The following is a 57671-nucleotide window of genomic DNA, read 5'->3' as shown; positions in this document are numbered from 1 at the left end:
TGTCGCCAACCACTGCTGACGAAATCTGGAACCAGTGTGGCGATTTGCTGGCGCAGGATAACTTCTCTGCACGCGGCATCATGAAGCAGATGAACGTGAAGATGGTCGGCACCACTGACGATCCGATTGATTCTCTTGAACACCACGCGATCGTCGCGAAAGACACCTCTTTCGATATCAAAGTGCTGCCGAGCTGGCGCCCGGATAAAGCCTTCAATATTGAGCAGGCGACGTTCAGCGACTACATGGCGAAACTGGCCGAAGTGTCTGATACCGATATCCGTCGCTTCACCGATCTGCAATCCGCGCTGACCAAACGTCTGGACCACTTTGCCGCCCACGGCTGTAAAGTCTCTGACCACGCGCTGGACGTGGTGCTGTTTGCTGAATCAAACGAAGCAGAACTGGATAGCATCCTGGCACGCCGTCTGTCCGGTGAAAGCCTAAGCGAACACGAAGTGGCGCAGTTTAAAACTGCGGTGCTGGTCTTCCTGGGCGCAGAATACGCGCGTCGCGGCTGGGTTCAGCAGTATCACATCGGTGCGCTGCGCAACAATAACCAGCGTCAGTTCAAACTGCTGGGCGCAGACGTTGGCTTTGACTCCATCAACGATCGCCCGCTGGCAGAAGAGCTGTCAAAACTCCTGAGCAAACAGAACGAACAAAATCTGCTGCCAAAAACCATCCTGTACTGTCTGAACCCGCGCGACAACGAAGTGCTGGGCACCATGATCGGCAACTTCCAGGGCGAAGGCATGCCAGGCAAGATGCAGTTCGGTTCCGGCTGGTGGTTCAACGATCAGAAAGACGGCATGGAACGTCAGATGACGCAGCTGGCGCAGTTAGGTCTGTTGAGCCGCTTCGTCGGCATGCTGACCGACAGCCGCAGCTTCTTGTCCTATACCCGCCATGAATATTTCCGCCGCATTCTGTGCCAGATGATTGGTCGCTGGGTGGCTGCAGGTGAAGCGCCCGCTGACATTCAACTGCTGGGTGAAATGGTGAAAAACATCTGCTTTAACAATGCGCGCGACTACTTCGCCATTGAACTGAACTAAGGCCGTTTGAGGTTGATATGCAATACATCAAGATCCATTCGCTGGATAACGTTGGCGTAGCACTGGCAGATTTGGCCGAAGGGACGGAAGTCACTTTCGACACGCTTTCGGTCACGTTACGCCAGGCCATTGGGCGTGGACACAAATTTGCCCTGATCCCCATTGCTAAAGGGGAAAACGTGGTGAAATACGGTTTGCCCATCGGCCATGCGCTGGCGGACATTGCGCCGGGTGAATACATTCACTCTCACAATACCCGCACCAATCTCAGCGATCTGGACGAGTACAGCTATCAACCTGATTTTCAGGCCGAAGTTGGGCAGGCGGCAGATCGCGACGTTGAGATCTATCGCCGCGCCAGCGGGGAAGTGGGGATCCGCAATGAGCTGTGGATCCTGCCTACCGTCGGCTGTGTGAACGGGATCGCGCGTCAGATCCAGACGCGTTTTCTGAAAGAAACCCACGACGCCGAAGGCACCGACGGGGTATTCCTGTTTAGCCACACTTATGGCTGCTCACAGCTCGGTGACGACCACATTAACACTCGCACCATGCTGCAAAACATGGTGCGCCACCCCAATGCGGGTGCGGTGCTGGTGATTGGCCTCGGCTGCGAGAACAACCAGGTGGATGCTTTCCGCGAAACGCTGGGAGATTTCGATCCTGACCGCGTGCACTTTATGGTGTGTCAGCATCAGGATGACGAAGTGGAAGCGGGGCTTGAGCAACTGCATCAGCTGTATGACGTGATGCGTCACGACAAACGTGAGCCGGGCAAACTGAGCGAGCTGAAGTTTGGTCTGGAGTGCGGCGGTTCCGATGGCCTGTCAGGCATTACCGCTAACCCGATGCTGGGGCAATTCTCGGACTACATGATCAGCAACGGCGGCACGACCGTACTGACCGAAGTCCCAGAAATGTTTGGCGCTGAACGCATTCTGATGAGCCATTGCCGCGACGAAGAGACGTTCGAAAAAACCGTCACCATGGTGAACGATTTCAAACAATATTTCATCGCGCACAATCAGCCGATTTACGAAAACCCATCGCCGGGTAACAAAGCGGGCGGGATCACCACGCTCGAAGAGAAATCCCTTGGCTGCACGCAGAAAGCGGGCGCAAGCCAGGTGGTGGACGTGCTGCGTTATGGCGAACGTTTGAAAACCCACGGTCTGAATCTGCTCAGCGCGCCGGGCAATGACGCCGTCGCCACCAGTGCTCTGGCAGGCGCAGGCTGTCATATGGTGCTGTTCAGTACTGGTCGCGGTACGCCTTACGGCGGTTTTGTTCCGACGGTGAAAATTGCCACCAACAGCGAACTGGCTGCCAAGAAAAAGCACTGGATCGACTTCGATGCCGGTCAGCTGATTCACGGCAAAGCGATGCCGCAACTGCTGAATGAGTTCATCGATACCATCGTTGAATTTGCCAACGGCAAGCAGACCTGTAACGAGAAGAATGATTTCCGCGAACTGGCAATCTTTAAGAGTGGTGTGACGCTGTAAGTCGCGAGCGGGCGGATGCCCTCAGCCCGGTCCTCTTCCACGGGGAAAGGGGCAAACACTAAAAACGGCAACCTTCGGTTGCCGTTTTGCTTTTCCCTTTGCCATCGAGCATTTCTTTTTAACTGCGCAGAGCGTTCTTCGCTAAACGCGCGTCTTCTGCCTGGCATGCGGCGGCGGTGAACAGCACGTCGGTTGAAGAGTTCAACGCGGTTTCGCAAGAGTCCTGCAATACGCCGATAATAAAGCCAACGGCGACCACCTGCATGGCGATCTCATTCGGGATGCCGAACATATTACATGCCAGCGGAATCAGCAGCAGCGAACCTCCCGCCACACCCGATGCGCCACAGGCGCACAGCGATGCCACCACGCTCAGCAACAGGGCTGTTGGCAGGTCAACCGGGATACCCAGCGTATGAACTGCTGCCAGCGTCAGCACCGTAATGGTGATAGCCGCGCCAGCCATGTTGACGGTTGCGCCCAACGGAATGGAGACCGAATAGGTGTCACGATCCAGATTCAGCTTCTCGGCCAGCGCCATATTCACCGGAATATTCGCCGCAGAGCTGCGGGTAAAGAATGCATACACGCCACTTTCACGCAGACAGGTGAGAACCAGCGGATAAGGGTTGCGACGGATCTGCCAGAAGACCAGCAGCGGGTTAATCACCAGCGCCACCAGCAGCATACAACCAATCAGCACGATCAGCAGTTGGGCGTAGCCCCAAAGCGTCTCGAAACCCGTGGTCGCCAGCGTGGAGGAGACCAGGCCGAAGATACCGATTGGCGCAAAGCGAATGACGATTTTTACCATAAAGGTCACGGCGTTTGAGACATCGTTGACCAGGTTTTTCGTTGTTTCGTTACCGTGACGCAGCGCAAAGCCCAGGCCAACCGCCCAAACCAGAATGCCAATATAGTTAGCGTTAAGCAGGGCATTAACAGGGTTAGAAACCATGCTCATCAGCAGGCCGCGTAACACTTCCACAATACCGGATGGCGGTGTGATATCGCCCGCCGCGCTGGACAGATGCAAGGTGGACGGGAACAGGAAACTGAACACCACCGCGGTCAGCGCGGCAGAAAATGTCCCCAGCAGGTAAAGGAACAGAATAGGGCGGATATTGGTTTTTTGTCCGTGCTGATGGTTGGCAATAGAGGCCATTACCAGCATCAAAACGAGTATTGGTGCTACCGCTTTCAACGCGCCGACAAACAGCGTGCCGAGCAAACCGACCGCTTCAGCCGCCGGTTTTGAGATCAGCGCCAGCAGAATACCCAATACCAGGCCTACCAGTATTTGTTTAACCAGGCTGCCCTGCGCAATACGCGCGAGCAGACCAGACGATTGCATGGTCATAGTCAATCCTTAAGTGAAATTGTGTTCCATCCTGGATGCGTTCTGGGCCGCATTTATGTCCGGATGTAAGTAAATGTTTGCCTGGTTGAGTATAGGGAAAAGGCGCGCAGGGGGAAGTGTAAAATGCTGGAATTTACGTGTTGCGTCATATTTTTTAACTATTATTTAACATTTTTGCGGCTTGTGCGAGGTAAAAGCAAAGCGGTAACGTCAGTTACCGTTTTTAGTGTTTACTCCCTCTCCCGTGGGAGAGGGCTGGGGTGAGGGCATCAAACTGCAGAGATCTACTGCGCCTGCTGCTTCTTATCGTTCTGATGGTTAACCCATGCGTTAATCACCAGCGTCAGCGCCAGAATACCAAACACAATGCCCAACGAAATCGCGATTGGAATATGGTAGAAATCAACGATCAGCATCTTGATACCGATGAAGACCAGAATCACTGACAGACCATATTTGAGCATGGAGAAGCGCTCAGCCACGCCGGCCAACAGGAAGTACATCGCACGCAAGCCGAGGATCGCAAACAGGTTAGACGTCAGGACGATGAACGGATCGGTGGTTACCGCGAAAATTGCCGGAATACTGTCGACCGCGAAAATTACGTCACTCAGTTCAACCAGAATCAGCACCAGCAGCAGCGGCGTGGCAAACAGCAGGCCGTTCTTACGCACGAAGAAATGCTCGTTATCAATGGTGTCGGTCATGCGTAGATGACCACGGATCCATTTCACCAACGGCTTCTCGCCAATCCCGGTTTCGTCCTCTTTTGCCAGTGCCATTTTGATACCGGTAAACAGCAGGAATGCGCCAAACACGTACAGCAGCCATTCGAACTGCGTAATCAGCCAGCTACCGGCGAAGATCATGATGGTACGCAGGATGATCGCACCCAGCACGCCGTAAACCAGCACGCGGCGCTGAAGGGCAGCAGGAACGGCAAAATAGCTGAACAGCATCAGCCAGACAAAGACGTTATCGACGGCTAAGGCTTTCTCAATCAGATAACCCGTGAGGAATGCGAGCGCCTGAGGATCGGCTACTGCGCGGCCTTCGGTTGAGGCCAGATACCACCAGAACGCGGCGCAAAACAGCAGAGAGAGGGTGACCCACACCAGCGACCAGGCGGCGGCCTGTTTCATGGTCATGCCATGTGCGCCGCGACGACCCTGTAAAAACAGATCGATCGCCAGCATGATGACCACCACCACTGCGAATCCGCCCCATAACATTGGAGTGCCGACAGAATGCATACTTTTTTCCTTACGCTACGAGCCTATTCCACAAGGCTATTTTGCTTGCCATTTTGAACCTGGGCAGTGCTCGCAATCCTCACGTACTCCGTGTACGTTCAGGTTGCTGCGCGCTGTCCGTGTTCAAACTGTCTGCGCCAATAACACCTTCTGGGTAGGCTATAAAAAACAAAAACGGCTAACGTCAGAAGACGATAGCCGTTGCGTTTTTTATGCAGGGACCTCGCCTTCCGGCAAGGTCTCACTTACAACGAAAAGACCACGTTAGTGACTCTTTTTCGTTGCCCGGCGACCGGATGCGGTATTACACGCATCGTAATGACGACCCACCGGCAATGAAGTTACTCCCCTTTGCAGGTAACAAAATATGTCAGCGGACGCGTTTCGTCAATGGCTGACCGAATTCTCTTACACAGCTTTACGCGATGGCTTCAGCGCTCACGCCATCCGCAGGGAAAACCACGCCCGTCTGACGACGGATTTCCGTCTGCAGTTTCGCTGTCGTACGACTTACCGCCAGCCCAGGGTGATTCACTTCGTTATTTTCTACCAGGCGAGCGAAGACCTCTGCCTCATAGAGCATAGTGTTAATATGTTGAGGCTGCGTCAGCTCCTGCGGCTTTCCACCGCGCGGCACAAAGCTCACCTTCTGGCATTCTGAAATTTTTTCGATCACCAACGATCCGGCTTCGCCCTGAATTTCGCTCGGTAGCACGGAATCGCTGACTTTAGAATGCTGTAGCGTCACGCTGAAATCACCGTAATCCATTACCACCACACCGTGCGCATCCACGCCGCTGTCCAGCAGGCTGGCGGTGGCCATCACGCCGTGCGGCTCGCCCCAGAGTGCAACCGCAGAGGCCAGGCAGTAAAAGCCGATATCCATAATCGACCCATTCGAGAACGCCGGATTAAAGGTGTTCGGGTTTTCGCCATCCAGATAGCGCTGATAGCGCGAGGAATACTGGCAGTAGTTAATAAACGCTTTGCGCACCTTGCCAAGCTTTGGCAGCGATTGCTGCAACAGCAGGAAATTCGGCAGGCTGGCGGTTTTGAACGCTTCGAACAACACCACCTGGTTTTCGCGCGCCAGGGCGATAGCGGCTTCCACTTCCTGAATATTCGACGCCAGCGGCTTCTCGCAAATCACATGCTTTTTATGGGCGAGGAACTGCAGGGTTTGTTGCGAATGCAGAGCGTTCGGGCTGGCGATATAGACCGCGTCGATTGCGTCGCTTTGCGCCATGTCGTCGAGCGAGGTAAACAGATGTTCGACGGGATAATCGCTTGCAAAAGACTGCGCCTGTTCAAGGCTGCGGGAATAAACGGCGGTGAGTTTGTATTTGCCGGTTTCATGGGCGGCGTCAACGAACTGGCGCGTGATCCAGTTCGTACCAATAACAGCGAAACGTATCATAAACGTTCACGTACTCCGTAGCAGGGAACCTTTTTTCACTGTAGCACGGCATCATGACAAAACCAGTGCGCTAAAACGCATCCCCGTCATTCTTCAAGCAGCAGGTGCGTTGGCTTTCCTCACTCAACTCAGTCACTGACTTTAGTCAGCTCCTGGGATTCGTTGCGTCGCCGCGTTACTCGGCCTATGGCCTCGCCCCTTCGGGGTCAGCGCCAGCGCTGCTCAAGGAACAAGTGCCTTGTCCTGCAACTCGAATTATTTAGGGGCAACCCTTTAACGATAAATGCGTTAGCCACAGGCGCGTATCAAACTCAAGCTGGTGATACTGCGGTTCCATATGGCAGCACAAAGAGTAGAACGCTTTGTCGTGCTCTTTCTCCTTCAGATGTGCCAGCTCATGCACCACGATCATGCGCAAAAACGCTTCCGGCGCGTTGCGAAAAACGGTCGCCACGCGGATTTCGGCTTTGGCCTTCAGCTTGCCGCCCTGGATGCGCGAAATCGAAGTATGTAAACCGAGTGCATTTTTCAACACATGGATCTTGTTGTCATACATCACTTTATTGATCGGCGGGGCGCTCTTCAGATACCGGTTTTTCATATCCTGCGTATACTGCCAAAGGGCCTTATCGGTCGCGAAATCGTGCGTGCCTGGATAGCGTTTTTCCAGCACCGATCCCAGCTTTTGCTCGGTAATTAACGTGCGAACCTGAGTCAGTAAATTCTCTGGATAGCCCTGGAGATAAGTTAGTTGGTTCATCAAAGCCCCAAATGAAGAGGAAAACGGGTATACTCACGCACCCTTTTCAGGGATACGCCAAATTTTACCATTCAGGAGGGCCGATGAGCCACTTAGACAACGGTTTCCGTTCACTCAACCTTAAACGTTTCCCGGAAACGGACGACGTTAACCCGCTGCAGGCGTGGGAAGCGGCGGATGAATATTTGCTGCAACAGTTGGATGACACCGAAATCAGCGGCCCGGTTCTGGTCCTGAATGATACCTTCGGTGCGCTGGCCTGCGCGCTGGCCGAGCATACGCCTTACAGCATCGGCGATTCCTATCTCAGTGAACTCGCCACCCGCGAGAACCTGCGCCACAACGAGATTGCTGAATCCAGCGTCAAGTTCTTAGACAGCACCGCGGAATATCCGCAGGCGCCGGGCGTCGTGCTGATTAAAATTCCTAAAACGCTGGCCCTGCTGGAACAGCAGCTGCGCGCGCTGCGCCTGGTCGTGACGCCGCAAACGCGCATTATCGCGGGCGCAAAGGCGCGTGATATTCACAACTCCACGCTGGAGCTGTTCGAAAAAATTCTGGGCACCACTACCACGACGCTTGCCTGGAAAAAGGCGCGTCTCATCAACTGTATCTTCACTGAGCCCGCTCTGGTGGACGCACAGCAGATGTTAAGCTGGAAGCTGGAAGGCACCGACTGGACGATTCATAACCACGCAAACGTCTTCTCCCGTACCGGGCTGGACATTGGCGCGCGCTTCTTCCTGGAACATCTGCCGGGCAATCTGGAAGGCGAAATCGTCGATCTCGGCTGCGGTAACGGCGTGGTAGGCCTGACGCTGCTGGAGAAAAACCCGGAGGCGAGTGTCCTCTTTACGGATGAATCGCCAATGGCCGTCGCCTCCAGCCGCCTCAACGTTGAAACCAACATGCCCGAAGCGCTGGATCGCTGCGAGTTTATGATCAACAACGCGCTGTCTGGCGTGGAGCCGTTCCGCTTTAACGCCGTGCTGTGCAACCCGCCGTTCCATCAGCAGCATGCGCTGACGGATAACGTCGCGTGGGAGATGTTCCACCACGCCCGCCGCTGCCTGAAAATCAACGGCGAGCTGTATATCGTGGCGAACCGTCATCTGGACTACTTCCACAAGCTGAAGAAGATCTTCGGTAACTGCACCACCATCGCCACCAACAATAAATTCGTGGTGCTCAAAGCCGTGAAGCTGGGTCGTACCCGCTAAGATTTGGGTGAGTGCAGCCTGATGCCCTCACCCCAGCCCTCTCTCGCGGGAGAGGGAGCAAAGATTAAAAACGGTGACTACGGTTACCGTTTTTTTTACAGCCTGCAGCCTGATGCCTTCAACTCGATCCTCTCCCATGGGGAGAGGGAGCAAAGACTAAAAACGGTGACTGTCGTTGCCGTTTTGCATTCATCTCCAGCGTCATCGGGCAATGCTAAATAGCCAGTGCCAGTTTCGTGCCTTGCGCGATCGCGCGTCGGGCATCCAGCTCCATCGCCACGTCGCACCCGCCAATTAAATGTACTGCGATTCCGGCTTCGCGTAACGGATCCGCCAGCTCACGACGCGGCTCCTGCCCGGCACATAAAATCACCTGATCCACGCGTAACAGCTGCGGCTCCCCGCCGATCGTTACATGTAATCCGTCGTCATCGATTTTCTGATAACTGACCGCCGGGATCATCTTCACGCCGCGTGAAAGCAGGGTGGTGCGATGGATCCAGCCGGTGGTTTTGCCCAGTCCTTCGCCCGGTTTGCTGGCTTTGCGCTGAAGCATCACAATCTGGCGCGGGCTTTTTGGCAACTGCGGGCCTTCCGGGCGCAGACCGCCGGACTGATTCAGGCTGGTGTCGATCCCCCATTCCACGCAGAACTCGGCGATATTCTGACTGGTGGCCTCTCCCGGCTGGCTAAGATACATCGCGGTATCAAAGCCGATCCCACCGCAACCGATAATCGCCACCTTTTCGCCCACAGGAACTTTGTCGCGCAAGACGTCGAGATAACTCAGTACCTTAGGATGATCGATGCCCTCGATCTCTGGCGTACGTGGGGCGATCCCGCTGGCTAAGATCACGTCGTCAAATCCCGCCAGATCCGGTGCGGTGACGAAGTGATTGAGGCGCAGATCCACGCCCGTTAGTGCGATCATTTTCCGGTAATAGCGCAGTGTCTCGTAAAACTCCTCTTTGCCGGGGATCTGTTTGGCGATGTTGAACTGTCCGCCGATCTCTGCGGCGGCGTCAAACAGCGTGACCACATGCCCACGCGACGCGGCATTCACCGCAAAAGCCAGGCCAGCGGGGCCAGCACCCACCACCGCCAGACGTTTGATTTTCACCGCCGGTACGATTGGCATTTTGGTTTCGTGGCAGGCGCGCGGGTTGACCAGACAAGAGGTCACCTTGCCGACGAAAATCTGATCCAGACAGGCCTGATTGCAGCCGATGCAGGTATTGATCTCATCAGCGCGATCGCTTTGCGCTTTGGACAGCAGTTCGGCATCAGCGAGGAACGGACGCGCCATCGACACCATATCCGCATCGCCATTTGCCAGCACATCGTCTGCGACCTGCGGATCGTTTATGCGGTTGGTGGTCACCAGCGGAATCGACACTTTGCCTTTCAGCTTGCGCGTTACCCAGCTAAACGCCGCGCGAGGTACGGCGGTGGCGATGGTAGGAATACGCGCTTCATGCCAGCCGATGCCGGTATTAATGATCGTAGCCCCCGCCGCTTCGATCGCCTGCGCCAGCTGTACGGTTTCGTCAAACGTGCCGCCGCCTTCCACCAGATCGATCATCGACAGGCGGAACACAATAATAAAATCTGTTCCGACGCGCGCGCGTACGGCACGCACCACGTCGACGGCAAAGCGCATTCGGCGCGCATAATCACCACCCCATTCGTCGTCGCGCTGGTTAGTGCGTGCCACCAGGAATTCGTTAATCAGATAACCTTCGGACCCCATGATTTCGACGCCGTCATAACCGGCTTCACGCGCCAGCGCGGCGCAGCGGGAAAAATCATCAATCAGTGCGAGAATCTCGTCATGCGTCAGGGCGTGGGGTTTGAAACGGTTGATCGGCGCCTGAATCGCCGACGGTGCCACCAGATGCGGCTGATAGCTATACCGCCCGGTATGCAGGATTTGCAGGGCGATTTTGCCGCCCTCTTTGTGTACCGCGTCCGTCACTATTCGATGCTGCGGCAACTGGCTGACATCGTTCAGCACCGCACCGCCTTCCATTCCGACGCCAGACAGCGCGGGTGCTACGCCACCGGTCACAATCAGTGCCACGCCGTGACGGGCGCGCTCGGCATAAAACGCCGCTAGCCGTTCAGCACCCTCCGGATGTTCTTCCAGACCGGTATGCATTGAGCCCATTAACACGCGGTTTTTGAGCGTAGTAAAGCCCAGATCAAGCGGGGCGAATAACGACGGGTAGCGGCTCATAATCTCTTCCAATGTAAAATTATTGTTATGTGGTCGGATGAGTTACTAATTTAGCCAGTCGCCGGGAAAAGGGAAAAGGGGAGTGTGGTGAATGTGATGAGAGTCAAAGATTGCTGCTGCCGGACGCTCACCCGCTTCCCTAAGGGGCGATGGAATCGTCTTGAGCAGTTTGAGGGGATGAGCGGAAGGGGCGCGGGCAGGTTTGAATCAACGGAGTTACTCACCAGGACTTTCCCTCTCCCGTGGGGAGAGGGAAAGTCCTGGTGCGATATTAAAAGGCTGATTCGATCTGGTCTTCTCCCTCTCCCTTAGTGAGAGGACCGGGGTGAGGGCGCGCGCACCAGCCCAGGCGCTTGCCACATCGACGTGGTGAGACCGCTGTCGACCAGGCCAAGCTGATCGGCATACACCGCCTGCCATTTTTGCATCATCCCGTCATACAGCTCACGATGTTCTGGATTCGGCGTAAATTCCCGGCTCCATTTCACCAGCCTCTCACCCGTTGCAGCCATATCATCATACAGCCCCGCACCCGTTCCCGCCGCAATCGCGCAGCCAAGCGCCGTTGCTTCTTTGACGTCCGGCACGCGCACAGGCAGCCCGGTGACGTCGCTTAAAATCTGGCTCCACAGCGCGCCTTTCGCACCGCCACCGGCGAACACCAGGCTCTCAAACGTCACGCCGGAAAAGCGTGAAATCTGCGCCAGATTGCAGGCTGAGACAATCGCCGCGTTCTCTTCCAGCGCGCGGAACAGCGTCGCTTTGTTGCACTTTTCCGGGTCAATGGAAAGATTGATAAACGACGGCGCGGCGTGATACCACTGCTTGAAATGCATGGCATCAGAAAATATTGGCATCACGCCGTGGGAACCTGCCGGAACGCGATTGGCCATCTCCTCAAGCAGAGCATAAGCGTCCATTCCCATGCGCTCGGCAATCAGTTTTTCTTCCGCGCAAAAGGCGTCGCGGAACCAGCGCATCGTCAGCCCGGTAAAGAAACTGATCGACTCCGCCTGCGCCATGCCCGGAATGACGTGTGGATTCACCCGAATATTCATGTCCGGATCGGTACGCACCTCCGGCAGATTCACCACCTGCTGCCAGAACGTCCCGCCGAGAACCGCCGTTTGCCCGGCACGCACAACCCCTAAACCCAGACAGCCCAACTGCACGTCGCCACCGCCCATCACGACGGGCGTCCCTTCGCGCAGGCCGCTTTGTGATGCGGCGGCTTTGGTCACCGCCCCCAGCACGGTGCCCGTCTCTTTAACCGGAGAGAGAATATCGGCGCGCAGCCCGGCCATATCCAGCAGGGCTGGACGCCAGTCGCGGCTAAACAGATCGAGCATGCCGGTAGTGCCCGCATTCGACGGGTCTACCGCCAGTTCGCCGGACAGCTTCGCCGCCAGCCAGTCGCTGATCATGGTGATGGTCGCCGCGTTGCGATAAATATCGGGGCGGTGATGCGCCAGCCACAGCAGGCGCGGCATGGCGCTCAGCGCCAGCGTTTGGCCGGAGACGTCATACACTTCGGATTCAAAGCGGTTGTCGTGAATTTCTTTAAGCTCTGCCACTTCGCGGCTGGCGCGAGCGTCGACGTTGGCGCAGGCCCAGATGGCATCGCCGTTGCGATCGTATAACACGATCCCTTCGCGCATGGAGCAGCAGGCGACGGACTGAATATCTGCGGCATTGAGATGCGCGCGATCCAACGCCTGGTGAATACACTGGCAGGCCAGCCGCCAGTTGGTGTCGAGATCAAATTCCATCGAGCCGGGCACGTTTTCCACGCTCAGGTGTTTCCACTCAGCCTGTCCGACTGAAATCTGATTGCCGTGCAAATCAAACACAACGGCGCGAACGCTTCCCGTCCCTGCATCTAACGCTAAAAGGTAACTCATGAGCTTGCCTCGTGTCAGGCGCAGGGCGACTCTTATCCAGCCAGAGCCAGCACCGCGCGGGCTGTCGTCTCTTCCGTCACCAGGCCATTGATAAGGCGACCTTTCAGTGCGGCATAAATCGCATCTGCTTTTTCTTCCCCTCCCGCCACGCCGACAATGGTAGGCAGCTGCGCCAGTTCATCGAGCGTCACGCCGAGTAATTCGTGGTGGATCTCAAGATCAGAAACCCGTTCGCCCGCCGCATTCAGGAAATAACCGAGGATATCGCCCACTGCGCCTTTGCGGGCGTACATCAGCTGTTCGCCTTCGCTGATATAACCGGCGCGTAAAATTGTCGCGTCACGACGCTGATTGACTGAACCAATGCCAACGACGGCGGCATCGGCAGCGGTTGCCGCAAGGATGACGTCCCGCACGCTGGCTTCGCGTTTTAAAATGCCCGCCACTTCTGCGGAGGAAACGCGCAGCGGGGCAGGGATCATGCTGACGCTACAGGCGGCATCAAGCTGGCCGATGCCGGTCATGTATGGCCCCACACCGCCCGAAAGCGTCACCAGCCGCACCTGCTGCGAGCTAATAAATCCGCTTAAGTGCTGAATACAGCTCATGGTGGTTTCACCAAATCCCACGGCCAGCAGTTGCCCCGGTTCCAGCACGCCCATCAACGATTGTGCAGCGCCAATCCCCAGACGTACGTTCATGGGCACGGCATTTAACGCCGGCAGCACGCGAACCAGCTTCAGTCCAAAGCGCTGCTGTAATTCGGTCTCCAGCGCCAGACACCCTTCGTACCGGGAATTTATCTGCACGCGGATGACGCCTGACTGACGCCCTTTTTCCAGCAAGCGCGAGATTTTCAGGCGCGGCAGACCCAGGCGCTCGCCAATATCGTTCTGCGTTAAACCGTCGTGGTAATAACACCAGGCCACGCGCGCCACCAGTTCCTCTTCCGTTAGCGCCAGTCCGGCAAATCGACTCTCTTCGGCAATGCGTTTATCGCTCATAATTGAACTCTTATAAAAATTTAGATCATATGTTCGTGATGACGCGGATTGAAAATGTGAGCCACGCGGCAAAACGGATCTTTTAAAATGTTTTGACCTGAATTGGATCCTAATCAATAAAATTGTGATCCCTGCACGGTTGTAAATATAGTTCACCGTCTACGCTTTTGAACATTATTAAATCAAAAAATCATTTGTTCAATAGCGGAGCGATGATGACAGTACTAATCGAAGCGCACGGCATCCACAAACAGTTCTCCGGTGTTCCGGTGCTAAGGGGCATTGATTTCACGCTGCTTTCCGGCCAGGTGCATGCCCTGATGGGCGGTAACGGCGCCGGAAAATCGACGCTGATGAAAATCATCGCCGGGGTGGAAACGCCCGACAGCGGTGAACTTACTGTCGAAGGCAAACCCTTTGCGCGTCTCAAACCCGGCCTGGCGCATCAGTTAGGCATTTATCTTGTTCCGCAGGAACCGATGCTGTTCCCCAATCTCACCGTGCGCGAAAACATTCTCTTTCGCCTGCCGCGCGGCAACGATCCTGAAAAACGGCTTGCCGATAAACTCCAGCAGTTGCAGTGCCAGCTCAATCTCGATGCCGCCGCCAGCACGCTGGAAGTGGCGGATCAGCAGATGGTGGAAATCCTGCGCGGGCTGATGCGTGACGCGAAGATCCTGATCCTCGACGAACCGACGGCGTCGCTCACGCCGGGCGAAACCGAACGCCTGTTCCGCCAGATCCGCGCATTGCAGGCGCTGGGCGTCGGCATCGTTTTTATCTCGCATAAATTGCCGGAAATTCGCCAGCTTGCCAGCCACGTTTCGGTGATGCGCGACGGCGCGGTGGTGCTCAGCGGCGAAACCACGCAGTTTGACGACACGGCGCTGATTACCGCCATGACCCCCGTCAGCCGCGAACAAGGCTTAAGCGACACGCAAAAGCTGTGGCTGGCGCTGCCGGGTAATCGCCGCACGCAGGCGCAGGATTTCCCGGTGTTACGTGTGGAAGATCTGACGGGCGAAGGGTTTATCGATCTCAGTCTTGAGATCTACGCGGGTGAGATCGTGGGTCTCGCCGGGCTGGTGGGATCCGGGCGGACTGAATTTGCTGAAACGCTGTACGGGCTGCGACCGACGCGCGGTGGACGCATCTGGCTCGAAAATCAGGATATTGGCGGGGATTCGGTGCTGACACGGCTGGAAAAAGGGCTGGTCTATTTGCCGGAGGATCGACAGGTTTCCGGTTTGTTCCTCGATGCGCCCATTCGCTGGAATACCGTTGCGCTGAACGAACCGTCGCTGTGGCAGCAACGTAAACGCGAAGCGGCGGTGGTCGAGCGCTATCACCGGGCGCTTGGGATCAAACTTAATCATCCGGATCAAATCGTGCGCACGCTGTCCGGCGGCAATCAGCAAAAAGTGCTGCTGGCGCGCTGTCTGGAGGCAAATCCACTGCTGCTGATCGTCGATGAGCCGACGCGCGGGGTGGATGTTTCTGCGCGAGCCGACATTTATCAGCTGATCAAAAGCGTGGCGGCACAAAACGTGGCGGTTCTGATGATCTCCAGCGATCTCGACGAATTCCCTGGGCTTGCGGATCGCGTGCTGGTGATGCATCAGGGCATGTTTAGCGGTGAGCTGCCGCGCCATGCGGTGAGTCTGGATCGGATGATGGCGCTGGCCTTTGGAGGGCAATCATGAAGACGTTGCTGAAAAACCGCGAGCTGAGCGCTTTCCTGGCCATTCTGGCGCTGTTTGGTGTGCTGGTGGCCCTTAATCCGGCGTACTTGAGCTTTCAAACGCTGGGAATGATTTTTGCCAGTTCGCAGATTTTAATCCTGCTGGCGCTGGGTGCGACGCTGGTCATGCTCACGCGCAATATCGACGTGTCGGTGGGGTCCACCGTTGGGCTGTGCGCGATTGCCGTTGGGGTGGCGTTAAATAACGGCTACAGCCTGCCAGTGTCGATGCTGTTTGCGCTGGCGATCGGCGCGCTGGCGGGGGCGTTTAATGGCCTGCTGGTGGTCGGTTTACGCATTCCGGCAATTGTCGCCACGCTCGGCACGCTGGGGCTGTACCGCGGTGCGATGCTGTTGTGGACGGGCGGAAAGTGGATCGAGGGGCTGCCGTCTAGCCTGAAATCGCTCTCGGAGCCCGTTGCACTCGGCGTTTCGCCGCTCGGAATGGCGGTGCTGTTTTTAGTGCTCATCGGCGCATGGACGCTGTCGCGCACGGTTGCTGGCCGCGATTTCTACGCGGTGGGTGACAATCTTGCCGCCGCACGCCAGCTCGGTGTTGCGGTGAACCGCACGCGAATGCTCGCGTTTACGCTCAACGGCATGCTGGCCGCCTGCGCCGGAATTGTCTTTGCCTCGCAAATTGGATTTGTGCCAAATCAGACCGGCAGCGGGCTGGAGATGAAAGCCATCGCCGCCTGCGTGCTGGGCGGGATCTCACTCCTCGGCGGGACGGGCACGCTGATCGGCGCATTTCTTGGGGCGTTCTTCCTGACGCAAATCGACACCGTGCTGGTGCTGTTCAGGCTCCCGGCCTGGTGGAACGATTTTATCGCCGGACTGGTTCTGCTGGGCGTGCTGGTGCTTGACGGGCGGTTACGCCAGGCGCTGACGCGTCATCAGCGCGCGCTGAAATACAGCCGTTTTCAGCCGGGCAATAAAGGGGGAAAGCACGTTACCCCGTTTCCCAAACGCAAAAAAGAGGTGGCGTAAATGAAGCTTAACTGGGAAACCACGCTGCTGATTTTGCTGGTACTCGAAATCCTGCTCTTCGGGGCGATTAATCCGCGCATGCTGGATATCAACATGCTGCTGTTCAGCACCAGCGACTTTATCTGCATCGGCATTGTTGCGCTGCCGCTGACGCTGGTGATTATCAGTGGTGGGATCGACATTTCGCTCGGCTCGACCATCGGCCTGTGCGCTATTGCGCTGGGCGTCATGATGCAGTTTGGCCTGCCGATGTATTTCGCGGTTCCGCTGACGCTGCTGCTCGGCCTGCTGTGCGGTTTGTTCAATGCCGCCCTGATCCATTACACCGGTATCAGCCCTTTGGTTATCACCCTCGGTACGCTGTATCTCTACGGCGGCGGGGCGCTGCTGCTCTCCGGTTTGGCGGGGGCGACCGGTTACGAAGGCATCGGCGGCTTTCCGGACAGCTTTACCGCTTTCGCCAATCTGACCGTGTTGGGCCTGCCGATCCCGCTGGTGCTGTTTGCGGTCATCACCTTCTTTTTCTGGCTGATCACCCATCGCGGGCGTTTCGGTCGACATCTTTTCCTGATCGGCCAAAACCCACGCGCGGCGCGCTATGCGGCGCTGTCCGTCAACGGCATGCCGTACGCGCTGTATGGCCTCGTAGGCGTGGCGTCGGCCATTGCCGCGCTGGTGATGGTCTCTTATTTCGGTTCGGCGCGTTCCGATTTAGGGCGTGACCTGCTGATGCCTGCGCTCACGGCGGCCGTGCTTGGCGGCGCGAATATTTATGGTGGTTCAGGTTCGGTTATCGGTACTGCGCTGGCGGCGTTGCTGGTGGGGTATCTGCAGCAAGGTTTACAGATGGTCGGCATCCCTAACCAGGTGTCGAGCGCGCTGTCAGGGGCGCTGTTGGTTGTGGTGGTCATGGGACGTTCGCTGAGCTTGCACCGTGAATGGGTGCGTAATTTCTTCACAAAACATACCCGGAGCTTGAGATGAAAACAAAACTGTTAGTCCTGGCGGTAGCGCTCAGCGTGGCGTCGGCACAGGCCGCCGATCGCATCGCCTTTATCCCAAAACTGGTGGGCGTCGGCTTCTTTACCAGCGGCGGAAACGGCGCGAAAGAGGCCGGTAAAGCGTTAGGTGTGGATGTCACTTACGATGGCCCTACCGAGCCGAGCGTCTCCGGGCAGGTGCAGCTGATCAACAACTTCGTTAACCAGGGCTTTAACGCAATTATTGTGTCCGCCGTGTCGCCAGACGGGCTGTGTCCGGCGCTGAAGCGCGCCATGCAGCGCGGCGTCAAAGTGCTGACGTGGGATTCTGATACCAAACCCGAATGCCGCAGCATCTACATCAACCAGGGTACGCCGGAACAGCTTGGCGGTTTGCTGGTCGATATGGCGTCGAAACAGGTGACGAAACCCGCTGCCAAAGTGGCGTTTTTCTATTCCAGCCCGACCGTGACCGACCAAAACCAGTGGGTGAAAGAGGCGAAGGCCAAAATCGAGAAAGACCATCCGCAGTGGCAGGTAGTGACCACACAGTTTGGCTATAACGACGCCACCAAATCTCTGCAAACGGCTGAGGGGATTTTGAAGGCCTACCCGGATTTGGATGCGATTATCGCGCCGGACGCCAACGCGCTGCCAGCCGCTGCGCAGGCGACGGAAAACCTCAAACGCGAAGGTGTGGCGATTGTCGGATTCAGCACGCCTAACGTGATGCGCCCTTACGTTGAGCGCGGCACGGTGAAAGCCTTTGGCCTGTGGGATGTGGTGCAACAGGGCAAAATTGCGGTCAATGTCGCCGATCATTTGCTGAAAAAGGGCGATCTTAACGTAGGCGATAGCGTGGACGTTAAAGGTATTGGTGTGCTGAAGGTCGAGCCAAACAGCGTGCAGGGCTATCAGTATGAAGCGAAGGGTAACGGCATCGTGCTGCTGCCGGAGCGCGTGGTGTTCACCAAAGAGAATATCGACAAATACGACTTCTGACGGGGGGAAGAAATGGCTGATTTAGATGACATCAAAGACGGCAAAGATTTTGGTATCGGCACGCCGCAGCAGAACGTGCCGTTCACCCTGAAGGGCTGCGGTGCGCTGGACTGGGGCATGCAGTCCAGGCTCGCGCGTATCTTTAACCCAACAAGCAACCGTACGGTGATGCTGGCCTTCGATCATGGCTATTTTCAGGGACCGACCACCGGGCTTGAGCGTATCGATCTGTCGATCGCGCCGTTATTCGCCGAAACCGATGTGCTGATGTGTACGCGCGGGATTTTGCGCAGCACTGTGCCGCCCGCCACCAATAAACCGGTGGTGCTGCGCGCATCGGGCGGTAACTCGATTTTGGGCGAGCTGTCGAACGAATGCGTGGCAGTGGCGATGGAAGATGCGCTGCGCCTGAACGTCTGCGCGGTGGCGGCGCAGGTGTATATCGGCAGCGAATGTGAGCATCAGTCGATCAACAACATTATCAAGCTGGTCGATGCAGGTAATCGCTACGGCATCCCGACGCTGGCCGTGACCGGCGTGGGCAAAGAGATGGCACGCGACGCGCGCTATTTCTCGCTCGCCAGCCGCATCGCCGCTGAGATGGGTGCCCAGATCGTTAAAACCTATTTCGTGGAAGAGGGGTTTGAAAAAGTCGCCGCCAGCTGTCCGGTGCCGATTGTCATCGCCGGGGGCAAAAAGCTACCGGAACACGAAGCGCTGGAGATGTGCTTCCGCGCCATCGATCAGGGTGCATCCGGCGTCGATATGGGACGCAATATTTTCCAGTCCAGCGCGCCGCTGGCGATGCTGAAGGCGGTCAAGAAAGTGGTTCACGAGAACATGAGCGCCCGCGAGGCGTTCCAGTTCTGGCAGGAAGAAAAACAGGGAGAAGGGCAATGAACGTGACGCTAGTGGAGATCAACATTAAGCCGGAGCGCGTGGATGAGTTTCTGGATGTATTCCGCGCCAATCATGAAGGCGCGATTCAGGAGCCGGGGAATCTGCGCTTTGATGTCCTGCAGGACCCGCGCGTGAAAACGCGATTCTTTATCTACGAAGCCTACAAAAATGAAGAGGCGGTGATGGCACATAAGAAAACGCCGCACTATCTGGCCTGCGTGGATAAGCTCGAAGATTTGATGTCGGAGCCGCGCAAGAAGCGCAGTTTTGTGGGGCTGATGCCGGAATAAAAATAGCCGGGCAGGCGGCGTGCCGCCCGGACATTTATCAAAGGGCAATAATTTCACTGTGTGCCACGGCGCCAGGCATGAGCTGTTGCAGGTGACTGATTAACTCCTCACCTGCCGCTTGCAGCGCTTCATAAGGCATCGCGGGCAGGCTTTCAAGAATAAACCACATCGTTTTGGCCTGACTATCCAGACGCGTTCTCACGCCCTGTCGCCAGTTCCAGCGGCGACAGGTTACGCCGATGTCATCGCGCCAGATAACCTCTCCCGAATCCGGGTATTCGACAATCGGCTGACCCTCTTTCAGGGTATCGAACGGCTCGCTGCCGTCGGCAATCGTCAGGCGAGGCACGCCTGAATACGCTGCGAAATTTTCGCCACCCACCGGGATGGCGTAGCGAACGCTGATGGCATTGTAGATATCGACGATCGGATCCAGAGAGGGCAATTCGCCCTCTTTCAGCACGCGCTTACGCAGGGCATTAGCTGAGCAAGGTGTACGTTTAGGCTTTGCACCAAAGGCTATAAAGACGTCGTCCCAGGCGGTGAGATGCGCACTAGCCCAGGCGACATCATCGTTTAAAACCTGCTGACAGGCGCGGGCTAGTGCCGCGGGCGCGACGTCGGGATGAAGAATAGGCGCAGCCTCAACCATGATGCTCAGGGCGCGGAACCCTGCCGCGATTGACGCAAGACGAGGATCTATTGACGGCGTGACAAGAGACATAAATAATCCTGTAATGACTGTTTTATACCATGGTAGTGACCAATGACTGATAAAGTCAATATAATGACCGATTCGGGTGCTGATATCGCCCAAGTGAGTTTGGCTGTTGCCAGCCGTATCCGCAGCTGGCGTAAAGACAAAAAGTTGTCACTGGACGAGCTATCCCGCCGCGCCAGCGTCAGCAAAGGGATGTTAGTGGAGATCGAAAAAGGGGCTGCCAATCCCAGCATTGCGATCCTCTGTAAGCTGGCGGCGGCGCTTGGCGTGTCGGTGGCTGACATTGTGAATGTGTCCAGCGAACCGCTGGTGCATCTTATCGAGGAAACGGCTATTCCCGTGTTGTGGCAGGGGGAGCAGGGCGGTAGTGCGAAACTGCTGGCGGGAACGGCGGGGCCTGACATGATTGAGCTATGGTGCTGGGAGATGTATCCGGGGGAAGGTTTTCACTCATCCGGGCATCCAGCCGGAACGGTCGAGTTGCTGCATGTGAATGACGGTGAATTGACGCTCACGGTGGGCGAAACGGTGACGAAAATCACGGCTGGCGCATCGGCAGTGGCTAAAACCGAGTCGGCGCACAGCTACGGCAATCAAGGGAAAAGCGTGTTGCGCTTTACCATGACCGTCGCGGAGTATCATCGCTAAGAAACCCCCTCTCAGGACCGAGAGGGGGCCGAATACTAAGCCTCTTCAACGGAGACACGCAGTGCTGCCAGCGCGGTACGCGTTGCTTTTAGCACCTGTTCACACTGCTCAATCGTCAGCGTTAACGGCGGTTCAATACGAATGGTTTTTGAGTTGTTGAGCGTTCCGGCCACTAAAACCCGCTGGCGGAACATCTCACTCGCAAAACTATAGCCGATTTCATTATCCACAAATTCAATCGCCATCAGCATCCCTTTGCCGCGTGCATCCTGCACCAGATCCGGGTATTCACGGCCTAACTGCAAGAAACCATCCAGCAGCATGTCACCTTTCTGTTCCGCCTGAGCGGGCAAGTTCTGCTCAAGTAAAACGTTGATGGTGGCCAGTGCCGCTGCACAGGAGAGCGGGTTGCCGCCAAACGTGGTGGTATGAAGGAACGGGTTATCGAACAGTACCGAGAACACCTCTTCAGTGGCCACCGTCGCACCAATCGGCATCACGCCGCCGCCGAGCGCTTTCGCCAGACAGAGAATGTCGGGCTGGACGTTTTCGTGCTCGCAGGCAAACATTTTGCCGGTACGGCCCATTCCGGTCTGGACTTCATCCAGAATCAGCAGCGCATCGAACTCGTCGCACAGCTTACGGACCGCCGGTAAATAGCCTACCGGTGGCAGGATCACGCCGCCTTCACCCTGAATCGGTTCCAGGATCACCGCCGCCACGTCATCACCGGTTTTACGGCATTCGGTCAGCATGGTGCGCATCGCGTTGATATCCCCAAACGGCACATGGCGAAAGCCCGGCAGCAGCGGCATAAACGGTTTGCGGAAAGTGGATTTGGCGGTTGCTGACAGCGCACCCAGCGATTTACCGTGGAACGCGCCGCTGGTGGCGATAAAGGTGAATTTGCCGCGCGGAGACTGGTACGCCTTGGCGAGTTTGAGCGCCGCTTCGACCGATTCCGTGCCGCTATTGCTGAAGAAGCTGTATTTCAGTTTGCCAGGCGTGAGCGCCGCCAGCGTTTTCGCGAGCATCGCGCGAAGCGGGTCGAGCAATTCCTGGCTGTGAAGGGGTTGTTTGGCGAGCTGATTCTGTACGGCGGAAACCACAACTGGATTACGGTGCCCCACGTTGAAAATTCCAAAACCACCCAGGCAATCGATAAATTCCTGTCCTTGGGTGTCAACAAGCGTATTCAGACTTCCCGCTTGCCACTCTACGGCTCCGTAATCCCCGCCAGCGGTAACAGATTTTCGGTACTCTAAAAACCCCGGATTCACATGTTCTTTGAAGTAATCAATCACCTCTCGGTTAAGTTGTTTCATCTCCTCATGATCAAGCGTTCGCTTTTCAATGAGATTCAGTGCGTGCGCGGTGCAGGCAAGAGCCGAGGCGCTGGAAGGTAACCTGTTCAAAATAAGCTCCGGGGTATCGCGTATCACATGATACTGACTTAATTATTGCAGGGTTTACGCCACATCTGGGGGCACGCTGAAAATCGGGATAAACGCCAGGTTAAAATAATGTTGCGCAAAATTTAATCGCGTCGGGCAGGGAATTCAAGGTTTGCCGGTGGGCTTTTTGAGGGTGCATTTGCGCCCAATCGGGGCAATTGCACTGTGGTAGTGCATCACCACCTTATTAAGGAGTCCTTAACAGATAGGCCTTTGTGGGTAATTTCTCAATGAAAGTATTACAAATCAATTAATTATAAAAACGTACAAAAAGTGCGGTTTAAACGCAAATTGCGATCTGGATCAATTTTAACAACTAAAGATAAATTGGTAACCGCCGAAAAAGGATCAAGACACAAAATTAACAATCAAATAACCTGCAAGGTATAGCCATAATGTCCTCTCAAACGTATGTCACTCAGAATGAATATCCTCTGAACGACGATACCACCTTGATGTCCACCACCGATCTCAACAGTTATATGACTCACGCTAACGATACGTTCGTGAAAGTGAGTGGCTACCAACTGGAAGAGTTGATGGGACAACCGCACAACATGGTGCGCCATCCGGATATGCCAAAAGCGGCCTTTGCTGACATGTGGTACACCCTGCAGCAGGGCGAGCCGTGGAGCGGAATTGTTAAAAACCGTCGTAAAAATGGCGATCACTATTGGGTGCGTGCCAACGCCGTACCGATGGTGCGTGGCGGCCAGGTGACAGGATATATGTCGATCCGCACCCGAGCGAAAGCGGAGGAGATCGCGGCCGTTGAACCACTCTACAAAGCCCTCAACGAAGGACGATGCAATAAGCGTGTGCACAAAGGGCTGGTGGTGAGCAAGGGCTGGCTGGGGAAATTACCGGCGATGCCGCTGCGCTGGCGCGTGCGTGGCGTGATGACGGCATTGTTTGCGATGCTTGTTGTGTCGCTGGTCGCGACGGATGCCAGCTGGGCCGCTCTGGGCGTGAGCGCAGCGGTGATGCTGCTCGGCACAATGCTGTTTGAACAGCAAATTGTGCGTCCGGTCGAAAACGTTGCGCGCCAGGCGCTAAGAGTCGCTACGGGCGATCGTAACAGCGTGGAGCATCTGAATCGCAGCGATGAGCTGGGATTAACCCTGCGCGCCATCGGCCAGTTAGGTCTGATGTGTCGGTGGCTTATCAATGATGTGTCAAACCAGGTCGTGAGCGTGCGCGACGGAAGCGATCGTCTGGCAAAGGGCAATGAAGACCTGAACGATCGCACCCGTCAGACGGTAGAAAATGTGCAGCACACGGTGGCGACCATGAATCAGATGGCCGCATCGGTGCAGAGCAACTCTGAAACCGCTGCGGCAGCGGACAAACTCTCGATGGTGGCCAGCGGTGCAGCGTCCGAAGGCGGCAATGCGATGCAGACCGTGGTGAAAACGATGGACGAAATCGCCGACAGCACTCAGCGCATCGGCTCAATCACCAAGTTGATTAACGATATCGCGTTCCAGACCAACATTCTGGCGCTGAATGCGGCGGTAGAAGCCGCGCGTGCGGGGGAGCAAGGTAAAGGTTTTGCCGTCGTGGCGGGTGAAGTGCGTCACCTGGCGAGCCGCAGCGCCAATGCCGCCAATGATATTCGCAAGCTGATTGACGCCAGTGCCAGCAAAGTACAGTCGGGGTCCGATCAGGTTCATGCTGCGGGGCGTACGATGGATGACATCGTCGAGCAGGTGCAAAACGTCACGCGCCTGATCGCGCAAATTAGCCACTCAACGTCGGAACAGGCGACCGGTCTTTCTGACCTGACGCGTGCGGTGGCAGAACTGAACAGCATTACTCAGAAAAACGCCGATTTGGTGGAGGAAAGCGCTCGCGTTTCGGCAATGGTGAAGCAGCGCGCAGGCCGTCTTGAGGATGCGGTTACCGTGCTCCATTAAGTGAAATTATGTTCCAAAAAAGCCGTTTATTTCGTATGGAATAAACGGCTTTTTTCTTTCCAGAGAGGGTGGTGATATTTATTCATTGTTGTTGTTTTTATATTAAATAACTAAAAAAAGTTCATCAGTTTTATATCCCAACCTAAGCCAACTTACCCAAACGCTATTTCAAAAAGGCCATATTTTATGGTTCTGCATCGATCAATGGGCGGTTATTAATAGATTATGCCTATCCATTGTAGTGGTTATGAAATATAAAAACGATCAAAGTCATAAAGTTAGCGCGTAAGTTACCGATAAAGCAGATCGTCTGAGAAATAATCACCTTGATGGAGTATATATGTTTTTACATGGCGTAAAGATCGGCACGAAATTATTTCTGGCTTTTGGATTCTTAATTTTACTCATGGTGGTGAGCGCCAGCCTGTCGCTCATGAGCCAGAATCGAGCAAATAACGGGATGCAGTCCATTATTAACAACGATTATCCGACAACGGTGAAAGCCAATCAGTTAATCGAAAACTTCCAGGAGTTTGTAAGCACTCAGCAGATCATGTTGCTGGACGAACAGGGTCGCTATACGGAACAGTCTCAGCAGCACCTGAAAGCGCTGAGCGAGCGTATTACCGTGATCCTCACCGACCTCAATCGCTCCCTGCAAGATAAAAAATCACAGCAAATCCTGGCGGGTATCGCTGCAGTGCGTCAGGAATATCTGGACTCCCGTTACCGTATTTTGCAGGCCGTGCAAAACAACGATCGTGCGGGCGCGATCCAGGAAATGATGACCAAGACGGTGGATCTGCAACAAGCCTACAAGGCGAAAGTGCAGGAGCTGATCGCGGTGCAGAACAGTGAAATGCACAACGCGGGTCAGCAGGTAGACAGTGATTTCAAATCCAACCGCCTGCTGCTGGTATTATTGACGGTTCTCAGCGTGATCATTGGCAGCACGGTTGGTTGGTTTATCGTGCGTTCCATTACGCGTCCGCTGGGCGAGGCGGTCTCCTTTGCGGAAGCCATCGCTGAAGGTGATTTGACGCGCAATATCACCACACGCTCCAAAGACGAGACGGGTCTGCTTCTCCACGCTCTGATGGAAATGAAAACGCGTCTGCTGGACATTGTACAACAGGTGCAAACCGGCTCGGAGAATATCTCCAGCGCGGCCGCGCAGATTGTGGCGGGCAATCAGGATCTGGCGGCGCGTACCGAAGAGCAGGCCAGTTCTGTTGAACAGACTGCAGCTTCGATGGAGCAGATTACTGCGACGGTGAAAAACACGGCGGCGCATACCGGCGAAGCCACGAACCTGTCCGCAGATGCCGCAACCGTGGTGAAAAGCAACGGCGAGATGATGAAGCAGGTGACGCAAAAAATGCGTCTGATTAATGAAACCTCTAACCGCATGTCGGACATCATCAACCTCATTGACGCGATTGCTTTCCAGACCAATATTCTGGCGCTGAATGCGGCGGTTGAAGCCGCGCGTGCGGGCGAGCACGGCCGCGGTTTTGCGGTGGTAGCGGGTGAAGTTCGTCAGCTCGCGCAGAAGAGCGCTTCATCAGCCAGTGAAATCCGCGAGTTAATCGAAAGTTCAAGCAGCCAGACTCAGGACGGCATGAGCCTGGTCGAAAAAGCCAGCGCGCTGATCAACGGTATGGTCGGGAATGTGGAAGGGATGGATCTGATCCTGCGCGATATTCGCCAGGCCAGCCACGAACAGACGGAAGGCATTTCGCAGATCAACAGCGCGATTGGTTTGATCGACTCGACCACCCAACAGAACTCCGCGCTGGTGGAGGAGTCCGTGGCTGCAGCGGCATCCCTGAACGATCAGGCGATGCACCTGAAAGAGCTGGTCAAAGTCTTCCGCGTGCGCGAGGAGGCGTTAGCTTAATCCAGCTGGGAGATCTCCAGCGCCGCGCGGTCAATCACACCGATAATTTGTTTGATCTGCGCGTCGCTGATTTCTCCCTGATTCACTCTGAGATCCAGCACCGCTTTAAAGTTATCCAGCGCCCGTTTCATCTGCGGATTTTTACGCAGCTGGAAGCCAACGCAGCGCGCTTTAATACGTGCCTGAATGTGCTCCAGATGTTCCTGATTTTCATCCAGCCAGTGTTGTCCGGCAACGGTAATAGCGATCTTTTTGCGCCCACTCTCTTCTTCCGAAATGGTGATAAACGCCTGGTCCTGCAAAAAATCGAGGGTAGGGTAAATCACGCCAGGACTGGGGGTGTAATTCCCTTGCGTCATGCTCTCAATCTCTTTGATCAGCTCATAGCCGTGGCTGGCGTTACGCGTCAGGATCTCCAGAATCACCAGTCTTAACTCTCCGTGACCAAAGAATCGCTGACGGCGCCCGCCGCCGCCATGATGTTCGCCCCCACGCCCGTGGTGAGGGTGACTTCGGTGGCTATCGTCGTGTGAGTGTCTCATGTGTATTCTCCTTTATTTGATATATCTAATTTATATCTAAATTTATAAAATTGGCAATTATCTTTGCGTTTATTTATTCATGATACTGAATTTTATAGAGTTAATTTTATTATTGCGAGGCGGTTTTTCGTGGATATCAGTGTATCAAAAAAAGACTTGCAATCTGATTTGTTAGCAATCATTATCATTTAAAACCTATTTAGATATATCGTATTCACATTCGAAGGCAGAGAAATGACATCCACCCGCTACCCACAACGTGTCCGTAATGAACTGCGCTTTCGCGAGCTGAACGTGCTGCGCGTAGAGCGTGTCAGTCCTGGTTTCCAGCGCATTGTCTTAGGCGGCGAGGCTCTGGCAGGCTTCAGCTCCCGGGGTTTTGACGACCACACCAAAGTCTTTTTCCCGGCGCCGGGTACGACGTTTTCGCCGCCCGTGGTGACCGACGAAGGTATCAACTGGGGTGACGGCGTACGCCCGCAGGCGCGCGACTACACTCCGCTGTACGATGACGTGCGTCACGAGCTGGCGCTGGATTTCTTTGTTCACGAGGATGGTCTGGCGAGCAACTGGGCTGTGCAGGCGAAAGAGGGCGATAAGCTCACCATCGGTGGCCCGCGCGGCTCTCTGGTGGTGCCGGAGGATTACGCATGGCAACTGTACGTGTGCGATGAATCAGGAATGCCGGCTCTGCGCCGCCGTCTTGAAGCGATTGCGAAGCTGCCGAATCGTCCGGAAGTTCATGCCGTCGTCACCGTGGGTGATGCGTCTTACAAAGACTATCTGGCGCACCTGAACGAGTTTGAGATTACCTGGATTGTGGGTCACAGCGAGCAGGCAGTGGCTGATCGGCTGGCGGCGCTGAGCGTGCCAGCAGCGGATTACTTTATCTGGCTGACCGGGGAAGGGAAGGTGGTGAAAAACCTGAGCCGCCAGTTTGAAACCGACGCGATTGATCAGCAGCTGGTGCGTGCCAGCGCGTACTGGCACGCTAAGTAGCTAGGCTGCGGAATCCAGCTGCGCTTCATTGACCTGATGCTCGAGCGCTGTGCGGACTTCGCGCAGCGCCTTTTCCTGCTGGGTAAAATAGGATTCCATATTGTTCAGCGTGGAGACCAGCAGCCAGGACTCTTCTTTTTCCAGCTCGGCCAGCTCGCTGACCAGCGTGTCGATTTGCTCGCGAACCTGCGCCATCTTTTTGCGAATGCGCTCCAGATCGTTCAACCTGTCGCTGGCCATTATCGGTTCAAAGCCCTGTTGCAGGCGCGCGACCAGTGAGCGAATCGCTTTGACATCTCCGCGCTGTTTGGCCTGATTGAGCTGCACCATCATGGTATTGGCTTCGTCTTTCAGATCGTCCGCCACCAGGTCCGGGTGGCAGAGCTTGCTTGCCTGACGCCAGAGCCGTTTTAGCTCGTTCTGATCCTCTTCCGACAACGCTTTGCCTTTGCGCATACGCACTTCTGCGTCGTGATGTTGCTCGCGGTATTTTTCGTACTCTTCGTTGGCCTCGTCGCGTGCCTGACGCGCCGGCTCCTCTTCCTCTTCACGCGTTAAGCCCCTCTCAAGCTCTTGCGCCTCAGCCAGCAAATTGGCAATCAGGTCGCTTTGCTGCTGCAAGAGTTTACGCGTCTCGGCGGCCTGAACGGAATCGGCAGGCAGCTCACGCCAGCGCTGTGTCAGCGTCGAAAGCACGTCGACGGCCTGCGACATATATTGCTGACAGCGACGATAATCCTCTTCGCGACGGCGCGCTTCCGCTTGCTGACGGCGTAGATTCAGCTCCGCGAGGGTTTTACGCAGCTGAAGGATTTGCGACATCAGCGGGCCGAGACGGGAGAAATAGAGATCGTTGAACTCATCCAACTGCTGAACGCGTGCGTTGCGACGGTCAATCAGATCGCGCAGACGCTCTTCCAGCGCTTTGAGCTCAAGCTTGCTCGCAGCAACCTGCGGATCGCGCCACTGCGTCATCGCCCGCTGGCTCTGCAACCACGCGGTGATCGCGGCCATTGCCGCGGTATAGTTTTGATTCTCAAGCGCCGTGACGATCGACAACAGCTCGTCATCAAACGCTTCGCTTCTCAGTCGTGCCAGCTGGCTCAGGATGATGTCGTCATCTTCCAGTTCAATGGCATTTTTAATGATTTCTAGCCGTTTGATTGGTGTGCTCATGATGCCTTTCGCTTTGGCGCTTAAGTATTTGAGTTAAGGTTAGTTGTTGTCACAGCTACAGGAAATAATACACACGGATGATGATCGGCGCGATGGGGGATTTCTTTAGTTTTGAAGTGGGTTTTGTCTTTGGTGGCGCACTTACCACAGGATGGGGCAATTGCCCGGCCTGGCTGTCACCTTCCAGTGGCTTGTTATGAGGGTATAACAGGTCACCCTTTCTGACCCTAAATGTAAAAGTGTTAGCGATCTCCTGGTATTGAAAGCCAATTTGGGCCATACAAGAAGCTTATTCGTTACGTGGTTAATTTTAAGGATAAGACTATGCCTGCAGTAATTGATAAAGCATTGGATTTCATTGGTGGGATGGATACCTCCGCATCAGCGCCACAGTCAATGGATGAAAGCACCGCGAAGGGGATGTTCAAGTATTTGAAAGAGATAGGTGTCCCGGCGAGCGCTGACGATGTCACAGCCCGCGGCGTCCAGGAGGGATGGGATACCGGTTTTACTGAGAAGGTGGCGGGCTGGGCCGAAAAAATTAAGTCCGGTAGCCACATCGTTATCAAAAACCCTGAATATTTTTCTGCCTATATGCGTGAGCAACTGCGCGCGCTGGTGTGAGCTGAAACATCACCCAACGTGATCAACCTGGACGCTGTATAGCGTCCACTTTCCCTTCTGAATAAAACCCAGTCTGTGACGAAAGGACCATGCGAAACTGCGCGCGGTAACTTAAGAGGGCTGTGGCTTCCGTCTTATTCTGTCGTAAGAAAATCCAACCACTCGTTATCTGACAGCACGCGATAAAAGGGTGTTGTATGGTTTTTGATATAAGACAGCAACGCGGAGTCGCTCATTTCTGAGGCTAGCGTTTGATATTCTCCGCCGAGATCGTCAAAGAGACGGTAATAAAACTCATTGAAATAGCGGCATGTTCTGGTGAAAAACGGTGGCGGGAAATCCAGATACGCGATGGCGAAATCATATAATGCGGTTTCCGCTTTTTTGGCGTTTTCACACTGAATAATATTCCACAGCTGTATTTTAAGCCAAATCAACGCGCTGATTTTTGCATCCGGCAACGACTGACCGGATTCATGCAGATAACGGTCGAGATACATTCTGACTTCATCTGCATTGGGATGCGTATCGAGATTTAACGAGGCAAGAATCAGCAATGCTTCAGACTCGTTGCCCTGCATAACCTGTCGCTCCGCCCATTCGACAATCGCTTTATCACTGGCTTCTGCGTGCAAAGCGCCGTGTGTCTCATTGAATTGACGAAGACAGAGAAGATCGTGGAGCGTGTAGGGATACGAAGACGTTGTCATCTGATGCAATGCATTCCAAATTTTTTGGCGATGTTGCGCCCCGAGGCTTTGCTGGCGCTGTAAAGACGCATATTCATTGTGCTTGGGGATGCTTGCGCAAGCCGCTTGCCAACTGGGTAAACACCTCGATAATGTTCGGGAGTGCCTTCTCAGGATCGCTGCTCGCCGCGACCCAAAGTGCGGCATTCATCGCGGCACTGTTTAACATATGGGCTGCAGCCTCTGCATCCACCGCTTTTAGAACACCGCGTTCGAGCATTTTTTTTACGGTGTGACGGGTGGATTCAAGACAATTATTCTGGCTGGGCCACTGAGCGGGATCACCGAGAAAGGCCGGGCCGTCAAGCAACACGATACGGCGCACTTCGGGGTCTAATGCCATCTTGATATAGGCGACGCCTTCAGCCAGTAGTCGTTCCCAGTCATCGCTGGCATGCGCGGCGTCCGCTTTGGCACGTTGCGCCATCTCACCGTCCATCTGGGCAACAACCGCGGCCAGTAATCCCTTTTTATCGCCAAAATTGTGATAGAGGGCTCCGCGTGTCAGGCCCACGCGGGCCGTTAAATCATCCATGGATGACGCGGCAAAACCTCTTTCAGCAAAGGCTTTTCGCGCGGCCATGACTAACTTTGCGCGGTTCTCTTCCATCGTTTCAGTACGACGTTTAGTCACCATACCTTCTCCATCTACATTTGACATACGACGCGTATGTGTTATTAATTCAACATACGCAGCGTATATTAAATCATCTATCCGTGCTGCGCTGACGTTTTCTCACATTAGCAAAGTACAGGATACCCTATGATTAAGCGCGAACCGATTTTCCCTGCCAGCCGACACGCTCTCTATGAAGAGCACGGTTATTCTGCCGCGATTCGTTCTGGTGATTTGCTGTTTGTTTCCGGCCAGGTTGGTAGCCGAGACGATGGCACGCCAGAGCCAGATTTTGCCGCTCAGGTGCAGCTGGCGTTTGATAACCTGAAAGCGACGCTTGCTGCAGCGGGTTGTACATTTGACGATCTGATTGACGTCACAACTTTTCATACCGATCCGGAAAATCAATTTTCAACGATCATGCAGGTAAAACAGACTATTTTCCCGCATCCCCCTTACCCAAACTGGACCGCCGTGGGCGTGACCTGGCTTGCAGGGTTTGATTTCGAAATTAAAGTGATTGCCCGAATTCCTGCTCGTTAACTTCCGTCTTTTTGCTGCTGCCGGAAAACAAGATTCCTGAGTTGAATGCGTAGAAGGAAGCGGTTTTCCGGCATCCTGTGTCTGTTTTCCTGATAGCGTCCAGACGCTATTGCGCTTGTTAGGTCGTCATTACCCCCAGTTGTCCAGTGGACTTCCAGTTATCCACCAGCAGCCTGACAACTACGCTAGAAGCCCCCTCCGCTATGTAGCGGCCATCGCACTGCCTGAAATTTTTGGAAAACCAATTTACGCCCTGCCAGTTCTGTATCGATGCGATGGCCGTATCGGCGGCGTCCATTTCTTCCACCGTTGAACAATCAGCAGCATAAGCGCCACCAGCCAGGAATAATATTGCGATAAATAGTGATGTTTTTCTCAAATTCATTTTCATATATTTTTATCCTGCGATTTATTCGACTTCCTTTGTCTGGCTGAGGCAATAAACCAGATCGCAAACGTGGTGACGGCGATAGCCAGAAAATAGAGAATCAGTGAAAACCAGTCATTCCAGTTAGCTTCCTGCATGAATCCAAAGTTTTCCTCATACCATGCTAAAAACTCTTCATCAGGAATAAAATAACAAAGCAGGGTGTAAATCCCTGTTAGGGCGAGTAATTCAGAAAGCCATAAAAAAATATGTGTGGCTGGTTTCATCAGTACACCTGTATTGTGACGAACGCTTTGATATTAAGGCTTGAAAGCGGAATGGTGCTTTACATTGCCACTATTACGGTTTTGCTGTCACTCATCGCTCAAATCATCCGCCATAGTCTGGGCTGCATCTGCGGAATCCCGAGCAGCATCTGCAGTATCTTCCCGATCCCATGACTCCATCATATTGGTGGTGGTTGGGTTCTTAACCGCACGCATTTCGGCATCCCATGCGGCGTTATCTGCTGCGTCAGCTTGCCTTTGCTGGGCATCTGCCATTTCCTGAGCATTCGTTGCGGCTTGTTCCCGGTCAGCTAAAGCTGTTGAAGATGTCGCCAGGGAAAACGCTAAAATAATTACAGCAAAGTAAATGTTCATTCTACTTCCTGTTTTTATTAAATCTTTTAATAAATTTCATTGAAAAAATAATAAAAAAATTATTAACGATAAGTGCCGTCAGGGCGATAAACAAAAGATAGTAGAAGTCCCAATTTTCAATATCAATGAAACCGTATTTTTTTGTAAGGTAAGAAAACGTTTCTATTTCAGGAAATGCTCCAATCAGTAATATAAATATCAGGAGATATGTGAATGCAAAGAGGTGCCACATTATCAGGAGTTTTTTAGTATTCATCAGTATACTTGCACCGTTCCAAAAGCCTCAAGTTGACTGGAGACTTTAAAAGTTGGTGTCCTCAGCAATGCCTCTCTGAAAATATTAAAATCATCCTTACTGATAAACGTTATACAGCCATTACTAATGCCTTTATATCCAGCAGGATGCAGCCTAAAATTACCCCTTTCCACGCAGCCAATAAACGTAAGGTCATCTATGTTTGAATCTTCCCTGTACAGAGCAAACCATGTGAAGTGATTTGAGCCAGAAAAAATGGAGTAGGCGGCATCTTTAACAATATGTTTAAACCCACTTCCTGGTCTTGTCACTATATAGTATTTACCTGGGGGCAATGGGCCAACATCCTGAATGCCACTATCATCTGGATTATTTCTCATTGCACCTTTATTGCCAGAATAGGCCGGGAAGAATCCAATGCCGGGGCAGCTAAGATTGGATAGCTGACCGCTATTCAGGTGAAACGTACATCTAATCATCTTTCATTCCAGGCATCAGTAAATTGAATATTCCCATCGCAATGTTTCCATGTAATGCGCTCATAGCGGAGGGATACGCTTTCAAGATGATTATGTTTCTCGGTCGCCGGGTTTTTGATGTCGTACATCACCGGGCAAACAGATACTACCTTCACGTTCTCCAGCAGCATGTTGAAGTATTCGACTTCCTGCCCGGCATCGTTGATGCGATACCATTTAAATTCTGCGCTCTGCAGCGTCTGGCCTTTCGCCACAGCTTTGTATAAATAGGGGCTTGATGAATCAAATTCCTTCTCAAAGGTGATGGCGCTGTGAACGCGTGTTCCGGTTATCTTGCCAGTATTGTTATCGGTTGGTAGATGTAAACCATGACCAAAAGCTAAAACCTCCACACTCATCTCACGATCCTTGACGTCAGATGAACCTTTAATCAGCGCGCCGCCATCATCCTTTAAGAATAAATAAGCTGGGATAGCCATGTCAGTTAACTCCATGTAGTTGAGAAATTAACCAGACATTACTGCGAATTTATTTTACAGAATGTAATTTTTTATTTATCCGTTGTTACCTCTATTTGTTTATCTGATTAATCAGCGGGGGGGATAGTTATTTTGAATAATTCGTAAATTAATGGAGGCTGGAACTATTTTCCTGCGCTACCAGAAAGTAACAAACGCCCATGCAGGTTTTTATGTGCGCATGCTCCGCGAATTAACCGAAAGATTGCCTAAGTTCGATCTGCGAATCCGCAAAAAATCTATTAAAATTTATTAAGTTTTAAAGCTGCAAATGCGCAAAAGGGAGCAGTGTGGCATTACCGTCCAATCCGTTGTGAAGGTAACAACGTTGATCGGGTTTTTTATAATATTTCCTGGCTGGTCTCTACCCCTCTCATAAATAATCAATATATAGAGAAAGTTGTCCATAAATGGAAATATCAGCGTGACTCCCTATTTTCGCTCTATGCACAGTTTTGATTGTAAAAAATCGAGTTCTCACCAGAGTCATTAATTACGTATTTTTCCACCCTTTTTAATCCCACAGCTGAAACGCTGTTGGGTTGCGGCCTGTCAGTGTTTTTCTCAGAATTATTCCGCAGCGGAAATACGCCTTTCTTTGAAAACCGAGCGATTCAATAGCCGGTAAGCGCATGGCTATCGCGGGTGGTATGTATACTCATGCGTACCACCACCCGCTTTAAACGGCCAAAGGGAATGAGAAAGGAAATATGCATTCGCAATCTGGGTCGCTTGCGGGATCAGGAGTATGGCCGGGGGATTGAAGTGCTAAAGCCCTAAATTGAGGGGTAGGGGGTAATGAACCAACAATTTATCAGACTGAACCAACCTCATTTTACTGTTTGTTGGTTTGTAAAAATCCAGGGCTGGCGTGGCTTAGAGACTCGTGAACCAACTGAACTAACGTTTTTTCTGCGTCTATATGCATTTTTATTGTGATGAGATGATATAAACGGTCATAAATCAACCCTGAATCCCTATGGCTTCCGTTTCAACATATCCCCGAGAAAAGCAAAAGGGCCGGAGATTTCTCTCCAGCCCTTGCTTTGTTTGGTGGCCCCTGCTGGACTTGAACCAGCGACCAAGCGATTATGAGTCATAAAATTGGCGTGTTTTTAATTGTTCGTCATTGTCTCTGTTTGTATTTTTAATTGTTTATAATCAATCAGTTATTAGGTTATTTTTGTTTCTGATTGGTTCTCTTATTTCCCCATTGTACTATCCTTACCTGACCCGTTACCTGACCCGAAATGGGCATCGGGTCAGGTAACGCTTATTCTCAGAAAGGTAAACTCATGGCCGCTAATCTTACCGAGACTGCTATACGTGGATTGAAGACAAAAAGCACGGCGTACTACGTGTGGAGCAACAGTGCTCAACGTGGTACTGGCAGGCTTGGCGTTAAGGTTCAGCCTTCAGGCAGCAAAGTTTTTTATTTCCGTTATTACGTTGAGAAAGGGAAGAAAGAGAAGTTCATCCAGTTGGGCATCTGGCCTGAGATGAAACTGGTGACTGCCAATGAGTTGGCGAAAAAGTATGGTGCCTGGCTTATTGAAGGAAAAGAACCTCAGCAAGAGCTTGAGCAACAGCGCCTGGCCGAACAGCACATCATGCAGATCCATCGTTCTCAAGGATCGTTTGAAGAATTGGTACATGGCTACGTTAACAAGATGAAGCTCGACAATAAGCGTACTTGGGCTGATGTATTGAAGCGCATGGAGCGAGAGTGCTACACCGTTATTCCTCGTGATACTAAAGCGAAGGACGTGACGCCTCTGCAGATCAAAACCATCCTCTCGGGTATTATCCAGCGTGATGCGGTGGTCCATGCGAATCGAGTTCGTTCTTATCTGATGGCGGCATTCAACTATGGTCTGAAAGCTGATAACGATCCGATGAATACCAGCGTGGGTATTACGTTCGGCCTTGAAGTTAACCCGGTATCGGCCATACCGAAGCAGTCTTCGGCGGAAAAAGTGGGTGATACATGGCTAACGCTGGAAGAGTTGCGTGTTGTCATGGAGCAGTTCGCTCAGGCAACTAACGTTGGGCCGTTGATGCAGCACCTTATCCGCTTCTGTGTTTATGCTGGTGGGCAGCGCCCGTTTGAAATGATTGCCAGCCAGTGGAGCGCGATTGACTGGCAGCAAAAGACGTTACTGGTCATAGCTGATGTATCGAAAAACAAGCGTGAGCATCTGATCCCGATGACTGAGTCGGCATTACAGGAATTAGCTTCAGTTAAAGAGCTGACTAAGGAAAGTAACAGTCCCTATATTTTCCCGCTATCTACCAACGGTGAGCGCCCAGTACGCACCGATAGTTTGGCGCGTTCTATCATGTATTTCCGGGCTTTTAATCCTGAGTTTAAAGTTTTCACGGCGCGAGATTTACGTCGGACCTGTAAAACGCTGATGGGAGAGGCGGGGATCAGCAAAGAGATCCGCGACCGTATTCAGAATCACGCTTTGAACGACGTCAGCTCGAAACACTATGACCGTTATGATTACCTAACTGAAAAGCGCAGGGCGCTTGAGATCTGGGAAGATCGGGTTAACAACTATCAACGGCAGCAGGAAAACAACGTTGTGAACTTGTTTGGGCGGAGGTAAGAGCTTGTCAAAATATGAGCTTAATTCTGCAGAAGAGCGCTATCAGCCTGGTTCTGGTGACCTGGTACTTGCCAATAAGCTGGGGATCATTGATGAACAGGAAATGGAGGCGCTGGAGTCTGGCTTGCTGCTGATGCTGTATGAACAGCTATTTATTGAAGGCCAGCCGCCTGAGGCGCTGGCATTTGAGCACATCAGCAGGTGGCATCGCCAATGGTTGGGGAATGTGTATGACTGGGCTGGGAGGTTACGCAATGCCAACCTGACTAAAGACAGTTTTCAATTTGCCGCTGCCGACAGAATTCCGCTTCTTCTTGATGGTTTCGAGAAGCAGTTTCTTTCCCGGTCTGGTGAACTGAAATCCTTGGATCGTCTGGAGCTGGTTAGTTATCTGGCTGAATGCCATATTGAGTTTATTTTGATCCACCCATTCAGAGAAGGTAACGGGCGTCTGTCGCGGCTACTTTGCGATGTGCTTTCTGTTCTGGCAGGAAAGGGCTTGCTTGATTACAGCCTGTGGGATGAGCACAAGGCGTTTTACTTCAAGGCAATACAGGCGGGCGTATCAGGGAACTACAGCCCCATGATACAACTGGTGAGCGACATCTTGCCAGATTAACGGGCGAGGCCGACGGCTTTCGCTTGTGCCTGATTTTTTTTGAGCTGCTGCTCAATCTTTTGCACAGATTCGCCGGTTTCTATCGCGGTTGAGCTGGCAACCGCACGGAGGATTTTTGCTTTGGTCACTTGAGATGATGTATGTTTGCTCATGAAAAATTTCCTTATAGCTGCTACTAGGATTGTAGGTGTTTGGGGGGAGACTAGTCCATTTAATTTCTCATTGTGTAGCGTAATTTATTGTGGTTGTAAGCTATTTATTGATTTTATAAGGATAAAAAATGTTTGATAAATCTAATTTTACAAGAGAAAATTTTGAAGAACTACTGAAGATAAATAATGAGTTAAGAAGGGAAAATAATAATCTTTTAGGTGATGTGAAAAATTATTATAAAGATACGAAAAACTTCATTATTGATAAAGAAAATTTTATCAAAGACATTGAAATGTTTAGAGACGAAAATAACGAGCTAAAAAAACAGTTATCAAATAATGAAAAAAAATTTAAAAATAACAATAGTAATACTAAAATCAGGCCACCAGCATTAAATGCAATTTATCTTCTGAGCAAAGAGTGTTATGCAGAATGCAACTTTACTGCAAAGGATTTTGTTAATAACTTAGACTCCCTCGCAAAGTTACATGGTGTTGTTTACACCTTTAACTTAAAGACAGTTGAAGCATGGTGTACAGAATTTAAAAAAATGGATGCTAAACAGTAGCCTTCTTTAATCTGAGGATTACATCTCGAAACACCTGTAATTCTCAGATGATACAAGGAGTTTTTATTTTATGGAAAGTGGCTTATGTAGTGAACATTCAATTCTTATCCATCATGAATCCTTCAAATATCTCGTCTGCATATATTTTTTTGAGTTACACATCACACCTCAGCCATAACAAGACATCCCTAAATAAGGGAAAAACCGTTCCCATGTTAACTGATTGATAATTATGTATTTTACTTCCCTGTGGATTCTCTGTTCCTTAATGAGAATCGCGAGTGTTGTGCATGTATCTTGGCTCAAGCATGATAATTTCACGCTATCAACAAGGAAACTCAAATGATGCCTTTCAAGTTAACAAATGAACAACGTATCAAAGTCTTAAGAGATTATGGTGAAACTTGCGATCGATTAGTGCGAGAGAAAGAGCGGCAATATATTACCTCAATTTCCCGCTCTACAGCGTGGAAATTGGAACATGTTGGTAAGTTTCCGATTCGTAAGTCAATTGGCCTGAAATCCTGTGGGTGGTTGTTAAGTGACCTGCTCTATTGGATCAGTGAACGTTGACATCCGGAGATTTTGTGCATTTATTTTGTTGTTTTTTTTCTGAATGACACGTGTTCATCCTGCTATTTCTGCGATTAATAGCGGAATAGCAATATGAATGAAATCGTTTTAAACGTTAATTGAATGAGAGGTATCTATGTTGTGTGGCCGTCTTTTCCCTGTGCATGTGTTCCCGAAGATTATCAGAAATGCGATTTATGAAGTGGAGCAGCAGACGCAGGCTCCTCAGGCTTTGATTGCCGCATCGGTACTGGGGGTTATTTCGCTTGCCTGCCAGAACCGGATTGATGTTTGCCGACTGAAAAATCTGAGTGGCCCGGTATCACTTTTTTTACTTACACTGGCAGAATCTGGTGAAAGAAAAAGTACGGTTGACAAACTTCTGATGGATCCATTATATCAGCTGGAGGAAAATTTGTTTGAAAAGTACACCCATGATCTTACTGTCTGGCGAAATGATGAAGCAATTTTTAATATTGAAAAAAAAGCTCTGATGTCAAAACTCAAATCAGATATTAGACGTAACAAAGATCATTTGGCAACAAATGAAAAGCTTAAATCGCTGCTGGCGTCGCCCCCTAAATCACCGGTGAGGTTCAAGCAGATATTTAACGACGCCACCCCCGCGGCCATTAAAGATTACCTCTGTGGCTACTGGCGATCTGTAGGCATTATGTCTGATGAGGCTGGCACTATTTTTAATGGTTACACGCTGAACGAACTGCCTTTCATCAATAAGATGTGGGATGGTGCAATGTTTCCTGTAGAAAGGAAAAGTGAGCCTGAAAAATTAATCAGAGATGCCAGAATGACGCTGTCACTAATGGTCCAGCCTGATGTTTTTAACGGTTATATGGAGCGGAAAGGTGATCTGGCTAAGGGGATAGGTTTCTTCGCACGATGCCTTATCTGCCATCCTGGTTCAACACAAGGTAATAGACAAATTACTAACCCGGTTGTGTCAACTGAACATCTACCAATATTTCATCAAAGAATCATGGAGATCGTTAACGAAAGTATTGCCAAGAATAATGAAAATGAGCGTCTTTGCCTCCGATTTACTGCAGAAGCAGAAAAACGCTGGATTGAATTTTCTAACAAAGTTGAGTCTGAAATGGGGATTCTTGGAATACTGTCAAATTTTAAAGATTATGCATCAAAAATGGCAGAAAATATGGCAAGAATAGCCGCACTATTGCACCATTTCAACGGTGATGAGGGGGATATCTCACTTTTAACAGTTGAGGCCGCAGTAGAGATAATTGCCTGGTATGTTGACGAGTACGTACGCTTGTTTTCTAAACCCCAGGAATTCACGCTGGCAATCTCGGAGGCTGATGAACTTTATTGGTGGATAAAAAATCATTGTATTCGGCTCAAGGCATCTTGGATTACTAAAAATACAGTGCTCCAATACGGCCCTAATAAATTCAGGAATCGTAGTAAAGCAAATGAGTTGCTTAATACGCTATATTCTCAAAATAGAATACTCGCAGCAAAGAAAGGTAAGACAGTATTTATAGCCATAGCAGGATCAATATCTTGATATCGTACGTCTGAATAAATATTTAATTCAAGAGTAAATATATAAACTGAGCCCATAACCATTAAGGGGTTGTTATCTTGATAGGTACTATATATGCGGTCCATTCAATATCCCAATATCACTTGGTAGGATATATATGACATATGACAGTGAGTTTGGTTCACATGTAACCCTGTATCAGAATAGGATTAAACAGGTCATTGATGAATCACTGAATGAGCATCCTAATACAATGATTATACGTGTTGATTTACATGACCCAATAAATACGGAAAATCTGGATAACCCATTCTTTCAACCCAGAGTAGACTCTGGTGCAATATCTCGTTTTACCAGTGCATTAAAAGCAAAGCTTGAGCACCATAAGCACCTTAAAACAAAAAGGAAAGATTGGCCGGATAATCGATACTCCACCTTACGTTACGCATGGGTCAGGGAATATACCGCAAATGGGAAACGACATTACCATCTGATATTGTGTTTTAATCAGGAGGCTTATTATCATCTGGGAGATTACGACTTGAGTCGTAACACCTTACGAACAATGATTACTACAGCTTGGTATGGTGCACTTGGTGTTCCAATAGATGACTCTGGAAAATTAGTTCATTACCCATCAAATGGGAAATATCTCCTCAATCGTAAAAGAGACAACTTTGAACAAACTTATAACGACTTAATGAATAGGGTAGATTATATGACTAAGGTGCGAACAAAAATCTTCGGTGATGGAGACCGTAATTTCGGTTGTAGCCGAGGTTGATTTATTTTTTACAACAATGGCCTTTCTTATGGATGGAAAGGCCTGATTTGTCTGCATCCGATATATGAATCATCAGGAACAAGTTACTTTTAATGCTCGCCAACCATAACGATTCTTGGTTTTATCTAGTTCAGTAACACGTACAACGTGTACCTTTTGGCCGTCCATTCCTTCAGGTACAAGATGTTTTGGGATGAAAGTATCACCGACAAAAGCAAAACCTTTATCTGTCACGTGTAGTATATCTTCTATCTCACCGGCATCAGCGAGCGGTTGGGCTGTAGCCGGTGTGACAGCAATGACTGACTGATCCTCTTCGGTGATAGTTAATTGAACGTAATCACCTGGTGAAAGTGACCATTCCTCAGACCAAAGTTTCATTCTAACGGACAAGCTTTGACTTCGGCTAACCCAAACATGGAATCCACGATTCCCAGCATGGATATTCTGAACTAAAGCTAGCTTCTGGACACGCTCTCCAAAAAGATAATCTGTCGCACTCTGAGAACGCAGCAGTATAAATGGGGTCAGTAACTCGGTATTTACCTGGGGATTATACCAGGGTTGGTTGAGTAGCTGTTCAAGATCAGTTTTTATCTGCCAACCGTTATGCAGATAACAATTAACAGCCCTTTGTACACAGATTGATGCTTCGTTATGAAGACCTTCAGCTGCTAACAGTGCAGCGAATCCCTTTAGAGTCGGAAGCGCCAGAGCATCATCGTGGGCACAACTCAAAGCTTTAGCAAACAATGTAATAGCAGCTTGAGGATCTTTCTGCCGATAAGTGGCCGCTAGTGCCCCCCACGCCCAGGCTTCATTCTGTTTTTTACGCAGTACTGTCAGTATTCGTTTTCGCGCCTCTTCGTAGCGTTTGGCAACAATAAGGCATCGTGCTTCGTCATAATCAAGCCAGATTAGTTGTTGGGTATCTTTAACTTCACGGCGTGTCAGTGTCAGTAAATTGAGTAGGTCATCCACAGATAGATGACGCAATGTAGTCTGGCTACTCCAGGTTTTCGCAAGCTTGCGGGTAAATTTCAGCATCAAGCTAGGGGATTCGCCTTTCTCCGTAATAAACGGCTGTTTGTCTTCCGGACTGAATAGGGTTTTCGCATGTTTGGTCAGTAGCAGCATCAATTTGGGGAAATGCTCCAAATTAGCCTGAAAGATAAGTAACAGGCTGCGATACTCGAAACCACTGTCTGGTAAATCAAGCCAGATTATCCAGTCCAATAAAAAGTCGATTCGTTCAGCTTCTCGTTGTGTAGGGGTAAACTCACTTTTCCCTGCTGCGGCTCGCGCTTTAATAGTATCCCGTACTTCTTTTAAATATGCATAACATACCCAGAAGAAAGCCCCTTTAAGAAAGCTATCACTTGGGTTTTGTTGCACTGTTGTACAACCCAGTTCCCAGGCCGCATCCAGTTCACCACTTTTTCTCAAACGGTTTATTTGTTGAAAAACTTGCTCAGCCATCAATGAAATCCACCTTAAATTGTGCGCTTACATCTTCAGAATCAGCTTGGACCAGATGAATACTACTGATAACGCCTTTTCGAGAAATGCTACTCGCAGAAGGTATATTAATATCCAGTTTTAATTTGCCTGCGGAATGCTCTGCAATAGCGAACACCTTGTATGGTTTCTCATCGATGTCAATTATTCGCCATCCTTTTTTGGCAATTAGGGTATCGATAAAATGCATAGCTATACGGATGTTATCATCGAGCCAAACTACTGGTGTATTGAGCAGTTGTCTTAACTCTTGTTCCAGTTGAGCATTGCCACTTAGCCCCTGACATTTCCCAATAGTTACCTCAAATTTACCGTTATAATCGAAGTCTAGTGTTGCTTCACCGAATTCGTTATTAAGGAAATAGCGTTCTTTATAGGGATGCTGGTGTATTGAACTGATACGCCACGCACTATGATGAAGTGCGTCACTTATCGTCAACAGCAGCGCAAATAACGCAGGTGTCTCGGGGTTGAACCCAGTAGGTAGTACTGAATTTAATTCACTCTCTGTAGGTATTCTGTTTTTAGCAAAGTGAAAACGCTGCTTTACAACCAATGGTACTGTTCTGAGAGAGGATAAATGCCATTCAGTTTTTGATAGCGGGTTAAGCGTAGGATAGTTAAGTATATCCAGCGTATGCATGGTTCGTGTTGTGGCGGTATAAAGCCAACGGAAATAACTATCGGTAGCCGGGTTGTCAGTATCGTGGGCAGCACTCGCGTCCAGAATCACCCTGTTAAATGGAGGATGTGACTGCGCCCTATGCACAGTGAGTGCCCAGGCGTAGCGAAGTCGAGCGGCGTAGGTAAATTTACTATTGAGAATCAAATTACTATGTTTTTTTTGATACTCTTCGCGTGCTGCCTTGTATTCCGAGCTTTTTTTATCCATCCCTGCTAGGGAAGATTTCGAGTCCTTAACCTGCTCATCTGCCTCTTCTCGTGCCCAAATACGTAGTGCCAGCAGTTTGTCAGTATCAAGTTCAGGTTTAAGCGAAGTCAGAAACTCCGGGAGGTAGAGTACGGTGGAGAAGGTGTCATTGCTTTGGAGTGTAACGTGGGCAAATTCAACGGTCGTGGGTTTATCTCGGCCTTTAAGCGTAATGCTTTTACTGAAGAAACCTCTGGCTGCTTGAGTTACTCTTGCGAATTGTCCTGCATGTAGCGGCATGTGTCCACTCAACGCATCACCATCATGATCAAAACTAAAGGTTTTGTTATAAATTTCAATACGGTCCCCTTCTACTAAATGACCCGGCACTCGTGCCTGTAAATACCTGCTTCGGATACCAAAATTTACGGCTTGAGCCCGTTCGTTAGTTGCACAGAGATAAATGCACTCACTGCCCGGAGAGATAAGATCTTCGGCAATCTGAGCTGTTTGCTCTCCCTTGGTTATAGTACGGAGCGCTTGCTGCTGGCAGATGGGTAATTGAATGAATTTTTGTGCAGCGAGTTGGCCAACCAATTCGCGCTGAAAATCGAGCTGTTCATTCCGTGATTCAAAATCACGATCCTGTGAATTCAACTCAACTGTACGGAAAGGGATCTGTTGCTGTTGGAATATCAGGCCTTCCAGCAGACTTTTCTCTTTGGCACCGCGCCTTAGCTGATAAGGGTCGCCAAGTAACAAAATTTTAGGTAGTGATTGCGGCTGAGCATCCTGCATTTTCCCTTTCAACAGCAACAAAAAATCGCTGAGAATATAACCACTACCGTAAAGTGCAGTATCTGAGGCAAAGAAATCATTACCGAGCAAATGTGCATCGAAAATGACTAACAAGGACTCTTGTGGTGCGTTAAAAACTTCATGATCTTGACAGTTAATCGGGTACCACGGCTTATCTTCTTTTATATCCTGAGGGTGTTGGCTGTAGATCCAGGTATAGATACTGGTAACTTCTTCTATCTGACCGGTAACGTGCAGTCTGGCAGTTCGAGCGTTAGGAGCCAAATAACGACGAGTGGTTATAGTTTTTGGCATTTGCTTCAGCAGCGCCTGAAGTACCTTCGCTTTTCCTGTGCCATAGGCTCCTGTTAGGGCAAAGACCTTGCAGTCGCCGTCACATAACCATTCGTTCATCGCTGTGAGCGCCATGCTCTGTTCTTCATTTAGCGTTGTCGATGACGAATTTGTGTAAACGTTGTCAGAAAAATCCATAATGTAGGTACTCCATTAGATAACCGCTATCCAGTGAGAAGTGTTGTTTTACACCGCCGGCAATTCAAAACACTTCACCGGTTTTCCATCCTGCATTTCTACCAGTAATCGTGCAGATTGCGGTTGCTCAGCCAACAATCCTTGTTGGAATTGCGCGAACGACAAATGGGCTTCTTCAATAGCCATCTTTTGCTGCATTAACGTAGTAGTCGTCCATTTCCTCAGTAATACTTTATTGGCATTGGTAGTATTGCTCTGTTCCGTCAATGCGCTAATGCCTTGTATCCGCTGGTGAAGCTGACGCTCAACTTTGTCAATAACGCTTTCGAACTGCTGATAGTTATTAACAATAGTTTGTTGGCGGTGCTTGACGAGTGTTGTGTCACCTTCGGCATGAGTCAGAAGATGCAATGCTTGCGCACGAACCTTAATTGCCAGGTCCCATTCATGGATTCGCTCATCAAGGATCTTTTGCTGGGTTTGGATCTTGTTCGTAATTTCCGTACTGCCAAAGAGCCCACGGTCTTTAAGCGCCGACACTTTGTCGCCAGCAGCAGTAATATCAGTCAGTAAGTGTGCCTGCAGGGCGGAAAACTGGACTTCAATATCTTCCAGTTTTTGGCGTATTGCGGGTGAGCATTGCCCCTCTAGTACCACGGGGGTAATTTGCTGCAAATACTGTATAGCTCCAATGATCTCTGACTTACGTGCATTGTTTTGGAACGCAGAAACCTCACGCACCGCCTCAACAATTTCCGTCAATTTCTTGCTGATATCTGCCAGATGTTTTTGCGCCAACACAGCAGAAGCAACATTCAACAACATACCAGCGTTAATAAGTTGATTGAGTTTGTCAGGATTAAGCAGAACGGCATGTTCCTTAATACCTTTTTCTCCCAGGCTGAATCCACGAAAACCTGGGCCACCTTTTACACTCGCCAGAGGGCTATTAATAATGACCTCCATATATTGATGGCTGGCAACATGTGCAGAGGTCGCCAGTGAGGGCAACGTTTGTAAAAGCGGGCTCAGGCGTGAAATACCGGTAATATCCTGTTCCTGCATCGCTTCCGTGCTGATAAGTTCCGAAGGAGGAATTGTCGAAACCGTAAGCGCAGGTTGGTTAATATCCTGCCCAAATCCCCAGCGTTGATCGTATGTGAGAGCAGGCATCGTGGCTGGTGATGATTGGGTGGCAAGTCGGAACTGGTGGGAGTTTTTTAAACGAATCCAGGCAATCTGCACCACGCAGGGCAGGGTCACTCGAAATGCCGGGTTTGAGATGTCATAGGCTGTATACAGACCGGTAATAGCCAGACCAACTGGCCCCGTAAGAACTCCCAAAACACGGCCGATCCCAAGCCCTGCCATTAATGGCAGGGCTTTGCCTGCTGTAGTTTGGGCAAGACCATTGGCAACTAATGCTGCTCTCTGCCAGACGGGCATATCCATGCTGACAGATGGGCTTATACCCATATCACGCAGAATCTGGCTGCGTTCATCATCCGACATTTTTTTCCATGATGAGGTAAAGACACAGTCAATGATCAGCGCTTCTTTTTCTTCTACAGTGGTTGAGGTCGGGGCTTTAATCTTCAGATGGCTGGCAACGTCATCCACAATTTCGTTATAGCCGACACCGTTGCGACGAAACAGATTCACGAACGTATTGCCACCAAAATGCTGTAACTCCCGCACAAGCAGGCGCAGAGTTTCTTCATCGGGCACATCGTGGCGCTTGGCGTCCTGCAATACGGTCTTCACGCTGTCTGACATTGAAAAACCAAATTTGCCAGTGTTGGTGATGTAATCGATCAGCAGATCAATATCGCCTTTATCTGCGTTCAGCAGCAGTGTAACCAGAGCCTCATCACCCTGGACATCTATCGCGTTCATGAAAATTCCTTTGCAATGTTCATCGCCCGAAACTATTAAAACCCACGCATTCCATCAATAAACGTATCAATCACGCCACGTACGCGCTCATATACGCGTGTGCGCACCGTTTTACGTTCCAGAATTTTAGGTTGCCAGGTGAGGGTTTCGGCAACCTGATCTTCTCGCGGGAGTACATCGGTGAAAATGTAATTCTCCAGTAGTCCTGTGAGCTTAATGGCATCCAGTCGTTCTTCTTCACACAGTACTGAAATGGCTTTACTTTTTTCACGTTCAACATAGGTTTCAAATGTCTGAGTGACATCTTCATCATGGGTGACGTGCAGCAGGTTTTCTTCAATAAAGTTTTCAATCAGCTCACGTTTACTGCGCAGCGTGACATCGCTGTCGACGATATCCATGATCTTTTTCTTCTGTTCTTGCTGTTCTTTCGGCGGCATGGCCTGAATACCGGCCAATAGTTTCAGAATGTAGCCGACGTTAATCTCATCGCGGTGGATCAGTGACACTTCAAAATCAATATCATCAAGAATGGATACTTTCTCTTTGGTGGAATGCTTTTTCACCTTGTCATGAATATCGAGGTATTTACTGGTGTAATCAGCCAGTATCTGCTCGGACAAAGGTTTCGCCGCATCATCGAAATCAGCAAAGCTTTCAAGAATGTTTTTAAGCCGCATGACGTCGCGAAAAGCGGTCACAAATTCCAGCTGCGCTTTTTCATCCGGCAGACTATCCACACTTTCAACCGTTGGCGTTAACGTCAGCAGGCGGTCAACAGCATCCTGATAATCACTCAAATATTCTTCAAACGGTTTAACCAGTACCACGGAAGACGCATCTTTATTGGAAAACAGCGCAATCGCCTCGTCTGTCGCCTTTTTCAGGTTGCGGAAGCAGACGATGTTCCCGTGGCTTTTCTTCTCGTTAAGGATGCGGTTGGTGCGTGAAAAGCCTTGCACCAAACCGTGGAAGCGCAGGTTCTTATCCACATACAACGTGTTCAGTGCTGGGCTATCAAAGCCGGTAAGGAACATGTTCACTACCAGCAGAATATCGATGCCTTTTTCTTTGGTGCGCTGAGCGATGTTTTTGTAATAGTTATAGAAACTTTGTGAATCATTGGCTGAATAGCTGGTGCTGTACAGTTCGTTGTAATCCTTGATAAAGCTGTCAAGGTGGTCGCGGCTGGATGTGTCAATCTTCGCCCCTTGCGGCAGGCTGATGTCTTCTTCATCCAACAGGCCGTTAACCGCTTCTTTATCACTTTTGTCTGTTTCGTTGGCGGCATAGGTAAAGATGGTCGCTACTTTCAACGGTTTGTAATTTGGATTTTCCGCGACCATGGCGGCCTGTTTTTCTTTAAATAGTTTGTAGTAGCGGATCAGCATATCTACCGACCCGACGCAGAACATGGCGGTAAATTCACGGTTGCGGGTCTTGGCGTTGTGATGTGCCAGAATATAGTCGGTGATTTTCCCCAGCCGGATGTCGCTTTCCATCACCTCTTTGGTATCGATATCTTCCACCTCGATATCAATCTCATTACTGCTCTCTTTGCGTTTGTAGGTGCCTACATATTCCACCGCAAAACGCAGTACGTTTTCGTCGCGAATGGCATCGACAATCACGTATTTGTGCAGGCATTTCTCAAACAACATTTCTGTGGTCTGCTTGATGCCATTGGTGACATTGACGTTATCGGCGAAAATCGGTGTGCCGGTGAAGCCAAACAACTGCGCGTTTTCAAAGAAATTCACAATTGCTTTATGGGTGTCGCCAAACTGGCTGCGGTGGCATTCATCAAAGATAAACACGATGCGCTCTTTGCGCAGGTGTTCCAGTTGTGCTTTATAGCCATCGTGCGTGATGGCGTTATTTAATTTCTGAATAGTGGTCAGCGTCAGTTTGCTGCTGGTGGTTTTCAGATGCTTAATCAGCGTGCTGGTGTTATTAGTGGTATCTACGCTGTCTTTGGCAAAGCTGTTGAATTCTTTAGCTGTCTGGTAATCCAGATCACGACGGTCGACCACAAAAATAACCCGATCCACTTCAGGCATCTCCATGATTACCTGGCTTGCTTTAAACGAGGTCAGCGTCTTACCAGAACCGGTGGTGTGCCAGATATAACCGTTATGTGGTTTGCCCTGAAGATGCAGGCTTTCCTTAACATGGCGAATCATCGCTTCACAGGCGTAATACTGATACGGGCGCATCACCATCAGGCACTTACGGGTTTCGTTCAGTACAGTGTAATGGGTGATCATTTTGGCGATATGGCAGACTTTCAGGAACGCTTCGGCGAATTTATCCAGCGCTTTTATTGGCTCATTTTTTTCATCGGTCCAGAAATAAGTTTGTTCAAAGTGATTCGCGCGGTTGTTGGCGTAGTATTTGGTATCCACGCCATTGCTGATGATAAATATTTGCACATACTGGAACAGGCCGCTGCCGACCCAGAAAGCATCGCGGTGGTAACGGTCAATCTGATTAAAGGCTTCTTTTAGCCCTAAACCACGGCGTTTAAGCTCAATTTGTACGAGCGGCAAGCCGTTGATTAATAGGGTTACGTCAAAGCGAGTCTTACGGCTGTTTTGCTCGGCATTAAACTGCTTCACCTGGCGGGTGACTTGAAACTCGTTCTGGCACCACTCCTCTTTATTAATAAAGCTGAGCCACTTCTCTGTGCCGTCTTCGCGCAGTAACTGGTAGCGATCGCGTAGTGTTCTTGCGCGATCGATAACTTCATTACCTTTGGTTAGGTGCAGGAAAATACGGTTAAATTCATTGTCAGTTAGTGGCACAGATTCCAGCCGATTGTGGATCTCAATCTGTTTTTTTAGGTTGGCTTTCATGCTGGCTTCGTCGGTAACGTTCACTGGTTCGTAGTGCATACCAACCAGTTGTTCCACCAACTGCGTTTCTAACTCGTATTCGCTTTGAGTTGCCATCAGTGTTTAGTGCCTTTTGCTATGGTAAAAGCCCGATACCTACCGGGCTGAAAGATATTTAGACGAACATTTGCTGGAGTAGACCTTGCTTCCAAGTTTTTAATTTATCCAGCTCCGCTTTTTTGATGGTGATTTTGTCGTCAATGGCAGAGAGAAAATTGGCGATTTTAGTTTGCTCTTTCTCAATGGGTTGAGGTATTGGTAGAGCCAAGAAATCAGCGCCTGAAATATTCATACGATCATGCCTTGCCCCACTATTTGCGACACTTTTCATGTAATCATGCCAAACTGAGCTTTCAAAAAAATATTGATAGAATTTCAATGAGCCTTGATTAAAACGAAATACCGTATACAGCGGTGACATAATTCCTTTACTTAATTCATTCATTTTAATCGGACCAACTGGTGCAGTTGCAGATATTCTTGGGTTGTAAACGAAATCTCCAACATTAACAACATAATAACCAGTAAGATTGCTTTCTGTGACAATTTCTCTCTCGAAATAACTTTGTTGAGAAACAATACCTTGAGTAGCGGAATTGGTCAAAACTGTACTCACAGAATTATCTCTGTTCTTTTTATTAACCTTAGAGGCTATTTCGTTTAATTCAGTTGTTTCCCATTCAGGATAATCTTTCCCATTCTCACATTTAAATCTAAATTTCTGACAAAAAATCTTCTGCATCATGCTTTTTTTGTACTGGCACAGCAGTTCGTACTGCTTGTTCAGTAGTGTAATTTTTTCGTCAACAGAGGATAGAAAATCGGCGATTTTGGTTTGTTCATTAATTGATGGATAAATAAACTGAAATTTCTCCACATCTTTTTTTGTGATATTTGGGTCCTTCCTGCTACTTGCAGCAATTAACTTCCAGTCTTCCACCTTAAAATTCAGATATAATAATAAAAAGTAAGGAACGACTATTTCCTTATTAGGCTTAATAGCAGAGAGGGCCTGATTACATGTAGCTTCCTTTATCAGCAAACCTGTTCTTCCTATTTGATTAAAGCCACCGTACATAGCAACAAAAACGGTGTCTTTAGGAAGTATCTTAAGTGAAGATGTTTCTCTGATTGCTATTTCTGTTACTTTTTCTTGAGTCGATATTATTAAGCTATTATTCAAGTCGGTAGTTTTAACCCACGGAATATCACCATCAATAAAATACTCTATTTTACCCCTTGATGGAGTAGATCCAGATGTGATACCAAAAACCTTCCCTAACGGTTGCTTTTCCCATGGGGAATTAAAACCGGCAAACCTTAGCTTCGGTACCATCATTTATTCCCCTCCGACAGCGTAAACGGCGCATCAATCCCCAGTTCTTTGCAGAAGCCAGCAATGGTATTGTCGATTTTCGCTACTTCACCTTCCAGTTCACGAATTTCCTGCGCCACGGCATTGAGATCAATCTCATCTTCTGCTTCAAAGGTATCGACATAGCGCGGGATATTGAGGTTGTAATCATTAGCGCGGATGTCTTCCAACGAGGCTGCGTGGCTATACTTCTCAATGTCTTTCCAGTCGTTATAGGTATCGGCGATTTTGTCGATATGTTCCGCTAGCAGGCGGTTCTGAGTTTTGACCTTCTCAAACTCATTGCTGGCATCGATAAACAAAATGCTGTCGTTGTGCTTACGGCATTTGCGTAGCACCAATACACAAGTCGGGATGCTGGTGCCATAGAAAATATTGGCGGGCAGACCGATTACTGCATCAATACAGTTCAGCTTCTCAATCATAAATTGACGGATATGGCCTTCGGCAGCTCCACGGAACAACACACCGTGGGGTAGAACCACTGCCATGGTGCCGTCATCTTCCAGGTGATGGAACATATGCTGCAAAAACGCCATATCCGCTTTGCTAGATGGAGCCAGTTTACCGTACTGGGCAAAGCGCTCATCGTTCATAAACAGCGGGCTGGCGCTCCACTTGGCGGAGAACGGTGGGTTGGCGACAATGGCATCAAACTTCAGGTGCGTATGCTGCGGGTGCTCCAGCGTATCTTCCTGGATGATTTCAAAATCCGCGTAGTGAACACCGTGCAGAATCATGTTCATACGTGCCAGGTTGTAGGTAGTACGGTTCATCTCCTGGCCGTAGATTTTACCTACTGATGACGCTTCGCGCTTTACGCGCAGCAGCAGTGAACCTGAGCCACAGGTCGGGTCATAAACGTTTTTCAGTTTCAGCTTGTGAGTAGTGACGATTTTCGCCAGCAATGTTGAAACAGGTTGTGGTGTATAGAACTCACCGGCTTTTTTACCTGCGCCCGAAGCGAATTGACCAATCAGATACTCGTAGGCATCACCGAGGATATCGGAGCTGGCTTCGCTCAGGTTAAAGCTTAGTTTGTCGAGTTCGGTAATGACTTTGCCGATTAACTCGTTTTTCGCTTTTGCGGTGTTGCCCAATTTACTGGAGCCTAAGTCCAGATCTTCAAACAGGTTGCTGAAGTCATCAGCCGAATCGGTACCCAGCGTACTTTGCTCAATATTGCGCAGCGTCGCAGCAAGATCTTCCAGAATAAAACCGGTACCAGCACCTTTAGGATCGTTGGCGATACGTTCCGCCATGGTGTGGAACAAATCCGTCGGTGGCAGGAAGTAGCCTAATGTGCGGATGCTGTCTTCTTTTACCGCGTCCACAATGTCCTGATATGCTGGATGTTCTGCAGTCAGCTCGTTGTATTGAATCCCATCTTCAGCAAGGATTTTGTTTGCGTAGGCGACAAACTTCTCGGAAAGATACTTATAGAAAACAAAGCCGAGGCAGTAATCACGGAACTCATCGGCATTCATCTTGCCGCGCAGGGTATCGGCGATATTCCACAGGCGGCCTTGCAGTTCACTTAAATTTTGCGCTTCAATTTGGGGAGACATAGTTCTTCCTGATGTTCTGTTGCGTAACCTAATCGGGTTACGTTTTGGGTCAAATCATATCACTGAGCTGTTTCAGGATCTGTTGTTCGTTAAGCTGGGCGATACGTTCCTGGCAATAACGCTTTTCACGTGCTGCGAGGTAAAGCCCCCCCATCGCATGTTGCTGCGCAAGGGAGGGGAGTGTAATCACAAAGTTTTTTAATTCGTTAACGGCAATCCGCTGCACCACCGTCGAGCCTTGTGTGGCCTGCGCCCGCTGGCGTCGCCCTTCGCTGCTTTCGTTGAAATGCCAGACGAACCAAAAAGCGCTCAACTGCGTGGCATCAACATCCACTTTGACGTAGTTATTACCCAATATCCGACCTGCATAAATTGGACTCACTAGTACTGCTTTGCCATGGATCAGACTAATGACGACGTCACCCGCTTTCGTGAGCAGTACCGCCTGGTCCGTTTTTACGATTTGTTCCTTGCTACAGGCACTTTCGCTGTACTGCCAGTCATCTGTCAGAAAGTGTTCGGTGGCATAAAAAAAGTAAGCTCGCCCGTGGTCACTTTGCTGGATACGGCTGATATGAGAGCCTGCTGTAAACGTGGCGATATCCTTGTAGGTGAGCTGCATTCAGGTTCCGAATAAAATTAAATTACATAGGATGTATGGCTGAAAGCATAAACTTGGTGAATAGTTTTTATCAAGGAATTTAAAATTATTACGTATGCGTGGGATCAATGTTTTTGTGACGTATATAACGTTTTATATGTCCGAATGTGAGATTTTTCTCATATTGTTACAGGCAAATCGCCTTTCTGTTGGCTATCATGGTCCTGCCAATTCGTCCCTATCATCAAAAAGGTGTGTTGATGTTCACGCTTACTTCGTTCCTGGATACGTTAACCTCTGTTAATCCAGAGAATGTCCCAAAAGGTGTTGCAACTGTAGTCGCTGCACTGCTGTTGTGTTTTGTCATTTTCTACGCCGTACCTTCTTTTCGCGTTTCGGCAAGATTCAAGCAGAACGCCAAAGCAATACGTGGGCTGGTGGGTGAAAAGCCTGCAATCCAACTTGAAAAACTGAACACTCTTTTTGCAGATAAATTCTTTGCTCATCCCTGGAGCGAGTTTAAAGAATCTTTGCATAGTCAGTACCGGCTGGATGATGAAGACGAACAACAACTTGTTGATGTGCGGTCTACTGCGCCTGCATCCTCCTGGTTCTCCGAACCGCTTCTGGTAGAGATTCCCCTTTATACCGAAGCTTTTAAGCACCTGCCGGGCATTCTGACGGGAATTGGGATTATCGGGACGTTTTACGGCCTGATGATCGGCTTACACCATTTTGACCCGAGTACTCCAGAGCAGGTCACTGCGAGTGTGGCAAGCCTGCTGCAAGATGTCCTGTTCGCCTTTTTAGGCTCTGCATTAGCGATTGTTGCTTCTATCCTGGTCACGATATTTGAAAAGTGGCGGTTGGCTAAATGCTACAAAAATCTCGAAAGCCTGACTGCCAGCATCGACCAGCTTTTTGAAGGTGGCGTGGGTGAGGACTACCTCTCGCAGCTGGTCTCCAGCAGCAAAGAAAACACTACCCACTCAAAACAACTGAAAGATGGGCTGGTCAGTGATTTACGTGAAATGTTGCAAAACCTGGTGGATAGCCAGGTTCGTGAAAATGAAAAACTGGCAACGAGTTTATCAGCGACTTATCGGGAATCGGGCCAGCAGTTTGCTGAACAGGTGAGTGGCGCGATTGAAAATAGCCTAAAGAGCCCATTAGAAAAAATTGCTGGTGTGGTGCAAACCGCTTCAGGGGACCAGAGTGGCCGCGTCCAGAATATGCTGGAGAATGTGCTAACCGCGTTCATGGCGAAGATGGATAGCACCTTTGGTCAGCAATTCTCCAATATGCAGGAAATGATGGGGCGTTCTGTTGACGCCATCCAGACAATGCAAAGTGGCTTTTCCACTCTGCTGCAGGACATGCGCCAGGTAAGTGATGACTCTCGCCAGGGAAGTGCTGAGTTAATTGGTCAGCTACTGAGCGAAATGAAGAGCGGGCAACAGGCAATGCAGGCCGGTATGAATGACATGCTGAGTAGCCTGCAGGAGTCAGTTGCACGGATCGGTGCTGAAGGCGAGGGCGCCGGGGAAAGAATGGCGAAGCAAATGGAAAAAATCTTTGCCGACAGCGAGGCGCGTGAAAAAGCCATGGCTGAACAGATGCAGGCCTTTATTGAGATGACTCAATCCAGCGTTCAGCAAGGGCAAAATGAGACCATGGAAAAAATGGCGGCATCTGTCGATACCCTCGGCAGCCATATGGGGACACTGTTTGCTCAACTTGAACAAGGGCAGCAACAGCTAAACCAACAGCAAAATCAGGCTCAAGATTTGCTGATGGCTAATATGGGTAAAGGCGTTGAGGATTTAACACAGCATCTGGCCGGCGTCTTTACTCAACTGGAATCTGGCCAGCAGCAAATGAGCCAGACTCAGGAATCTGCTCAACGCACTCTACAAGAAGAAACCCAGCAGTTGTTAGCGCGTAGTGAAGCGCGTGAAAATGCGGTGGTTGAGCAGCAGCAACACTTTATGGACGCTTTGCAAAACACTGTGCAGTCCGGCCAGGATGCATTGCGCTCTAAAATGGAAGGGAGCATTGATCAACTCGGTAACCAGTTAGGTTCGTTATTTGGTCAACTGGAAGAAGGACAGAAATCATTAAGCCAACAGCAGCAGAACGTGCAGCAGACGTTGCAAGCTGAGACGCAACGTATTATTGGCGAGCTTGACGGGCAGGTTAAAAACCTGCTGGGAATGTTGAGAGAACAGCAGACCGCTTCTGAAAAATTGCTGCAGCGGATGGCTGAAAACACGACACAGCACTTGCAGGAAATTAATACAGGTGCGGATAAAATGCGTGTGGCTGCGGATCGCTTTGAAAGTGCAGGTAACCGTGTGGCAGAAGCCAATAATCTCACCGCCGATGTTCTTAATAATGCTCAACAGGCTGGTAGAACCCTTTCAAGTGCCAGTACGGAACTAGGAGCATTGATCTCAGATTATCGCAATACCCGTGACTCTGTTTCAAAAGCCATTACTACCCTGGAAGCGTTGATTAACAATGGGCAGGAAGAACAATCTTCACGCAGCCACTTTGTTGCAGATCTGAAAACCTATTCCGAACGTTTACAGCAATATAACCGCGAAGCTCAGGAGTTTTTGCATGGGGTGGCAGACCTCATGGGGAAAAGCTTCGATTCGTTTAGCTCAGGTGTGGAAACCAGTTTGAAGAATTCTATGCAAGAGATGGATAGCCAACTGGCTAAAGCGACAGGAGCATTGAGCTCTTCCGTGGAAATCATTGGCGAGAGTGTTGATGCTCTGGATACCGTACTGACTCGTAGCCGTCGCGCATAAGGAACATCAGTATGTTCAGTCGGATGTTTAATGCGAAAAAACGACGCAGTGATGAAGCCGAGAAACCGTTCTGGATCTCTTACGCTGATCTGATGACTGCCATGATGGTTCTTTTTCTTGTGGTGATGGTGGCATCACTTAGCTCGGTAACGCAGCGTATCCAGCAGGCGGAAGCGGGGGAGAAATCCAGAGGGCACGATATTGCTCGCCTGTGCGAGCGTCTCGAGTTGCAGGCAAAAAGCCTCAATAAGACGATTCACGTCGACTGCCACGATAACCGTATCAGCTTTGGTGAGGCGGGGCGCTTTGAACACAACCGTTTCTCGCTGCCACCTGAGGGTTTACAGGCGTTGCAGGACGTTGTTCCACTCGTGCTGGAAGCGGCAAATAGTGACGAAGGTAAAAAGTGGTTTAAACAGATAGTCATTGAGGGTTTTACCGATACGGATGGCTCTTATTTGTATAACCTCCACCTTTCGTTGCAGCGTTCAGAGTGGGTGATGTGTAGTTTGCTGGATAGCCGTAGTGCACTGCAGCAAAAAATATCGTCTGAACAACAAATGCTGATTCGTAAGCTTTTCCTGGCAGGTGGCGTCTCTTTTAACAATGCGAAAGAGAGCAAAGAGGCCAGTCGTCGTGTGGAATTACGTATGCAATTCTTTGGCCTTAAAGATAAGCGGCAAGAAGAAAGCGCTGATGATGTGCCAGGGATTAGCCAGGAAACCTGTCAATTGGGGATGCTGAAATGAGTTCCCCACTCGATATGTTAAAAAGCAAACTGGCCCCCTATGCGCAAATGCAAGAGCTGTCAAAAAATTATCATGATTTTAATCGCTTAAATCATGTTGTATTCGCGCTTGAAAAAAAAGTGGATGCTCGTGTTGTCACGCTGGTACCGCCGGAAGAGAAGCGAAAATTAGCGATACAGCGGCTGAAATCTGGCGTTGAGTTGGCGCCATCAGAATGGAAAATGGTCTTTTTCGCCCTTAATGACATATCTGATGAAGATTTGTTTAGCTCACCACTGATTGAGGATGCTGACAATTTTTCGAAGGTCACAACAGAGCTTAAGAACAAATTGGCAGGTAAACGCCTGACTCGCCGTGAGTGGTTGGCGTTATGTAGTAGTTATTTTGGTTATTCCAACGATGAACCGCAAAATAACCCGCAGTGGTGCCGTTTGCGAGATCTGATCGCCAGCGGGTTTGAAGTATTAAAAGCCGGCAATTCCCGAGTAATGGAATGGACGCGTACCGTCGATCAGTATGCTGACATTTTCACTGATGATGCGGGTCAACTTCTTGGCCAGCAACTTGTACGTGGCGAAATTGCAGATATCTCCGCGCTCGAGAAAGTTGCGCAAATTCCTCAAAATAGTTGGCTGTGGCGAAAGATCGTTAACCATCTGGTAAATGAAGTTTTCCGCATGGATGATGCTGAATTTCAGCCAAAGGTTAACGAGCTTCTGGCGTTGAGCCGCCAGTTGGGTCGCTTTAAAGACAATATTCTTGCTGCCACTTTGACGCGTTACTGCAATTCAGCATTCAAACATCAAACGCATCTGGAATTAAAACAGGTGGCGCTAGAGTACTGGGGAAATCCTCAGCTAACCTCCAGAAATAAAGGCTGGGAGATTCATGTTGATAAGCCTGTCCTTTTAATGGTGCAGGGTTGGTTTGCAAAAGACGATCTGAAATTGTTCTTCGAATTGCTTAAAGGCAACCGGGATGTTGACCAGGCCCGCCTGTTCTACTGGCTACGTTATGCAAACCAGATGAGTTACACGCGCATTGTGATCGGGGGGGATACCCAGCTCTCAAAAGATCAGGACTATGTGGAGTTTAGGACCAAAAACACAGGCCGTCTGAGCAAGTTATCAGGGCCGGGTTCTAAAGATAACAATGCTATGATAATGCGAATTGGTGATTACTTATTCGTTGAGTTTTCTAAAGTTGGAGCGATGTATGCTTACCATCTTACAAATGCCCCCTTCAATCCTGAAACGGGAATTTTAGATATTGATTTTGATTTAAAAGATAAGCGAAATAACCGCCGCAAAGTTGTTCTACGCCTTGCGCATAATTCTCCAGCTACTAATTATTCGTTAAAAAACATTCCGGGCTGGATGCGTTATTTTGATGAAGATTTAAAACGACTGGGTATTTATTATATTAGTGAAGAATCTAGCGCTCACATGAATGCTGCCCTGGATATCTCAAGG

At 50.3% G+C, this 57671-nt stretch carries 50 protein-coding genes (2 of these 50 only partly in view); 24 read left to right on the top strand and 26 right to left on the bottom strand.

Annotation, left to right across the window (positions count from 1 at the left end; all coding sequences use genetic code 11):
• On the top strand, positions 1 to 1058 hold the 3' portion of the coding sequence (uxaC, locus tag I6L74_RS05365; protein WP_059177402.1) for a glucuronate isomerase. 355 nt of this gene lie to the left of the window's left edge; the window shows 1058 of its 1413 coding nt (coding positions 356-1413); the start codon falls outside the window, past its left edge; the stop codon is at positions 1056 to 1058.
• A gap of 17 nt (positions 1059 to 1075) precedes the next feature.
• Positions 1076 to 2563 (top strand): UxaA family hydrolase, encoded by a 1488-nt coding sequence (locus I6L74_RS05360; protein WP_059177403.1) that lies wholly within the window; start codon positions 1076 to 1078, stop codon positions 2561 to 2563.
• 118 nt (positions 2564 to 2681) lie between these two features.
• Here the strand turns inward: I6L74_RS05360 and sstT are convergent, their stop codons facing one another.
• The 4 genes from sstT to I6L74_RS05340 all read right to left on the bottom strand — a co-directional run bounded on the left by sstT (position 2682) and on the right by I6L74_RS05340 (position 7353).
• A complete protein-coding gene (gene sstT, locus I6L74_RS05355) occupies positions 2682 to 3923 on the bottom strand; it encodes a serine/threonine transporter SstT (protein ID WP_059177404.1) in 1242 nt (413 codons plus the stop codon).
• Between the two features lie 284 nt (positions 3924 to 4207).
• Positions 4208 to 5176, bottom strand: a complete 969-nt coding sequence (locus tag I6L74_RS05350) for a TerC family protein (RefSeq protein ID WP_015960527.1) — start codon at positions 5174 to 5176, stop codon at positions 4208 to 4210.
• 418 nt (positions 5177 to 5594) lie between these two features.
• Entirely contained in the window at positions 5595 to 6593 is a 999-nt protein-coding gene (locus I6L74_RS05345) for a Gfo/Idh/MocA family protein (protein WP_059177405.1), read from the bottom strand.
• Between the two features lie 259 nt (positions 6594 to 6852).
• Positions 6853 to 7353 carry a YgjP-like metallopeptidase domain-containing protein gene (locus I6L74_RS05340; RefSeq protein WP_059177406.1) on the bottom strand — a complete coding sequence of 167 codons (501 nt, stop codon included), beginning with the start codon at positions 7351 to 7353 and terminating at the stop codon, positions 6853 to 6855.
• An 83-nt stretch (positions 7354 to 7436) separates the two neighbouring features.
• Between I6L74_RS05340 and rlmG the strand changes: the two genes are divergently transcribed.
• A complete protein-coding gene (gene rlmG, locus I6L74_RS05335; RefSeq protein ID WP_059177407.1) occupies positions 7437 to 8573 on the top strand; it encodes a 23S rRNA (guanine(1835)-N(2))-methyltransferase RlmG in 1137 nt (378 codons plus the stop codon).
• Positions 8574 to 8787: 214 nt separating this feature from the next.
• Here rlmG and I6L74_RS05330 read toward each other — a convergent pair whose 3' ends face one another.
• The 3 genes from I6L74_RS05330 to lsrR form a co-directional block, all read right to left on the bottom strand.
• Positions 8788 to 10809, bottom strand: a complete 2022-nt coding sequence (locus I6L74_RS05330; protein ID WP_059177408.1) for an NADPH-dependent 2,4-dienoyl-CoA reductase — start codon at positions 10807 to 10809, stop codon at positions 8788 to 8790.
• 308 nt (positions 10810 to 11117) lie between these two features.
• Positions 11118 to 12710, bottom strand: a complete 1593-nt coding sequence (lsrK, locus tag I6L74_RS05325; protein ID WP_059177409.1) for an autoinducer-2 kinase — start codon at positions 12708 to 12710, stop codon at positions 11118 to 11120.
• 32 nt (positions 12711 to 12742) lie between these two features.
• On the bottom strand, positions 12743 to 13714 hold the full coding sequence (gene lsrR, locus I6L74_RS05320) for a transcriptional regulator LsrR (RefSeq protein ID WP_059177410.1): 972 nt from the start codon (positions 13712 to 13714) through the stop codon (positions 12743 to 12745).
• A gap of 215 nt (positions 13715 to 13929) precedes the next feature.
• Here lsrR and lsrA point away from each other — a divergent pair, with 215 nt between their 5' ends.
• From lsrA to lsrG, 6 genes are read left to right on the top strand one after another with little or no spacing between them, the layout of a single operon-like run.
• The gene (gene lsrA / locus I6L74_RS05315) at positions 13930 to 15417 is read left to right on the top strand and encodes an autoinducer 2 ABC transporter ATP-binding protein LsrA (protein ID WP_059177411.1); all 1488 of its coding nucleotides are present in this window, start codon (positions 13930 to 13932) and stop codon (positions 15415 to 15417) included.
• Positions 15414 to 16445, top strand: coding sequence for an autoinducer 2 ABC transporter permease LsrC (lsrC, locus tag I6L74_RS05310; RefSeq protein ID WP_059177412.1), 1032 nt, complete (start codon positions 15414 to 15416; stop codon positions 16443 to 16445). Before lsrA ends, lsrC begins: the two co-directional genes overlap by 4 nt.
• Positions 16446 to 17429, top strand: a complete 984-nt coding sequence (lsrD, locus tag I6L74_RS05305) for an autoinducer 2 ABC transporter permease LsrD (RefSeq protein ID WP_059177413.1) — start codon at positions 16446 to 16448, stop codon at positions 17427 to 17429.
• A complete protein-coding gene (gene lsrB / locus I6L74_RS05300) occupies positions 17426 to 18427 on the top strand; it encodes an autoinducer 2 ABC transporter substrate-binding protein LsrB (RefSeq protein WP_059177414.1) in 1002 nt (333 codons plus the stop codon). Before lsrD ends, lsrB begins: the two co-directional genes overlap by 4 nt.
• A gap of 12 nt (positions 18428 to 18439) precedes the next feature.
• Positions 18440 to 19327 carry a 3-hydroxy-5-phosphonooxypentane-2,4-dione thiolase gene (gene lsrF / locus I6L74_RS05295; protein ID WP_059177415.1) on the top strand — a complete coding sequence of 296 codons (888 nt, stop codon included), beginning with the start codon at positions 18440 to 18442 and terminating at the stop codon, positions 19325 to 19327.
• Positions 19324 to 19617, top strand: a complete 294-nt coding sequence (lsrG, locus tag I6L74_RS05290) for a (4S)-4-hydroxy-5-phosphonooxypentane-2,3-dione isomerase (protein WP_059177416.1) — start codon at positions 19324 to 19326, stop codon at positions 19615 to 19617. Before lsrF ends, lsrG begins: the two co-directional genes overlap by 4 nt.
• A gap of 37 nt (positions 19618 to 19654) precedes the next feature.
• Here lsrG and I6L74_RS05285 read toward each other — a convergent pair whose 3' ends face one another.
• Entirely contained in the window at positions 19655 to 20341 is a 687-nt protein-coding gene (locus tag I6L74_RS05285; protein ID WP_059177417.1) for a B3/B4 domain-containing protein, read from the bottom strand.
• A gap of 42 nt (positions 20342 to 20383) precedes the next feature.
• Between I6L74_RS05285 and I6L74_RS05280 the strand changes: the two genes are divergently transcribed.
• Positions 20384 to 20986 (top strand): helix-turn-helix domain-containing protein, encoded by a 603-nt coding sequence (locus I6L74_RS05280; RefSeq protein WP_059177418.1) that lies wholly within the window; start codon positions 20384 to 20386, stop codon positions 20984 to 20986.
• A 35-nt stretch (positions 20987 to 21021) separates the two neighbouring features.
• On the opposite strand, the gene ygjG is transcribed toward I6L74_RS05280, so the two are convergent.
• Complete coding sequence (ygjG, locus tag I6L74_RS05275; protein ID WP_072241717.1) at positions 21022 to 22401, bottom strand: putrescine aminotransferase; 1380 nt, start codon at positions 22399 to 22401, stop codon at positions 21022 to 21024.
• 434 nt (positions 22402 to 22835) lie between these two features.
• On the opposite strand from ygjG, the gene I6L74_RS05270 reads away from it, so the two are divergent.
• Positions 22836 to 24356: a methyl-accepting chemotaxis protein gene (locus I6L74_RS05270; protein WP_059177420.1), complete on the top strand. Its 1521-nt coding sequence runs from the start codon at positions 22836 to 22838 to the stop codon at positions 24354 to 24356.
• Positions 24357 to 24696: 340 nt separating this feature from the next.
• Complete coding sequence (locus I6L74_RS05265; protein ID WP_059177421.1) at positions 24697 to 26256, top strand: methyl-accepting chemotaxis protein; 1560 nt, start codon at positions 24697 to 24699, stop codon at positions 26254 to 26256.
• Here I6L74_RS05265 and I6L74_RS05260 read toward each other — a convergent pair.
• A complete protein-coding gene (locus I6L74_RS05260; protein ID WP_072241718.1) occupies positions 26253 to 26798 on the bottom strand; it encodes a PadR family transcriptional regulator in 546 nt (181 codons plus the stop codon). The two genes, I6L74_RS05265 and I6L74_RS05260, sit on opposite strands and share 4 nt — an antisense overlap.
• A 234-nt stretch (positions 26799 to 27032) precedes the next feature.
• Between I6L74_RS05260 and I6L74_RS05255 the strand changes: the two genes are divergently transcribed.
• A complete protein-coding gene (locus I6L74_RS05255; RefSeq protein ID WP_059177422.1) occupies positions 27033 to 27797 on the top strand; it encodes a siderophore-interacting protein in 765 nt (254 codons plus the stop codon).
• Here I6L74_RS05255 and I6L74_RS05250 read toward each other — a convergent pair whose 3' ends face one another.
• On the bottom strand, positions 27798 to 28973 hold the full coding sequence (locus tag I6L74_RS05250; protein ID WP_059177423.1) for a hypothetical protein: 1176 nt from the start codon (positions 28971 to 28973) through the stop codon (positions 27798 to 27800). It abuts the gene before it with no gap.
• A 324-nt stretch (positions 28974 to 29297) separates the two neighbouring features.
• Here I6L74_RS05250 and I6L74_RS05245 point away from each other — a divergent pair, with 324 nt between their 5' ends.
• On the top strand, positions 29298 to 29597 hold the full coding sequence (locus tag I6L74_RS05245; protein ID WP_059177425.1) for a DUF1889 family protein: 300 nt from the start codon (positions 29298 to 29300) through the stop codon (positions 29595 to 29597).
• 134 nt (positions 29598 to 29731) lie between these two features.
• Here I6L74_RS05245 and I6L74_RS05240 read toward each other — a convergent pair whose 3' ends face one another.
• Complete coding sequence (locus I6L74_RS05240) at positions 29732 to 30307, bottom strand: hypothetical protein (RefSeq protein WP_128131083.1); 576 nt, start codon at positions 30305 to 30307, stop codon at positions 29732 to 29734.
• Positions 30308 to 30380: 73 nt separating this feature from the next.
• Positions 30381 to 30983, bottom strand: coding sequence for a TetR/AcrR family transcriptional regulator (locus I6L74_RS05235; protein WP_059177427.1), 603 nt, complete (start codon positions 30981 to 30983; stop codon positions 30381 to 30383).
• 126 nt (positions 30984 to 31109) lie between these two features.
• Here I6L74_RS05235 and I6L74_RS05230 point away from each other — a divergent pair, with 126 nt between their 5' ends.
• Positions 31110 to 31505, top strand: a complete 396-nt coding sequence (locus tag I6L74_RS05230; protein WP_059177428.1) for a RidA family protein — start codon at positions 31110 to 31112, stop codon at positions 31503 to 31505.
• Positions 31506 to 31623: 118 nt separating this feature from the next.
• On the opposite strand, the gene I6L74_RS05225 is transcribed toward I6L74_RS05230, so the two are convergent.
• The 5 genes from I6L74_RS05225 to I6L74_RS05205 all read right to left on the bottom strand — a co-directional run bounded on the left by I6L74_RS05225 (position 31624) and on the right by I6L74_RS05205 (position 33748).
• A complete protein-coding gene (locus I6L74_RS05225) occupies positions 31624 to 31896 on the bottom strand; it encodes a hypothetical protein (protein WP_059177429.1) in 273 nt (90 codons plus the stop codon).
• On the bottom strand, positions 31893 to 32159 hold the full coding sequence (locus I6L74_RS05220; RefSeq protein WP_059177430.1) for a hypothetical protein: 267 nt from the start codon (positions 32157 to 32159) through the stop codon (positions 31893 to 31895). The genes I6L74_RS05225 and I6L74_RS05220 overlap by 4 nt, the downstream gene beginning before the upstream one ends.
• A gap of 87 nt (positions 32160 to 32246) precedes the next feature.
• The gene (locus I6L74_RS05215; protein ID WP_059177431.1) at positions 32247 to 32534 is read right to left on the bottom strand and encodes a hypothetical protein; all 288 of its coding nucleotides are present in this window, start codon (positions 32532 to 32534) and stop codon (positions 32247 to 32249) included.
• A gap of 255 nt (positions 32535 to 32789) precedes the next feature.
• A complete protein-coding gene (locus tag I6L74_RS05210) occupies positions 32790 to 33269 on the bottom strand; it encodes a DUF2778 domain-containing protein (protein ID WP_059177433.1) in 480 nt (159 codons plus the stop codon).
• Positions 33266 to 33748, bottom strand: a complete 483-nt coding sequence (locus I6L74_RS05205) for an Hcp family type VI secretion system effector (RefSeq protein WP_059177434.1) — start codon at positions 33746 to 33748, stop codon at positions 33266 to 33268. Before I6L74_RS05205 ends, I6L74_RS05210 begins: the two co-directional genes overlap by 4 nt.
• A gap of 1334 nt (positions 33749 to 35082) precedes the next feature.
• On the opposite strand from I6L74_RS05205, the gene I6L74_RS05200 reads away from it, so the two are divergent.
• Entirely contained in the window at positions 35083 to 36399 is a 1317-nt protein-coding gene (locus I6L74_RS05200; RefSeq protein ID WP_059177435.1) for a tyrosine-type recombinase/integrase, read from the top strand.
• Between the two features lie 4 nt (positions 36400 to 36403).
• Complete coding sequence (locus I6L74_RS05195) at positions 36404 to 37018, top strand: Fic/DOC family protein (RefSeq protein ID WP_059178019.1); 615 nt, start codon at positions 36404 to 36406, stop codon at positions 37016 to 37018.
• On the opposite strand, the gene I6L74_RS05190 is transcribed toward I6L74_RS05195, so the two are convergent.
• Entirely contained in the window at positions 37015 to 37170 is a 156-nt protein-coding gene (locus I6L74_RS05190; protein ID WP_096759548.1) for a hypothetical protein, read from the bottom strand. The two genes, I6L74_RS05195 and I6L74_RS05190, sit on opposite strands and share 4 nt — an antisense overlap.
• 128 nt (positions 37171 to 37298) lie before the next feature.
• Here I6L74_RS05190 and I6L74_RS05185 point away from each other — a divergent pair, with 128 nt between their 5' ends.
• The 4 genes from I6L74_RS05185 to I6L74_RS05170 all read left to right on the top strand — a co-directional run bounded on the left by I6L74_RS05185 (position 37299) and on the right by I6L74_RS05170 (position 40621).
• Entirely contained in the window at positions 37299 to 37739 is a 441-nt protein-coding gene (locus tag I6L74_RS05185) for a hypothetical protein (RefSeq protein WP_059177436.1), read from the top strand.
• A gap of 345 nt (positions 37740 to 38084) precedes the next feature.
• Positions 38085 to 38312, top strand: a complete 228-nt coding sequence (locus tag I6L74_RS05180; protein ID WP_059178020.1) for a helix-turn-helix transcriptional regulator — start codon at positions 38085 to 38087, stop codon at positions 38310 to 38312.
• 136 nt (positions 38313 to 38448) lie between these two features.
• Entirely contained in the window at positions 38449 to 39858 is a 1410-nt protein-coding gene (locus I6L74_RS05175) for a YfjI family protein (protein ID WP_059177437.1), read from the top strand.
• 136 nt (positions 39859 to 39994) lie between these two features.
• Positions 39995 to 40621 (top strand): inovirus Gp2 family protein, encoded by a 627-nt coding sequence (locus I6L74_RS05170; RefSeq protein ID WP_072241720.1) that lies wholly within the window; start codon positions 39995 to 39997, stop codon positions 40619 to 40621.
• A gap of 72 nt (positions 40622 to 40693) precedes the next feature.
• On the opposite strand, the gene I6L74_RS05165 is transcribed toward I6L74_RS05170, so the two are convergent.
• From I6L74_RS05165 to I6L74_RS05135, 7 genes are read right to left on the bottom strand one after another with little or no spacing between them, the layout of a single operon-like run.
• Positions 40694 to 42100, bottom strand: a complete 1407-nt coding sequence (locus I6L74_RS05165) for a DUF7017 domain-containing protein (RefSeq protein ID WP_059177438.1) — start codon at positions 42098 to 42100, stop codon at positions 40694 to 40696.
• Positions 42093 to 44300 (bottom strand): hypothetical protein, encoded by a 2208-nt coding sequence (locus tag I6L74_RS05160; protein ID WP_059177439.1) that lies wholly within the window; start codon positions 44298 to 44300, stop codon positions 42093 to 42095. The genes I6L74_RS05165 and I6L74_RS05160 overlap by 8 nt, the downstream gene beginning before the upstream one ends.
• A 48-nt stretch (positions 44301 to 44348) precedes the next feature.
• Positions 44349 to 46196, bottom strand: a complete 1848-nt coding sequence (locus I6L74_RS05155; RefSeq protein WP_059177440.1) for a YaaW family protein — start codon at positions 46194 to 46196, stop codon at positions 44349 to 44351.
• A gap of 35 nt (positions 46197 to 46231) precedes the next feature.
• A complete protein-coding gene (locus I6L74_RS05150; protein ID WP_059177441.1) occupies positions 46232 to 49147 on the bottom strand; it encodes a type I restriction endonuclease subunit R in 2916 nt (971 codons plus the stop codon).
• A gap of 58 nt (positions 49148 to 49205) precedes the next feature.
• Positions 49206 to 50429 carry a restriction endonuclease subunit S gene (locus tag I6L74_RS05145; protein ID WP_059177442.1) on the bottom strand — a complete coding sequence of 408 codons (1224 nt, stop codon included), beginning with the start codon at positions 50427 to 50429 and terminating at the stop codon, positions 49206 to 49208.
• Positions 50426 to 52033 carry a type I restriction-modification system subunit M gene (locus I6L74_RS05140; protein ID WP_059177443.1) on the bottom strand — a complete coding sequence of 536 codons (1608 nt, stop codon included), beginning with the start codon at positions 52031 to 52033 and terminating at the stop codon, positions 50426 to 50428. The genes I6L74_RS05145 and I6L74_RS05140 overlap by 4 nt, the downstream gene beginning before the upstream one ends.
• Positions 52034 to 52082: 49 nt before the next feature.
• Positions 52083 to 52655 (bottom strand): restriction endonuclease subunit S domain-containing protein, encoded by a 573-nt coding sequence (locus I6L74_RS05135; RefSeq protein WP_059177444.1) that lies wholly within the window; start codon positions 52653 to 52655, stop codon positions 52083 to 52085.
• Between the two features lie 239 nt (positions 52656 to 52894).
• Between I6L74_RS05135 and zorA1 the strand changes: the two genes are divergently transcribed.
• The 3 genes in view from zorA1 to zorC are tightly spaced (at most 11 nt apart) and all read left to right on the top strand, a layout consistent with a single transcriptional unit that may run on beyond the window.
• Positions 52895 to 55450: a type I Zorya anti-phage system protein ZorA1 gene (gene zorA1 / locus I6L74_RS05130; protein WP_059178021.1), complete on the top strand. Its 2556-nt coding sequence runs from the start codon at positions 52895 to 52897 to the stop codon at positions 55448 to 55450.
• 11 nt (positions 55451 to 55461) lie between these two features.
• On the top strand, positions 55462 to 56199 hold the full coding sequence (gene zorB1 / locus I6L74_RS05125) for a type I Zorya anti-phage system protein ZorB1 (protein ID WP_059177445.1): 738 nt from the start codon (positions 55462 to 55464) through the stop codon (positions 56197 to 56199).
• On the top strand, positions 56196 to 57671 hold the 5' portion of the coding sequence (zorC, locus tag I6L74_RS05120) for a type I Zorya anti-phage system protein ZorC (RefSeq protein ID WP_059177446.1). 375 nt of this gene lie beyond the right edge of the window; the window shows 1476 of its 1851 coding nt (coding positions 1-1476); its start codon is at positions 56196 to 56198; its stop codon lies beyond the right edge, outside the window. The genes zorB1 and zorC overlap by 4 nt, the downstream gene beginning before the upstream one ends.

The sequence above is a fragment of the Lelliottia amnigena genome, from assembly GCF_019047465.1.
GTDB lineage: Bacteria > Pseudomonadota > Gammaproteobacteria > Enterobacterales > Enterobacteriaceae > Enterobacter > Enterobacter amnigenus.
Note: the sequence above shows the minus strand (reverse complement) of the source record. Positions and strands in the feature narration are given on the sequence as shown.

What these genes read in the sequence shown, in the direction of transcription:
- I6L74_RS05360 (WP_059177403.1), top strand. Translation starts at nt 1,076, where the DNA reads ATGCAATACATCAAGATCCATTCGCTGGATAACGTTGGCGTAGCACTG.
- sstT (WP_059177404.1), bottom strand. Translation starts at nt 3,923, where the DNA reads ATGACCATGCAATCGTCTGGTCTGCTCGCGCGTATTGCGCAGGGCAGC.
- I6L74_RS05350 (WP_015960527.1), bottom strand. Translation starts at nt 5,176, where the DNA reads ATGCATTCTGTCGGCACTCCAATGTTATGGGGCGGATTCGCAGTGGTG.
- I6L74_RS05345 (WP_059177405.1), bottom strand. Translation starts at nt 6,593, where the DNA reads ATGATACGTTTCGCTGTTATTGGTACGAACTGGATCACGCGCCAGTTC.
- I6L74_RS05340 (WP_059177406.1), bottom strand. Translation starts at nt 7,353, where the DNA reads ATGAACCAACTAACTTATCTCCAGGGCTATCCAGAGAATTTACTGACT.
- rlmG (WP_059177407.1), top strand. Translation starts at nt 7,437, where the DNA reads ATGAGCCACTTAGACAACGGTTTCCGTTCACTCAACCTTAAACGTTTC.
- I6L74_RS05330 (WP_059177408.1), bottom strand. Translation starts at nt 10,809, where the DNA reads ATGAGCCGCTACCCGTCGTTATTCGCCCCGCTTGATCTGGGCTTTACT.
- lsrK (WP_059177409.1), bottom strand. Translation starts at nt 12,710, where the DNA reads ATGAGTTACCTTTTAGCGTTAGATGCAGGGACGGGAAGCGTTCGCGCC.
- lsrR (WP_059177410.1), bottom strand. Translation starts at nt 13,714, where the DNA reads ATGAGCGATAAACGCATTGCCGAAGAGAGTCGATTTGCCGGACTGGCG.
- lsrA (WP_059177411.1), top strand. Translation starts at nt 13,930, where the DNA reads ATGACAGTACTAATCGAAGCGCACGGCATCCACAAACAGTTCTCCGGT.
- lsrC (WP_059177412.1), top strand. Translation starts at nt 15,414, where the DNA reads ATGAAGACGTTGCTGAAAAACCGCGAGCTGAGCGCTTTCCTGGCCATT.
- lsrD (WP_059177413.1), top strand. Translation starts at nt 16,446, where the DNA reads ATGAAGCTTAACTGGGAAACCACGCTGCTGATTTTGCTGGTACTCGAA.
- lsrB (WP_059177414.1), top strand. Translation starts at nt 17,426, where the DNA reads ATGAAAACAAAACTGTTAGTCCTGGCGGTAGCGCTCAGCGTGGCGTCG.
- lsrF (WP_059177415.1), top strand. Translation starts at nt 18,440, where the DNA reads ATGGCTGATTTAGATGACATCAAAGACGGCAAAGATTTTGGTATCGGC.
- lsrG (WP_059177416.1), top strand. Translation starts at nt 19,324, where the DNA reads ATGAACGTGACGCTAGTGGAGATCAACATTAAGCCGGAGCGCGTGGAT.
- I6L74_RS05285 (WP_059177417.1), bottom strand. Translation starts at nt 20,341, where the DNA reads ATGTCTCTTGTCACGCCGTCAATAGATCCTCGTCTTGCGTCAATCGCG.
- I6L74_RS05280 (WP_059177418.1), top strand. Translation starts at nt 20,384, where the DNA reads ATGACTGATAAAGTCAATATAATGACCGATTCGGGTGCTGATATCGCC.
- I6L74_RS05270 (WP_059177420.1), top strand. Translation starts at nt 22,836, where the DNA reads ATGTCCTCTCAAACGTATGTCACTCAGAATGAATATCCTCTGAACGAC.
- I6L74_RS05265 (WP_059177421.1), top strand. Translation starts at nt 24,697, where the DNA reads ATGTTTTTACATGGCGTAAAGATCGGCACGAAATTATTTCTGGCTTTT.
- I6L74_RS05260 (WP_072241718.1), bottom strand. Translation starts at nt 26,798, where the DNA reads ATGAGACACTCACACGACGATAGCCACCGAAGTCACCCTCACCACGGG.
- I6L74_RS05255 (WP_059177422.1), top strand. Translation starts at nt 27,033, where the DNA reads ATGACATCCACCCGCTACCCACAACGTGTCCGTAATGAACTGCGCTTT.
- I6L74_RS05250 (WP_059177423.1), bottom strand. Translation starts at nt 28,973, where the DNA reads ATGAGCACACCAATCAAACGGCTAGAAATCATTAAAAATGCCATTGAA.
- I6L74_RS05245 (WP_059177425.1), top strand. Translation starts at nt 29,298, where the DNA reads ATGCCTGCAGTAATTGATAAAGCATTGGATTTCATTGGTGGGATGGAT.
- I6L74_RS05240 (WP_128131083.1), bottom strand. Translation starts at nt 30,307, where the DNA reads ATGACAACGTCTTCGTATCCCTACACGCTCCACGATCTTCTCTGTCTT.
- I6L74_RS05235 (WP_059177427.1), bottom strand. Translation starts at nt 30,983, where the DNA reads ATGGTGACTAAACGTCGTACTGAAACGATGGAAGAGAACCGCGCAAAG.
- I6L74_RS05230 (WP_059177428.1), top strand. Translation starts at nt 31,110, where the DNA reads ATGATTAAGCGCGAACCGATTTTCCCTGCCAGCCGACACGCTCTCTAT.
- I6L74_RS05225 (WP_059177429.1), bottom strand. Translation starts at nt 31,896, where the DNA reads ATGAAAATGAATTTGAGAAAAACATCACTATTTATCGCAATATTATTC.
- I6L74_RS05220 (WP_059177430.1), bottom strand. Translation starts at nt 32,159, where the DNA reads ATGAAACCAGCCACACATATTTTTTTATGGCTTTCTGAATTACTCGCC.
- I6L74_RS05215 (WP_059177431.1), bottom strand. Translation starts at nt 32,534, where the DNA reads ATGAACATTTACTTTGCTGTAATTATTTTAGCGTTTTCCCTGGCGACA.
- I6L74_RS05210 (WP_059177433.1), bottom strand. Translation starts at nt 33,269, where the DNA reads ATGATTAGATGTACGTTTCACCTGAATAGCGGTCAGCTATCCAATCTT.
- I6L74_RS05205 (WP_059177434.1), bottom strand. Translation starts at nt 33,748, where the DNA reads ATGGCTATCCCAGCTTATTTATTCTTAAAGGATGATGGCGGCGCGCTG.
- I6L74_RS05200 (WP_059177435.1), top strand. Translation starts at nt 35,083, where the DNA reads ATGGCCGCTAATCTTACCGAGACTGCTATACGTGGATTGAAGACAAAA.
- I6L74_RS05190 (WP_096759548.1), bottom strand. Translation starts at nt 37,170, where the DNA reads ATGAGCAAACATACATCATCTCAAGTGACCAAAGCAAAAATCCTCCGT.
- I6L74_RS05185 (WP_059177436.1), top strand. Translation starts at nt 37,299, where the DNA reads ATGTTTGATAAATCTAATTTTACAAGAGAAAATTTTGAAGAACTACTG.
- I6L74_RS05180 (WP_059178020.1), top strand. Translation starts at nt 38,085, where the DNA reads ATGCCTTTCAAGTTAACAAATGAACAACGTATCAAAGTCTTAAGAGAT.
- I6L74_RS05175 (WP_059177437.1), top strand. Translation starts at nt 38,449, where the DNA reads ATGTTGTGTGGCCGTCTTTTCCCTGTGCATGTGTTCCCGAAGATTATC.
- I6L74_RS05170 (WP_072241720.1), top strand. Translation starts at nt 39,995, where the DNA reads ATGACATATGACAGTGAGTTTGGTTCACATGTAACCCTGTATCAGAAT.
- I6L74_RS05165 (WP_059177438.1), bottom strand. Translation starts at nt 42,100, where the DNA reads ATGGCTGAGCAAGTTTTTCAACAAATAAACCGTTTGAGAAAAAGTGGT.
- I6L74_RS05160 (WP_059177439.1), bottom strand. Translation starts at nt 44,300, where the DNA reads ATGGATTTTTCTGACAACGTTTACACAAATTCGTCATCGACAACGCTA.
- I6L74_RS05155 (WP_059177440.1), bottom strand. Translation starts at nt 46,196, where the DNA reads ATGAACGCGATAGATGTCCAGGGTGATGAGGCTCTGGTTACACTGCTG.
- I6L74_RS05150 (WP_059177441.1), bottom strand. Translation starts at nt 49,147, where the DNA reads ATGGCAACTCAAAGCGAATACGAGTTAGAAACGCAGTTGGTGGAACAA.
- I6L74_RS05145 (WP_059177442.1), bottom strand. Translation starts at nt 50,429, where the DNA reads ATGATGGTACCGAAGCTAAGGTTTGCCGGTTTTAATTCCCCATGGGAA.
- I6L74_RS05140 (WP_059177443.1), bottom strand. Translation starts at nt 52,033, where the DNA reads ATGTCTCCCCAAATTGAAGCGCAAAATTTAAGTGAACTGCAAGGCCGC.
- I6L74_RS05135 (WP_059177444.1), bottom strand. Translation starts at nt 52,655, where the DNA reads ATGCAGCTCACCTACAAGGATATCGCCACGTTTACAGCAGGCTCTCAT.
- zorA1 (WP_059178021.1), top strand. Translation starts at nt 52,895, where the DNA reads ATGTTCACGCTTACTTCGTTCCTGGATACGTTAACCTCTGTTAATCCA.
- zorB1 (WP_059177445.1), top strand. Translation starts at nt 55,462, where the DNA reads ATGTTCAGTCGGATGTTTAATGCGAAAAAACGACGCAGTGATGAAGCC.